Below are 57,671 nucleotides of genomic sequence, written 5' to 3'. Positions count from 1 at the left end.
TTTTGAGTAGGTATTTCATGTAATATAGCTCTTTTTGGGGTTATAAATCGCGTTTTATACGCTGTTCTAATTCTTTTCGAATAGATAGCGATATATCATCAGATGCTTGTTTACAACGGTCAAAGTGCTTTATAAACAGGTTTTTAGCACTCAGAAAATATAGGGCTAATATAACATTAAAAATTTTATCGTTCCTTGTATCAGAGGTATAAATAATTAATCATAAGACTTTATCAAACCATTTGTTTGCAATAAATTTGAGGCTTAGTTAGCAAGTGATTTGGAAAAGAAGAAAAAGAAAAAATCGAGATTCAGCAGAATAGCCCTTCGACTATTGATTGGCTTTATGGTGTTTGTGATTTTACTCTTACTTTTTATAAGAAGTCCGTGGGGTCAGAGCATCATTACAGGGCGAATAGTATCTTATGTGTCTGGCAAGACCAATACACGAGTGGCTGTCGATCGTCTCTATATTACTTTTTCGGGAGAAGTTTCTCTAAAAGGACTTTATCTGGAAGATCGGCAAGGAGATACTCTGTTGTATTCTGAATCACTAAAAGCCAAAGTTCCGATATGGCCTATAGTCAATAGAGGGAATATCGTTATAAGACGCGTTCAGTGGGAAGGACTTAGAGCCAGAGTATCTAGGAAAGACAGTATTCAAGGCTTTAATTTTCAATTTTTCATAGACGCTTTTGCTTCAGAGGATACCACAGCCGTAGAAAACCCGACAGATCCGAGCGAAGAAGATATGGGGATAGTTCTACGCAATTTGAGATTTAGAGATTTCGATTTGTCGTACAAAGACGCTGTCAGCGGAATAGATACTAGACTTGTTCTTGGTGAACTTTATCTGAGGATGAAGAAATCCGATTTGCAGCATATGGATTTTCACATAGCTGATGCAGCCATCCGGAATACCGATGCTCATTACCTACAAACTCTGCCTTTTGCCGATGAACAAGAACTGGAAAATGAAGAGAGTCCCTTGCCTCGCATAGTGATCGACAATTTCGAAATAACCTCACTTCAAGCTCGTTATGAGTCTGTACCCGACAGTATAAAAGCTGCAGCCTCTATTGCAGATTTTCGACTGATACTACCGGAAGCTGATTTGAGAAAAAACAAGATAGATCTCAATGCGGTTGAGCTGTCCGATTCGGAAATACGCTATGAAAGCACTACTGTGACAAATAGTGTACAAGATACTTTAAATCAAGACAATGAGAATGAAGAGCAATTTACTTGGCCAGAGTGGAAGATCGATATAGGTGAGCTAAAGTTGGAAAACAACCGTATTGTTTACGCCGTAGATGGGGCAAAGCCACAACCGGGAGTTTTTAATGCAGATGCGATTAAGCTTGACGGTTTGGACTTGTCGATTGAAGATGTTTACCTCGACGATCAAACAGCCGGACTTAGCATAGGGAAATTCCGCTTTGACGAAGGGTCTGGTATACAGTTGAAGGAGTTGACCACTAAACTTGATATAGATGATAACAATATTGTTTTAAGTGAGTTTCACCTCTTTCTCAATAACAATCGCCTCGATGCTCGTACCGATATATCCTATAGTGATTTCAAATCCCTTTTGAAAGATCCGGAAAAGGCTCTGGTTGATTTTGATGTAATGACATTAGAGCTATCCTCACAGGATATTTTTCGCTTTCAGCCCGAACTGGAGGAAAACCCCTATCTCAAGGCCTTGGCCGAAAAACCGTTGGATGGATCGATAAGGGGAAAGGGAAATATGGCCAAGTTGTCGCTTACCGAAGGCAAGGTGAATTGGGGTAAAGACACCCGTTTTGAAGTAGAGGGAAAGCTGAGCAGGCTAAGCGAACCCGACAGTCTGGGATTCGAACTTGGCAGCATTCGTTTTACCACCGTAAAAAATGACTTAGGGGCTTTTGTGAGTGAAGGAGAAATAGGGATGTCCTTTCCCGACAGTTTAGAACTCGGGGCAACACTCAACGGAAGTATACAAGAGTTTACTACAGCTCTAAAATTGCAATCTACAGAAGGAACTGCCACTTTTGAGGGCGCTTTGTCCCAACTGGGAGAAAAGGCCTTTGAGGGCCATTTAGAGGTGACCGGTTTAGCGTTGGGTAAATTGTTTCAAAATTCCGAATTGGGAGCCTTGACCTTGCAGTTACAATCATCCGGAAAACTCAGGGATATATACGATATGGATGCGAAGCTCGATGTCAATATTGAGCAATTCAGCATGGGAGAGATAGCTGTGCATCAGCTACCGCTTACCGCCGAGATTCTTCGGGGAAAAGGGGAACTACAATCTGCTTACAAAGACAGCATTGTGAATTTTGATATCGGGACTAAGGTAGTTCTCGACTCAATAGCTCCACAGTTTATTGCCGATATCGATCTGAAAGGAGCTGATCTTCAAGGATTGGGACTAATGAGTATGCCTGTAAAAGGAGCGATGAAGGTACATGCAGATTTTAAGGGAAATACAGAGCGTTTCAGATTGAGGTCTGATATTACTGAAGGAATGGCGATCTACGATCAGCGTTCTTACCTTCTTGGTGATCTCTCTGTCAAGGCTTTTGCAGATAAGGATACCACTGCTGTAGTGGTGCGAAACAAAATGCTAGATCTCGACTTACAATCTAATGTAAACCCCGGAAGTTTTACCCAGGCCTTACAATCTCATTTTAGAGAGCTGATTACCGAACAGCCAGATTCACTGACAGGAGTTCGAGATACAATTCCTAAAACAACTGCCCTGCCGGTACCCGCTCATTTGGAACTGAAAGGACGACTGAGCAGCGCTCCGATACTCAGCGATATTTTTTTGCCGGGTTTAAAAAAACTCGACACCGTAAAGATAAGTGCAAATTTTCAAGAGGAAAAACACTATTTGAAGGCCGATATAACCGCTCCACACATCAATTATTCAGGTAGCGAAATAGATAGCCTTTTGCTCAAGTTGAACTCTGAAAACGGCATATTGTCCGGACACTTTGGGTTTAACAAATTGACCACCGGTCCGGTGTCTATTCACCGCACCACCCTCGACGCCGGTGTAAAAAACAATAAGATGCTTCTCGATTTTAATGCGTTTTATAAGGAGAAAGAACTCATGAGTATCCGAACGGGGATTATGAGGAGAGGAGATACAGTATACGCAAGACTCGATCCTGAAGAACTGGTGTTTGCGGGAAAGCGGTGGAGTATTCCGCCTGACAATTATGTTATGATAAACCCTGGACAAGTCAGAGCTCAAAATTTTGTGCTGAAACACAACGATCAGCAATTAGAATTGACGAGTACTAAAGCAGATGAAAAATTTCCGAAAGATCGCGTCGCGTTGAGTTTTGACAATTTCACCTTGTCTTCTCTGGTAACCTATCTAAATCCGGAAGAGCCTCTGGCTAAGGGAATTATGAACGGAAATCTCGTCATGGCCGATCCTTTTGGTACTCCGGGGTTTCTTGCCGGACTCAATATAGACAGTTTGGAAGTGATGGCAGCGCCTTTGGGTCAATTCAAATTACGAGGTATTTCCCCTAGAGGAGAGCGTTACAGGATGAGTCTAACTGTAAAGGGAGAAGATCTCGATCTGGAAATGAAAGGCAATTACACTGCTGATACGGAGGGAGCGGTAAGTATGGAAATGGACTTGAACCAGCTAAAAACAAGTCTAGCTGAAAAATTATCGGGAGGAGAACTCAGCGAATCTACCGGATTTATCTCCGGAAGAGTGGAAGTGGGCGGAACAGTCAATGCTCCACAGTACAAAGGGGATTTTGCCTTTGACGATGTAGGCTTTAGGGTTAAAATGCTCAACGCATTTTTTCGTTTACCCTCCGAAAAGCTTTTGCTGGACAATAAGGGCATCACCTTAGATAATTTTACTGTAAGGGATGAAAACGACAATAGCTTTGTGGTAGATGGAAGCATAATTACTGAAGATTTTGGCAATCCGGAATTCGATCTCACTCTCAAAACTCATAAATTTCAGGTATTGAATTCTGTGCGTGAAGACAATGATCTGTTTTATGGCAAAGCGTTTTTTGATGCTGATGCCCGTATTGCGGGTAATTTGAACATGCCAGATATAAACTTGGAATTGTACATAGACCCGGATACAGATATAACCTATATCCTTCCCGAATCGGAAATGGATGTGGTGGAACGAGAGGGAGTAGTACTCTTTGTAAATCGAGAAGACCCCGACGATATACTCACCAAGACCAAAGAGGAGTCGGTCACCTTGTCGGGTATGAAGCTAAAGGCACGTATACGTTTGGATAAATCGGCTGCTTTTAGAGTACTTATCAACGAAAAGACCAATGACAATCTGTTAGTTTCCGGAGCCTCAGATCTTGTTTTTAATCTTTATCCAAACGGGCAAACCACTTTGTCGGGGAAATTTGTTCTGAGCCAAGGGCATTACGAGATGAACTTATACAGCTTGGTACGTCGGAGGTTTGAATTTAATCCGGGTAGTAGTATTACTTGGGCTGGAGATATAATGGATGCCGATCTAGATCTTAGTGCTATCTATGAGGTAAAGGCTGCCGCCTCACCTCTTATGGCGCTTCAGCAGAGCAGTGATCCTTCTACCAATATGAGGTTTAGACAGCAGCTGCCCTTTATGGTATATCTCAATATTGACGGGGAATTGATGAAGCCTGAACTCAGTTTTAATCTCGATATGCCCGAAGATCAGCAAGGAGCCATTGGAGGTCAGGTATACGGAAGAGTACAACAACTCAATCAACAGGAAGACGAGCTCAACAAACAGGTGTTTTCACTATTGGTGTTCAATCGTTTTTTCCCTGCCAGTGGTAGCGATGGAAGTGGAGGCGGAGCGGCCGCTTTGGCCAGAGACAACCTGAATCAGGCATTGTCCGGTCAGTTGAACGCACTCTCCGATAAACTGATGGGAGAATCGGGGGTAGAACTGGATTTTGGCCTCGACAGTTATACGGATTATCAGGGCAGCAGTCCACAAGAACGCACTCAACTCGATATCACGGCTCGCAAAAAACTATTTGACGACCGGGTTATTATCAGCGTAGGGAGTGAAGTGGATATTCAGGGTAGTAATCAAGGACCCGGACAGGAAAGTCCGCTAATAGGAAATGTCAGTATAGAATACCTACTCACCGAAGATGGCAGGTATCGATTGAAAGGATTTAGGAAGAACGAATACGAAAATGTAATCGACGGGCAGCTCATCATAAACGGAATTGCCCTTATATTTACCAGGGAGTTTAACGAGTACAAGGAGCTGTTTAGAAAAACGCTTCAGGAAAAACTTGCAGAAGAGCAAGAAGCCGCTCGTAAAAAGGAGGACGATAAAAAGAAAGCTGAGAAAAAGAATGAAAAGCAGCATTAAAAAAATACAATCTATACGATGGAGGTATATATGGATTTTGTGTGCCGTATTGCCCATGTCCTGTAGTGTAAACAAATATATCCCTGAAGGAGAAATGCTGTTTACTGGCTCTGATATTGAAGTGAATATGCCAGATAGCTTAAAGAAAAAGACAAGAGATTTTGGCGCACTGCAAACCGAATTAGAAGAGGTGCTTCGTCCTACTCCAAACAGTAAAGTTTTTGGAATGTATTGGGGGCTGAGAGCACATTATAAATCACAGCGAGAAAAACCTGGATTTATAAATAAACTTTTGAATAAAAAAATAGGAGAAGAACCTGTTTACGCCTCTGGTGCTGATTTGTCGAGAACAGAAACCATTTTGCGAAACCGACTGGAAAATCGCGGATTTTTTTACAGTGATATACAGTCGAATATGGTGGAGAATGAAGAAAAAAAACGCGCCAATGCCCATTATGTGGTGAATTTAAAAGAACCCTATACCTTGGGACGCTATATTGTAGATCCGGATTCGGCTTTGGTGATAAAAGAGATTGAAAAAAATATCAGAAAATGGATCATACGTCCGGGAATGCGGTTTGACCTTGATGCGCTGACCGCAGAGAGGGAACGCTTAGACAATGCCGTGAAATCTAAGGGATATTACAATTTTAATTCAGATTTCCTGCTCTTTGAAGCCGATACTAATCAGTATAAAGAAAAGAAGTTCGACCTGTTTTTAAGACTTAAAAAAGATGTGCCTGAAAGAGCAAAGGTGCCCTATCGCATCGAAAGTGTAAACGTGTATCCCAATTACGTTTTGGAGAGCGATACCAACGCTATTGACACGGTAAAAATCAACAATAGGAATTATATACAAAGCGGTACCTTTTTTAAACCTTATCGATTGGATCCGTTTATTCAAATTGCCAAAGGAGAGTATTACAATCCTGATATTTCCCGTAGTACTAGTCGAAGGCTTACTTCTATTGGGACGTATAAATTTGTAGATATACGTTATGAAGAGTTGGATTCGATCGCTACAGACAGCATCCGATACTTGGCGACGAACATATATCTTTCTCCATTAAACAAGAGAGCTATACGAGCAGAGTTGCAAGGGGTGATGAAATCGAATAATTTTATAGGGCCCAATCTTGCTCTTACCCTGAGCAACCGTAATTTTTTCAAGGGAGGCGAAATACTGAGTATTACAGCTAGTGCAGGATATGAATTGCAAGTGGCTAATGGTGATAATACGGGGATGAACAGTTTGCAACTCGGATTAAAGGGGGATCTGATTTTTCCGAGGGTGTTGTCGCCAATACGGATTCGCGAAAATTGGTTCAAGTATGCCATTCCAAAAACCAAAATAAGTATGGGAGTAGATTATTTGAGGAGGAGTGAATTGTACAGTTTGGCGACTATCAGTGCTACCTTTGGATATATTTGGGATTCCAACCGCTATGTCACCCACGAGTTCAATCCAGTATCGCTCAATTATGTCAATCTTTCTGAGACCACTGCCGAATTTGAGCAAATCTTAGACGACAACCCTTTTCTTCGAAATAGTTTTGACCAAAAATTTATTCCTGGGCTTACTTATTCCTTCACCTACAACGGCATGGTCGACCAATACAAAAGACATCAGTTTTTCTTTAATTCTACTGTAGATGTTGCCGGTAATTTGATAGATCTGTTCAGTGAGAGAGACGGGGCAAGACCTCGTTCTTTCCTCGGACTGGAATACTCTCAGTTTGCCAAAGTCGACATGGACATTCGATATCACCTTCGGTTGAGAAGGGATAGAAAATTCGCCGCCCGTCTTTTTGCGGGAATAGGAGTGCCTTATGGAAATTCTGATATTATGCCTTACAGCAAGTTGTACTTTGCTGGAGGTCCGTACAGTGTGAGAGCTTTTCACATCCGTTCGTTAGGACCGGGAACTTTTAAGCCAAAAGATAATTCTGGAACTACTTATTTTGATCAGACCGGAAACCTCAGGTTAGAACTCAATGCCGAGTACCGCTTTCCACTGTTTTCCTATCTTAAAGGAGCAGTATTTGCCGATGCCGGCAATGTGTGGAATACCAATGAAAACGAAGCTCTTCCGGGAGGGAAATTCACCGGAAATTTCCTGAAAGAACTCGGAGTAGGAGCTGGAGTGGGAATGCGAGTTGATGTACAGGGATTTGTAATACGTCTCGATCTCGCCGCCCCCTTGAGAAAGCCTTGGTTGCCCGAAGATGAACGCTGGGATTTTGACTACAAGAATCCCATTCTCAATTTTGCAATTGGATACCCGTTTTAGAGGTGTTTGATGGTGTCCGTTCAGTAGGGTATAAACATAGTTTTACTCTGTCGCTCAGTCCCTTTATCTTCTTGGTTTTTACCCTTTTGGATTCAGAGAGGGATCTCCGGAGGATAAATAAGGTATTGAGCTGTAAATGAGGGCGATATATAAATGCTTAGATATGTAGGTAATAGTTTATTAACTAAAAGGTAATCTTCCTGTTATGGATGGTACATATGCTATTTGTTTCCTTTGTCGAGCTACTATTTCCAACCATAATGAAGCAAGAAAAGGCATTTCGAGATATTTATGATACTCACTGGTATAAATTGTATGTGTACTCTTATAATATACTTAGAGATAAGGCATTGGCGGAAGACATTACACAGGAAGTCTTTGTCGATCTTTGGAACAGATTTGAAGAGGTTGAAATAAAGCATTACAAAGCCTATTTGTTTAAGGCTGTAAAGTTTCAATGTGCAAAAAAACTCAAGGAAAAATCTTTTGATCTCGTTCAAATCGAAAATATCGAATACAGCCTGTCCTCAGCCGATGATAGCAGCGATTTTGTTTCAGAATCTAAAGAAAAGCTCATTGAGAAAATTAATCTCGCCGCTGGTGAAATTCTTCCTGAAAAATGTCTGGAGGTGTACGAATTGCGATATCGCTACAACCTGAGATACAAAGATATAGCTGATAAATTAAATATTTCTGTCAGTACTGTAGACAATCAATTGAATAAAGCATTAAAGCTTTTAAGAGCCTCCAATCTCTTTACCGGAGAGCTTTTGAATATTATTCTACTCTCGTTTTTTTGTTTCCTGCAATAAGCCCAATTTCTTCGCAGGCTGAAAATGTTACGATATTCTTATTCAGATTAACAAACCGTTAACTCGACAAATTGCCGTGGGGGATTTTTTCTTTCTATGTACTTATATAGAGAACAAGCACCATAGCTAATAGAAATGCAGTCTATAAACGACCATAGATTTAGACAACTTTTAGAGAAGTACGAGAAAGGTATAACTACGGACGAAGAAAACCTCCTAGTAGAAAGCTTTTTTGTACAGATGCAAAGTAATGGAATTGAGCCGGAAACTATAAGGAACGATTTAAGGTTGAAGCATAAGATATTCAAATCTGTACGATCTAAAACCAAAAATAAATCTGCATTGAAGTACAGTTTGTGGATGGCAGCTTCCATTATTGCCATTCTTGGACTCTTGTCGATTCGTCATTTTTATTCACCAGAATCGCAATTTAAAACTGTAACAACCCAAGACCGACAGCAAATAATATATTTAAGTGATTCTTCTCGAGTGACCTTGGGCATCAATAGTAAAATTGTATTTCCCGAAAAATTTGAAGATAATCTGCGAGAGATTCAATTAGAGGGACGAGCATTTTTTGAGGTTCAAAAAAATCCCGAAGCGCCTTTTATTGTAAAGACTTCTACACTAAAAACAGAAGTTTTAGGGACGAGTTTTTCGGTGAGTAATGACGCTGGGGGAATTCCGGAAGTCATTGTATTAACAGGTAGAGTTAAAGTTAGCAATTACAGTAAGACAGCGGCAATAGTGTTGCCCAACGAAAGGGTAAGGCTTATAAAAAATCAACTCAATCGAGATGTGGTCAATGCCTGGATGCAGGTATCTTGGAAAGAAGGAGGGGTGTTTTTTGAGGACGCCAGTTTTAGAGAGGTAATCCATACTCTGGAAGAAAAGTACAATTGCCATATCCGTACCGAAGAGATAGACGTTCCTAAACATTTAACACTCAGTGGAGATTTCAGGGGGCAAAGTCTTACAGATGTTCTCGAAAGTATCAAATTCATCTTTCAAATAGATTATAAAGTGGTAGAGTCGAAATCAATCGTAATAAACAAACCAGAGAAAGCCTATGTAGAATAAAACTTCAAAAAATAAACCCCGTCACCGGCGGCCACCGGTTCGGGGTTAAAGCATTAATTAAGGAATAATTAATAAACCTCAAAACTAATGAATTATAAATTAAATAAACTAAAAAAAGAAAGTTGTCTTTTTATTCTCGTTGTATGGTTCGTCAATACCATAAATGCAGCAGGAATTTTTTCACAGAATCTCGATGACAGTTATGTCAGGTTTGCATCAACCTCTGTAAAGGTGCTCGATATTTTTAAAGCTATTGAAGATCAGACTCCATTCAAAGTAGTGTACACCAGTGAGGTAGCTAAAATAGAAGCTCCAGTATCGCTTAAAGAGCATCACCTTTCGGTACAGCGGGTATTCGATATACTTTCCGAACAGGGCAATATAGCTTATTCCTTCAATAATCATTTGATATCTGTACGCTTAAACAAGCAAAAGAAGGCTGTATCCGAGACCAAAGTTTTGCAGCACAATAAGGTTTCCGGTACGGTGACAGACCAAGAGGGGATGCCTTTGCCAGCTGCTACTGTAATGATTAAGGGAACTTCGCAGGGGACTACCACCGATTTTGATGGAAATTATACCCTTGAGGTATCTGAGGGTGATATATTGGTATTTTCATTTATCGGCTTTATCTCTCAGGAGATTGCTGTAGGCAATGAGATGAACATAGATATTTCAATGGTCGAAGATACCACTGCCCTAGAAGAAGTGGTAGTAGTCGGGTACGGATCTATGAAGAAAAAGGATCTGACAGGAGCTGTGAGTACATTGAGCGCTGATAAGCTGGAGAATATAAACGGTACTCAACTGTCTCAAGAATTACAAGGGCGGATTCCGGGAGTAACGGTTACCAGAACTAGCAGCGTACCTGGAGCTTCGGCCGATATTAGGATTAGGGGAATTACTACCATAGGAGACAGTACTCCACTGATTATTGTAGATGGAGTGCCTTATTCAAATATCGACGATGTTCCGGCAAGTGATATAGACCAAGTAACTGTGTTGAAAGATGCTGCTTCAGCTTCTATTTACGGTGCACGAGCTGCTGCAGGAGTTATTTTGATTACTACCAAAGATGCAGAGAGAGGTGTGTCGAGCCTAAAGGCCGGTGTCAATTTCGGATTTGAACATATTCCTGTTTTTCCGAAGAGCGTTAACGCTACCCGCTATTTACAAATGGCTAATGAGGCGATGTGGAATGACGCAGGTAATCCCGAAGGTGCAGAGTATCCTCTGTATTCGGAGGATGATGTAAAGAATTGGGTGGAGTACAATAAGAGCAATCCGAATCAATATCCGGTGACCGACTGGATGGATCTTCTCTTTGATAATATTGCCCCTCGACAACGGCATTTTCTGAATTTCTCTCATGGAGGAGAAGTGGTGAATAGTCGTATTTCTCTAAATTACGAAAACACCGATGCCTTGTATGCCAACAGAAATTACGAGCGAGTAATGGCGAGGGCAAACAACAGCATAAAACTGGGAGAAAAATTGACTGCAAATTTTGATGTTGCTCTCAATCGTTCGGTGAGCAATAAACCGGTAACCAGCCCTATCAATTCTGCTCATAAATACGCACCTATTTATGCCGCTATGTGGTCCGACGGGCGTATAGCTGGAGGTAAAGATGGATCTAACCGCTACGCAGATTTGTTATACGGAGGTTATGACAAAGGTACCAATACCAAAATTAACGGAAGAATCTCCTTGGAATATGAATTGGTAGACGGATTGACATTTACGGGAACAATATCGCCTTTCTATCATATGGCCAAAGGAAAAAACTTCGTGAGAAAACTTCCGTGGTACGATGCTGATGATCCAACAATTATTGGTGGATATATTTCCGGACACGACAAAACGAGCTTGTATGAAAACCGTTCAGATGTTGTAACTGTGACCAAACAGTTTGTAGCAAACTGGGAAAAACGCTTTGGCTCTCACAGTATTAACCTTATGGGAGGCTACGAAGATTTTACTTATAAGCAAGAAGTTTTAGACGCTCAGAGCGAGGACTTCGAATTGTCAAACTTTGATTATCTGGATCTGGGTAATCCCAATCTGATGTTCAACTCGGGTAATGCCGTGGAGTCTGCTTATCGCTCTGTATTTGGCCGTCTGGTTTACGACTACGACAAGAAATACTATTTGCAGGCAAATTTTCGATATGACGGATCTTCAAGGTTTCACCCTGATCATAGATGGGCTTTATTTCCCTCGGTTTCTGTAGGTTGGTCTATTTCAGAAGAAGACTTTATGAAGAATGTAGAGGCCGTTTCTCTGCTAAAACTCAGGGGGTCTTACGGTACCCTTGGTAATGAACGTATAGGTTATTACCCTTATCAGTCTAGTATCGACTTTTTCTCAACCCCTTTCTATCAGGGAGATAATATAGTGGCTAGAACTACCGCAGCACAGGTAGGATATGCCATAGAAGACATTAGTTGGGAGACTACCGAATCGTGGAATATTGGCCTTGATGGGAGTTTTCTCAATAGCCGTTTGAATCTCACCGCAGATTACTATGTGAAAAAGACGCGTGATATGCTTCTGGAATTAGAAATTCCCGACTATTTGGGATACGGAAACCCCTATCAAAATACCGGTATCATGAAAACAAAGGGCTGGGAATTGGCAATGAATTGGAACGATCGTATTGGAGAAGAATTCAAATATTCGGCTTCTTTTAACCTGTCGAACTTTAAATCGACCATGGGCAATTTGGGAGGTACAGTGTTGATGGGCGATCAGATTATTCGTGAAGGCAGTGAATTTCACGAGTGGTACGGCTATATTGCAGATGGTCTCTTCCAAACCCAAGACGAAGTGGATAACAGTGCGGTATTGCATCAGGCGGTTAGGCCGGGAGATGTCCGGTATCGCGATATATCAGGTCCTGATGGGGTACCGGATGGTGTGATTACCCCAGAATACGACAAGGTACTGTTGGGAGGTTCCTTGCCGAGGTTTACCTATGGTGCCAACCTCAATATGGAGTATAAAGGCTTTGACCTTTCTGTGATTGTTCAAGGAGTTGCCAAGCAGACTTCCAGACTTGAACCCGATATGATTCGACCTTTTGAATCGTGGTGGACTGCTCCATCAACCTTGTATGACGGAAATTATTGGAGTGTTTACAATACCCCTGAAGAGAATCTAAATGCTCGTTATCCTAGATTATCTCATCAGAGTGCGGATAACAACAATTATGAAATGTCTGATTATTGGTTGTTCAACGGCGGCTATTTCCGCTTGAAAAACGTCACCGTGGGATATAAACTTCCAAAGTCTCTGTTGGATCGGATAAAGTTGAAAAGTGCACGTATTTATCTGTCGGGAACAGATTTGTTTTCGCTGAGTCATTATCCAAAGGGGTACGATCCCGAAGCCTTGAATGACACTTATATTTCAAGTACATATAGCATCGGTTTAAATGTTGAATTTTAAATAGAGAGTGATGAGTAAAATAAAACTACAATATATCGTATACTTGTTTTTATCGGTGTTCGCGTTTTCTTGTGCTGAGCTCGACTTAGATCCCCTGTCTGAGGGGTCGAATGAAAACTGGTATTCAGACCAGACGGAGATAGAGATGTCTCTAAACGATTTGTACAGAACTTATGTGTGGAATCTGGAAGAAAATTACACTACAGATAGGTGGACGGACGACTGGGCACAACGGCTCGTGGTTTACGAGTACGCTGCAGGAGCGATTACCAGTGAATGGGCTGAAAGTGAAGAGACCTGGGTCAATACCTACAAGGGAATAAGCAGAGCTAATCGGGTAATTGAGAACCTCGACAAAATAGCTGAGACTTTACCTGAGGAAACTCTAGTTCGACTTCGTGCAGAAGCCATGTTTTTTCGCGCAAATTTCTACGGTAGATTGGTGAGCCTATACGGCGATGTTCCCTTTTACAAAGAAACCATAACGATTGAAGAGGCTTTCGCACTCGGGAGACACAATGCTGAGGAGATTTTGACTGAAGTCTATGCCGACTTTGACTATGCGATTGAAAACTTACCGGAAGAGAATGTCTCCAATGGCGTTACCCGTGTAGACAAAGGAGCTGCCCTAGCCATGAAGGCACGGGTTGCCCTGTGGATGTCTGATTGGGAAATTGTAAAAGAAGAAACTCAGGCGCTGATGGAAATGAATAAGTACGAGTTATATCCGGATTACGAAGAGTATTTTAAGTTGAAGAATAGAGTATCGGAAACTATTTTTTCCCTTCCCCGTTCCAAGAACCTCAATATTGTATGGAGCTCTAAGAACTTTATGCCTCGAACTGCAGGGGGAGCCGCAGTTGCTCAGCCATCGTGGGAGTTGTTGAGCATCTATCCCTGTACCGACGGACTGCCAATCGACGAATCATCATTGTTTAATCCTCAGAATCCTTTTGAAAACCGGGATCCCAGACTAAAGGCTACCATAGTGGAGTTTGGTTCTGAATTTCTCGGTTATGTGTACGACCCTGATCCGCGTGCTGAAAAGGTTTTAAACGTAAGTACCGGTCAAATGGTAGAAAATATGGATACCAAAGGCTATACACAACACGCTTCATACAACGGTTTACAGTTGAGAAAATACGCCGATATGAACTGGCTTTCTTATCAAGCCGACAATCCAATAATCGTAATGCGCTATGCGGATGTACTGTTGATGTATGTAGAAGCCAAAATAGAACTAAACGAAATAGATCAGAGCGTTTACGATGCTATCAACGCAGTGAGGGCACGTGCATATAAAGTAGATAAAGCAGATGTTGGTAGCTATCCTGCAATCACGGCAACAGCTAAAGAAGACTTGCTAAAGGAATTGAAAATTGAGAGAAGGATTGAATTCCCTTGGGAACACAGGAGATTTTGGGATCTACATCGCTGGCGTGAATTTGACAAGGCCTTGGCTAGACCGTATTACGGATTGTTGCCGATTACGGAAATGCAGACTAAACTCATTGATACCGATTTGTGGTTCTGGCCGATAACACCGGAGATAGATGCCGACGGATATCCCAATTTAGACGAGTTATACAAGCAGGGCTATATCGCCAAATTGGGTGACCGGGGGTTTGATAAAAAACAATATTTATGGCCTATACCCAATAAGGAAATACTGATCAATACCAATCTGAAACAAAACCCGGGATATTAATCCTAAAAGCGTAAATAACAAAACTTGAAATCGTGAAGAAATACATTATTACAGCTGGTTTTTGTCTTCTGTTGCTACCGTTGCAGTCTTTTGCTCAAGATGTGGCAAAAGGATATGTCTTTGAAGACTTAAACCAAAACGGAATCAGAGATAAAAGGGAAGATGGAGTAGCGGGAGTATCTGTAACAAACGGAGTTCAGGTGGTACAAACCGACCGAAAAGGGAGGTATGAACTTCCGGTGACCAACGATCAGATTATCTCGGTTATAAAGCCGGCAGATTACAGTGTTGGTGCAGGTGAAAATCAACTTCCACAGTTTTTCTATATCCATAAGCCACAAGGGTCTCCAAAGTTGGAATACGAAGGAGTAAAGCCGACGGGAAAACTTCCAAAAGAGGTCAATTTTCCGCTCGTAAAAAGCGAAGCAAAGGATAGTTTTAAAATGATACTTTTTGGTGATCCACAGGCGTATACAGAAGAGGAAATAGGTTATTATAAAGATGCTGTTATAAAGGAACTCCGAGGGGTAGAGGGGTACGAGTTCGGATTGAGTCTCGGGGATCTCGTCGGAAACCGTCCCGACCTGTTTGATCCGTATATCGAAGCGACGAAAGAAATCGGTATACCGTGGTATAATGTTATGGGAAATCACGATATCAACTTCGATGTCCAAGCAGATTCTCTTTCCGACGAATCGTTCGAAGCCCATTTCGGTCCCGCAAATTACGCCTTTAATTATGGAAAAGTACACTTTGTGGTACTGGACGATGTTATTTATCCGGATCCCCGCGATGGTAAAGGTTATTGGGGAGGATTGAACGAACAGCAGCTGACTTTTATAGCAAACGATTTGAAATTTGTACCCAAAGATCAGCTTGTAGTTCTCGCCCTTCATATCCCCATTTCCATAGAGCGCGCTTTTCGCAAAGAAGATCGTGAGCGTTTGTTTGAACTGTTAAAGGATTTTCCCAACACACTTTCAATCTCAGCTCACACACACCAGCAAACTCATTTCTTTATGGGAGCTGATGAGGGGTGGTTGAGAGATAAGCCACATCATCATTTTAACTCCGGAACCACTTCGGGTAACTGGTATAGCGGTAGATTAAACGAAGAAGGTATTCCCGTGTCTATGATGGCCGATGGAACACCTAAGGGTTATTCTTTCATTAGCTTTGATGGTAACCAATACACCATAGATTACAAAGTGGTGGGTAAGTCAGCGGAACATCAGATAAGTATCTATGCGCCAAAGGTCACTGCGTCGAGTTTCCAAGGAACGGTGAGTATCTACGCCAATTTCTATATGGGGAGTGCGAATGACAAGGTGATGATCAGAATGAATGACGGAGCGTGGAAACCGATGAAACGCGTAGAAGAATACGACCCTTCATTTATTGCAGAGCGAGTAGCCTGGGATATGACAGAAGAGCTATGGGCAGGACGGAAACCTGGGAATCCCGGAATCAGTAAGCACCTGTGGAAGTTTAATATAGCAAACAAAAAACTGAAAAAGGGAATATACCGTATCGAGGTAAAAGCCACAGACATGTTTGGAAGAACTTTTATCGAACACAGTTCGTTTAGGGTAGAATAATTCTATGTAAATACAACTTAATAAACAGATGATAAAGAAAGAGAATTACGCTTATATGCTTGTGCTATTTTTTGTAGTGTGTACTCATTTTACCGCAGTTGCACAAGACAAATACCGCAAGCCGGCATTAGAAAATAAAAAATCGTGGTCTATGATTATGATACCCGATATCCAAAACTATGTGAAATGGGGAAGGAATCAGCCTATATTAGATCTGATGATGGCCTGGATTGAAGAAAATATCGATACACTTAACATCCGTATGGTTATTTGTGTGGGCGATTTGGTACAGAACAATGAAAAACTGGCCAATGACTACGACGGTAACCAGTCGACCCAGCGTCAATGGACTGCAGCCTCAGGAGCTTTTGATCGCTTAAACGGAAAGGTGCCGTATATAGCCGCTACCGGAAACCACGACTACAGTATTGATGAAGAGGGGAATAGAAGCTCGCATTACAATACTTTTTTTCCGGCGGATAAAAATTTTCTCAATCAGAAATACCTCGTTCAGAATTCACGGGACGAAGCCGGACAGCAGACTCTTGCAAATTCGGCCTATGAGATCAAAGATTTAAACGGTCGCGACTATTTGTTTTTGACCATAGAATACGCTCCGCGAGATACCGTAGTTGCTTGGGCCAAAAAAATTGCAGATATGGAGCAGTACAAAAACCACCGTATCGTGATGGTAACTCACAGTTATCTGACTCCAAAAGACGAGTTGGGAACAGGTGAAATGAAGTGGTTGTATTGGAAACCGTATCAGGTGGATGGAAAAATTCAGAAATCTAAACTCATAGAGCTTCCCGCTTCTAACAATGGTGCTCAAATATGGGAAAAATTGGTAAAACCTGCCGGGAATATCGAGATGGTATTGAGTGGTCATTACTCTGGAGAAGGTTATAAAAAAGGAGTAAACGACCAAGGAAAAGCTGTACATCAGATTTTGTTTGATGCTCAATCGATGGGCGGAGGTAGCCGCAGTGGTAATGGGGGAGACGGATGGTTGCGAATTCTTGAATTTTTTCCGGATAACCAAACGGTAAAAGTACGTACTTTTTCTCCACTCTTTGGTATTTCACCCACCTCGCAACCTCATGCGTGGAAAAGAGACTCACGCAACGAGTTTACTATTCAATTTGAGTAGTAAAAAGTATTTGCTCTAAGTAAAGATTAAGACCTCATTGGACTCTACAAGAAACCGATGAGGTCTTTGATTTCTATTCTTTTGGTGCGGTTGGTCTCAAAGAATTTTCATTATTTTTGCACATTAAATTCTGTTATGGGAAAATCTGAGCCATACGCATCTTTTAAATACCCCGAGTTTAATCTTTTTCTACTAGCCCGCTTTGCCATTGTATTCGCTTGGTCGATGCAATTCGTCGTTATAGAGTGGGAGGTATACGATATTACCCATTCGCCTATGGCCTTGGGATATATCGGCTTGCTGGAGGTGATTCCGGCAGTGTTGATGGCCCTGTTTGCCGGACACGTAGCCGACAGGAAGGACAACCGGAAGATGTTGATGAGTTGTATTGTTGGCTTTTCGGTGATTAGTATCGGACTGTTTTTGCTTACCTGGCCAAGGATGATTGCCGGATTAGAACAAGACAAAGTACTGCTGGGAATTTATGTATTGATTTTTCTCGGTGGCTTTGTGAGGGCATTTATCGGCCCGACGGTATTTTCGTTGATGGCTTTTATTCTTCCCAGAAAATTATATCCGAACGGCGCTACGTGGAACAGTGCTGCAGGACAGTTTGCCCGTGTGCTCGGTCCCGCATTGGGTGGTTTTACCATAGGGCTTATAGGAGTGCATTGGTCGATGTGTGTCATCTTTGGTTTCTCACTACTCGCGTTGATTGCTCTTACCGGTATATCTCCTAAGCCAATTGCTAATAAGGATTCGGATCAATCTGTATGGAGTAGCCTCAGTGAGGGCCTGCGCTTCGTTTTTCACGAAAAATCGGTGTTAGGAGCTATTACACTGGATATGGTTGCTGTGCTGTTTGGTGGAGCTGTTGCGATTCTGCCTGTATTTGCACAGGATATACTAAAGGTAGGCTCAGAAGGTTTTGGTATTTTGCGAGCCGCACCGGCAGTAGGTACATCTTTGATGATGATAGTGTCGGCACACTTCCCATTGTACAAAAATGCCGGAATGAAACTGTTGTCGGTGGTCTTTGGCTTCGGACTGAGTATTTTGGTATTTGGATTGTCGGGTAATTTTTGGCTGTCGGTGGCTGCGCTGTTTTTCAGTGGCGTTACAGATGGAGTTTCCATGATTATTCGAGATACCATTTTACAGCTGCGTACTCCAGATGCCATGCGCGGAAGGGTAGCGTCGGTCAACGCCATCTTTGTCGGCTCATCGAATGAGTTGGGTGCATTTGAAAGTGGAGTAGCTGCACGTTTGATGGGAACAGTTACTTCCGTTGTCTTCGGCGGAACTATGACGCTACTTACAGTTACCGCTACAGGACTGGCATTGCCGGATTTCAGGAAACTAGATTTGGAAGCAGACCTCAAAAAACAGTCGTCTGACTAAGATCCACTTATACCCAAAAGTAAAGTATGTGTTTACAAAGGGAGAATTGTAATCCTATTCCAAAGAATTATGAGTGGTAATACCTCACTAATAATCACAAGAGCTACCCGCAGAGAAAAAAGTCTGCGTCTAAAAGATGTCAATCCGAAAACGCTATTTGAATTGGATACCGTGTTTGACAAGTAGTGTATAGCTAAATATAAGCAATGATAAATACCATTATTGTCATAAACCTACGGGCTCAAAGTCCGTAGGTTTGACTAATTTTATCAATTGTTTTTATCTTCAATCCATTTTCTGGCATTGACAAAAGCCTCAATCCAAGGGGAGACTTCGTCTTTGCGATCATCGGGATAGTAGGCCCAGTTCCAGGGGAATACAGAGCGCTCAAAGTGCGGCATGGTTACCAGATGTCTTCCGTTGTCGGAAACCATCATGGCCGTACCAAAATCAGATCCATTGGGGTTTGCCGGATAGGCATCATAGGCATATTTACCTACGATATTGTATTTTGACTCTTCATAGGGGAAACTGAATTTACCTTCCCCGTGTGCCGACCAAATTCCGAGTTTACTTCCAGCCAGAGTGCTGAGCATAATCGAATTGTTGGGTTGTATCTCTACAGCAGAGAATGTACATTCAAACTTGTGAGAATCGTTGTGTAGCATCTTCGGTTTTTCCTCGTGATCCGGATTGATGAGACCGAGTTCTACAAACAGCTGGCAACCATTACAAACTCCAAGAGAAAGTGTGTCTTCTCTTTTAAAGAAATTTTCCAGTGCCATTCTGGCTTTTTCGTTGTAGAGGAAGGCTCCGGCCCATCCTTTGGCTGAACCCAAGACATCTGAATTAGAGAATCCGCCAACAGCTCCTATAAACTGTATATCTTCAAGTGTTTCACGTCCCGATATCAAATCGGTCATATGAATGTCTTTGACGTCAAACCCGGCCATATACATAGCATTGGCCATTTCCCTTTCCGAGTTACTTCCCTTTTCGCGCAGTATGGCGGCTTTGGGGCGTTTTCCTTCAAAAACCGGACGTTTTCCACTGAAGCTTTCCGGGAATTGATACTTGATGGGTTGCTTTTTATAATTTTCAAAGCGTTCAGCGGCCTTAACTTCACCGCTCTGCCTTTTGTCGAGTAAATAAGAGGTTTTATACCAGCTGTCTCTGAGTGCACTTATTCCAAAAGAAAAATTATCCTCCCCGTTTTTGAGTTGCAGTCGATCTCCTTCTACAACTTCTCCGATACGCACAAGCTTTACACCTTGCTGTTGGAGCAATTCTTCTACTTCCTCCTCAGCTTGAAAAACAATGCCTGCATTTTCGTTGAACAGGGCTTTTACAGTATCTTTTTCTCCTATTGCTGTCAAATCTATTTGAGCTCCGAGATTGAGATCTGCAAAGCACATTTCGAGTAGGGTAGTGATCAGTCCGCCGCTACCTACATCGTGTCCTGCCTTTATTTTTCCAGCTTTAATCAGTTGTTGTACAGCATTGAAGGTATTTGCAAAATACTCGGCATCCTTGATGGTAGGAGCCTCAGTACCGATGCGGTTACAGATCTGAGCAAAAGAGGATCCTCCCAGTTTGAAGCTATCCTCAGAGAGGTTTATGTAGTATATATTTCCTCCGTTTCTCTGCAATACGGGTTCCACTACTGCAGTGATATCTGTGCAATTTCCTGCGGCAGAGATAATCACTGTTCCGGGAGCGATGACTTCGTCTTCGGGATATTTTTGTTTCATGGAAAGAGAATCCTTTCCGGTAGGAATATTGATTCCGAGGGCTATAGCAAAATCGGAGCAACCTTCTACCGCCTCGTATAGTCGAGCGTCTTCTCCTTCGTTTTTACAAGGCCACATCCAGTTGGCCGAGAGCGAAACACTTTTAAGTCCCTCTTTCATCGGAGCCCATATTATATTGGTCAAGGCTTCGGCTATACTGTTACGACTACCAGCTACGGGATCGATTAAGGCCGAAACAGGGGAGTGCCCTATGGAAGTGGCTACTCCTTCTTTTCCCTGATAGTCGAGGGCCATAACCCCGCAGTTGTTGAGTGGTAATTGCAAGGGACCTGCACATTGCTGTTTGGCCACCCGTCCGCTCACGCAACGGTCTACCTTGTTTGTCAGCCAATCTTTACTAGCTACGGCTTCGAGCTGTAACAGCTGGATCAGGTATTCCTCAATATTCGATTTGTCGTATGTTATCTCTTGGTAATTTGATTTAAGAGTACGGTCGGTCATTACCGTTTTAGGCGAACTTCCAAACATATCTCCAAGCTCGAGATCCATCGGTTTTTGTCCGCTGGAAGCCGCTTCAAAAGTAAAGCGATGATCTCCAGTAACATCGCCCACCTCATACATAGGAGAACGTTCTCTTTCCGCTATTCGCTTCAGGGTTTGTATATCTTTTTCACCGATTACCAATCCCATACGTTCTTGAGACTCATTGCCGATAATCTCTTTGGCAGAAAGAGTAGGGTCTCCTACAGGGAGTTTGTCTAAGTCAATTTTCCCTCCGGTTTCTTCTACCAGCTCTGAAAGGCAGTTCAGGTGACCTCCTGCACCGTGATCGTGTATGGAGACAATGCTGTTGTGATCGCTTTCTACCATTCCTCTCACTGCATTGGCGGCTCTTTTCTGCATTTCGGGATTAGAGCGTTGAATAGCATTGAGTTCTATACCACTGCTAAATGCCCCGGTATCTGCCGATGACACGGCGGCACCTCCCATACCGATACGGTAATTTTCACCTCCGAGAATGACAATCTTATCGCCCTTTTCAGGGGTTTTCTTTTTAGCCTGATCGGCTTTGCCATAACCGATACCTCCTGCGAGCATAATCACTTTGTCGTATCCCAGTTTTCGAGATGCTTCCTCGTGTTCAAAAGTGAACGTAGAACCCGCGATAAGCGGCTGCCCAAATTTATTTCCGAAGTCGGATGCTCCGTTGGAAGCCTTTATCAGTATATCGATAGGAGTCTGGTACAACCATTTGCGCTCTTCCATACCACTTTCCCAAGGTCTATCTTTTTCCAAGCGGGAGTAAGCGGTCATATAGACTGCAGTACCTGCGAGGGGCAACGAGCCTTGTCCGCCTGCAAGACGATCTCTTATTTCTCCTCCCGATCCGGTAGCTGCCCCGTTGAACGGTTCAACAGTAGTGGGGAAGTTATGTGTTTCCGCTTTTAGAGAAATAACGGAATTGAAATCTTTGGTCTGGTAAAAATCGGGTTTATCTGCACTTTTGGGAGCAAACTGTTGTATTCTAGGACCTTTTAAAAAAGCTACGTTGTCTTTGTAGGCAGAAACAATGTCATTCGGATTTTCTTCCGAAGTCTTTTTGATCAGTTTAAAAAGAGATAGGGGTTTTTCCTTTCCGTCTATGACGAAACTGCCGTTGAATATCTTGTGCCGACAGTGCTCAGAGTTTACCTGAGAAAATCCGAATACTTCGGAGTCAGTAAGTTTTCTTCCGATCTTTTCGGATAGACGCTCGAGGTATTCCACCTCTTCAGTACTCAAGGACAATCCTTGTTGTATGTTGTATGTAGCAATATCCTCAATTTCCTGAATCGGTTCAGGTGCTGTATTTACAGTGAAAATATCTTGATGTAAGCTGTCGAATTTCTGCAAAATCATAGGGTCGAAGTCGTTGTCTTCCCTTTCGATTCTGAGAAATTCTTCAATACGCACAATTCCGGAAATTCCCATATTTTGGGTGATTTCCACCGCATTTGTACTCCAAGGAGTAATCATGGCAGCTCGAGGGCCAACAAAAAAGGCGTCGAGAGACGCCGCGTCTAGCCTTGGCGCATCGCCAAACAGCCAAGTCAATTTTGATATATCTTCTCTGCTGAGTTCTTTATCCGTCTGAACCGCAAAAACTTTTTGTTCGGGCTTTCCGAAGAAAAGGATCATATGTCGTTGTATTAGTCCTGTTTTATACTGAATTTAAGCTGCCTCGCTTTAAAACTGCAAAGTTAAGGATTTATTAGATTAAAGCTTGAAATTTTACTTGTAGAATACGAATTCAACGGCTACATTTTTATGTAAACCGTATTTTAAACTTAGTGGAAGTACAGAACAGAAAGTATCAATTAATCCATGCGGACTATCTTTACTCCATAGAGCTGTTCAAACACAGCTTGTACGGCATCGGAATCTCTTTTCCTGACCGTAAGGGTGATGCGACAATCCATTTCCATCTGTTGCGCTGTGATATTGAGGTTTTTTTCTTTGATGATTCGCATCACCTTGTTCATGTCTTTGTAGTCGAAATGGAGCTCAAAGAGCAGGTCGATAGTTCTCTCCTCGATATCTGAAGCCTCCAACGCCAGTTGAGCTGCATTGCGGTAAGCATTTATGAGTCCGCCAACTCCAAGTTTTACCCCTCCGAAATAGCGAACTACTACGATGAGGATATTGGTGACATCAAACGATTGTATTTGCCCGTAAATCGGCATTCCGGCCGAATTGTTCGGTTCGCCGTCGTCATTAGTTCTATAGCTCGGGTTTTCAGTTCCCATTTGCCAGGCATAACACCAGTGCCGAGCCGAATGATGTTTCTTTTTGAGGGTTTCGAGATGATCTCTGACTTCCTCTTCAGTAGTAACGGGAAAGGCATACCCCAAGAACTTGCTGTTCCTGTCTTTAAACAACACCTCGGGAGAAGCGTTGACAATAGTTCTATAGGTGTCTTTTTCTGTCAATTATTGATTTTCGGGTTTTACGCAGATCAGCTTGTCGTCTGCAATGTTATACTCCTCTGTAATACGCCCTTTCCAAGATGGAGAGGGGGTGCCTCCGCCGAGTGTGCTATTTCCTTTAAAAATCCGAGCTTCATCCCATATACCCCTGTCGATAAATGTCTGAAGTGTTTGTCGACCACCTTCCACAATAAGGCTTTGTATGCCGTGATTGTACAATACTTTACAGATTTCTTCGATTAGGTTTTCGCCAAAATCTACCGTCTCAAAAAAGGTGTTTTTTTCCTGTCTTTTTTCCCCTTCGGTAAGCACTATGGTTTTGGTACTATTATCGTACACCCTCGCGTTTTGAGGGATTCGGAGGTTTTTGTCGAGGATTAGTCTTACGGGCGACTTCCCAAACCAGTCTCTGGTACTGAGTGAGGGATTGTCTAGTATTGCCGTTTGCGTCCCTATCAGAATAGCTTGTTCTTCACTGCGCCAGCGGTGAACCAGCTGACGGGAGTAAATATTGCTAATCCACACCGGAGCTTTATGTTCACGCTTTTCAGGACTGATATAGCCATCGGCACTTTCCGCCCATTTGAGAATAATATAGGGGCGATATTTGTCGTGAAAGCAAAAGAATCGTTTGTTGAGTTCTCTGCATTCGTCTTCCAGCACACCTAAAGTCACGTTACAACCGGCTTCCACAAGTTTTTTAACACCCCTTCCTGCAACGTCTGCAAAAGGATCTACGATGCCTATCACCACATTTCTAATCCCCGAATCGATGATCAGATCACTACAAGGTGGAGTCTTTCCGTAATGGCTGCAAGGCTCAAGACTTACGTATATGGTCGCTTTGGATAGTAAAGATTTATCTTTTACCGAATTGATAGCGTGTACTTCAGCATGGGGTTCGCCGGCCTTTCGGTGCCAACCCTCACCGATAATAGTATCGTCGTACACCACCACACTGCCCACCATAGGATTGGGGTAAGTAGTACCCAGTCCGTTTTTGGCCAGTTGTATGCAGCGATTTACGTATTTTTCGTGTATATTCACCTCCTGAAAAATAAAGATCCCAAGCAGGGCATCCTTGTTTGTACTGCAAAAATAAGACAATCCGAGAAACTGGAAGAAGGGTCGGAAGGAAAGAGGAATTTGTCGGAGGAGAGGTTGATTTCAGATCAAGTAATTAAATTTTGATACTCAAAGAGATAAGACATATATTTCAAACAGAACTCAGGGAGGCATATATCCCCGAGGAGATAGATAGTCTGTTTTTTAGGCTTACCGAAGCCTATTACGGTATAAACCGTATCGGACTGGCCCTACAGCCGGAGTTTGTGCTGCGAAAAGAAGAGGACGACAAGATTTTTACTGCCTTACACGAGTTAAAACAGCATCGACCGATACAACAGGTACTCGGTAGCACACTGTTTTATGGACTGGAACTAAAAGTGGACAAACACGTGCTTATACCAAGGCCAGAAACCGAAGAATTGGTGTCGTGGATATGTAGTGATTACGAAGGGAAAAGAGGCTTATCTATACTCGATATAGGTACTGGGAGCGGATGTATAGCCATAGCACTGGCTAAAAATCTACCAGAAGCAAAAGTGACAGCTATAGATGTTTCTGAAAAGGCGCTCGACATAGCTCGAACCAACGCCAGAGCGAACGGAGCAGAAATTAACTTTCTCTGTCAAGACATTCTCAATACGGATAAATTACCTGGAGAAAAAATGGATATAGTAGTGTCCAACCCGCCGTATGTCAGAAATTTGGAAGCTGGCGAGATGAAAGATAATGTATTGAATTACGAACCTCATACAGCACTTTTTGTAGCAGACGACAATCCCCTTATCTTTTATGAAAAAATTGCTCGGATGGCCTTTGAGCAGTTGGAGAAAAACGGGAGTCTGTATTTTGAAATCAATCAATACCTAGGTAAAGAAACAGTTGAACTAATAAGTGATATTGGTTTTAAAAACAGTATTTTAAAAAAAGACATTTCTGGAAACAATAGGATGCTAAAGGCTTTTTATTAAAATTAGTTCTTATTTTTTTCAGGAAATCGTAGCTTTGGATATCACTGATCTCCTAGGCGAGGTGAAGAGCAAAATTGCAGAACGACATTTACACTATATCATGAATCCCATTCAGGAAAAAATACAATCGCTAAGAGAAGAACTCACTAAGCATAATTACAATTATTACGTATTAGACAATCCGACTATATCGGATTACGATTTTGATATGAAGTTGAAGGAGCTTCAGCAATTAGAAGCAGAGCATCCTGAATATCACGACCCCTTTTCGCCTACAGTTAGAGTGGGAGGTATGGTGACGAAGAACTTTGAGACTTTAGTGCACGAATACCGCATGTATTCTCTCGATAATTCCTATTCCCGAGAAGAGCTGGAAGATTGGGAAAAACGAGTACAGCGCATACTGGGAGGAACAGAAGTCGCCTTTGTATGCGAACTGAAATACGACGGGGCATCTATAAGTCTCACCTACGAGAATGGAGAGCTGGCGAGAGCCGTAACCAGAGGCGATGGTTTTCAAGGAGACGATGTGACCAACAATGTGAAAACCATACGCTCGGTTCCTTTAAAGCTCAAAGGGGACTATCCGGATAAATTTCACATCAGAGGAGAGATTATCATTCCACGAGAGGGATTTGCCCAAATGAATCAGGAGCGTATAGAAGCAGGGGAAGATCCTTATATGAATCCGAGAAATACCGCTTCAGGAAGTTTGAAATTGCAGGATAACACTGAGGTAGCCAAAAGACCACTGGATTGTTTGTTGTACAGTATTGTCGGAGAAAAGCTCAATTTCTCTACCCAATTTGAAGGCTTGGAAAAGGCGAGGAAATGGGGCTTTAAGGTCCCTCCGATAACCCGTTTGTGTCACAGTACCCAAGAAGTTATGGATTTTATCGACTACTGGGATACCCATCGCCACGAATTGCCTTATGAAACCGACGGGGTGGTGGTTAAGGTAAACAGTTTGGCACAACAGGACGAACTGGGCTATACCGCCAAGGCGCCGCGTTGGGCATTGGCGTACAAATTTAAGGCAGAACAGGTATCTACCACACTCAACAGTATTTCGTATCAAGTAGGGCGTACCGGAGCCATTACCCCTGTGGCTAATCTGGAACCGGTATTGTTGGCCGGAACTACGGTAAAAAGAGCTTCACTACACAATGCAGACCAGATTGCAAAACTGGATGTAAGGGTAGGAGATACCGTATTTGTAGAAAAAGGAGGGGAAATCATCCCTAAAATCGTAGGCGTAGATCTTTCTCTTCGCCCGTCTGATTCGGAGCCCACAGATTATATCGCTCACTGTCCGGAATGTGGCACCGAACTCATCAGAAAAGAAGGGGAGGCTCAACATTATTGCCCGAATTACTACGCCTGTCCTCCGCAGATTACAGGACGTATACAGCACTATATCTCCAGAAAAGCTATGGATATCGAAGGACTTGGAGGAGAAACCGTAAGCTTGCTGTACAATGAAGGACTGATTAAAAATTATGCTGATTTGTACTTACTTCAGAAAGAGCAGGTAAGTCCACTAGAACGCATGGCCGACAAAAGCGCGGAAAATCTGATAAACGGAATAGCTAAATCAAAAGAAATACCCTATGAAAGAGTGCTTTATGCTTTGGGGATACGTTTTGTAGGAGAAACTGTAGCCAAGAAACTGGCTAAGGCCTATCCTACTGTAGACGCTCTTAGAGCTGCCAGTTTAGAAGAGCTGATAGCCATAGACGAAATAGGTGTAAAGATAGCAGAGAGTGTGGTGGAATTTTTTGCAGACGAAGATAATATACATATAGTGGAGCGCCTCAAACAGTACGGAGTTCAAATGGAAATCGCTCCAGAAAATTTAATAGGCCAAACCGAGTTGCTCAAAGGGAAGACCTTTGTGGTTTCCGGGGTTTTTGAAAGTATTTCCCGCAACGAACTGAAGAAAAAAATAGAAGACAACGGCGGCAAGGTGGCTTCCTCTATTTCTTCTAAAACAACTTATGTAGTTGCCGGTGATAATATGGGCCCTAGCAAACGTGAAAAAGCCGAAAAACTGGAAATACCCATTATATCGGAATACGATTTTATGGAAATGCTAAACAACTAATCTCTCGAAGTTTCCTATTCTTTAACCCTAAAAGCCGTGCCTCGGTGTTTGTTTTTGGCATCTCCTACAATGGAGTATTCAAAGGTGTACGAATCCTTATCGGTAGAGAGAATCCTGACCTGTACGGCTTTTTTCTCCTGCAGTGATTTTGGGTGTAACTTCCTCATTATAAATTCGCAGTCACTAACCCAAGTCACCGATGCGGTATCGATTTCATCTCCTATATAGTCGATATTGATAGAATCGCTTCTCACAAAGGTAGAGTGTACCTCTTTTCCGTTCAAGGTATAGGTAAAATCGAAAGTACCCGTTTTAAAATCCTTGCAGTTGCGCTCAGTTTCGTAACAGGATGTAGTTATAAGAGCTAAAATAAAAAGGCTGAAAATTTTTTGGAGAATACTCACGACAGAAAGCTTTAGTTTTTACTTCTACAAAGATACTGATTAAAATACTGCAGTCAACCCAAAACATCCTTTACAATCACCTTGTATACTCCTTAAAAGTTCCGTCTTTGTAGAAAAAAACAATCCGCTCCAATTCGGGCAACTCTCCGGAAGCGTACAGTCTAGCGGCAGTTTCTTGTGCAGAAGAAGTTTCAGATAGTGGTTGGACAGAAGAAGTTGGGGAAGAAGTATGCTCTGTTTGTTGTTTTTCTTTCTTGGCAGGAAAACTTCCCTTGCCATTCAGTAACCAGTAGAGTTCTACTTCAGGGTAGGTCTGTAGTATGCGAAGTACAAATTCCAGACTCGGTTTGTTTCTTCCGGAAAGAATATGGGAGATAGAAGAGCGCTGTACACCGATACGATCGGCGAAAGCAGATGCACTTAAACCGTAATATTCCAGCACTTGTTGTAGTCTTTTTGTAAAATCTTCTGTGTTTACCATTGTAAACGGTTTTTAAAATGAAATGAGTGTTACAAATGTAAATATATTAAGTCAAAATCACAATTATTAGTGATTAGGAATCATATTTATTCAAAACTTAAACTTTATATGATAATATATAATGTACTGATAAATAATTGATTGAATTATTTAAATTAATTATAGTTAAAAATGTAATCTAAAAACAGTAAACGGAGGTAGAAGAGTAATAAAAACGGTTACTATTGTAAACAATTAAAAATTTCAACTTTGTTTACAAATGTAAAAAAAGTAATGTTTACTTTTGTAACCTCAAAACTTGACCTATGGATTTGACAAGCTGGCACGAGGCTCATCATCTTCCCGAACTGGCGGGGAGGTATATCAATTCTTCAGATATTATTCCTCTTATTCACCACTATAAAAAAGAGGTAGAAATTTCGGTTGTAGGAACTTCGGTTAAAGAGGAGTCGATCTATTTACTAAAAACCGGGAAGGGTGAAAAAAAGGTGTTGATGTGGTCGCAAATGCACGGAAACGAATCGACTACCACCAAGGCTGTAATAGACCTCCTTCAGTTTTTAACTAGTGAAGAGGCCTTGGCTCAACGTATTTTAAAGGAGTGTACCTTGTATATTATCCCTATGCTCAATCCCGACGGGGCAAAGGCTTATACACGTGTAAATGCCAATGAAGTTGACCTCAATAGGGATGCAGTGGATCTCAGCCAGCCAGAAAGCCGAATTCTGAGGAGTGTTTTCGACAGTGTCAAACCCGACTTCTGCTTTAACCTCCACGGTCAGCGAACTTTGTTTAACACGGGGAGTAGCGACAAACCGGCAACACTTTCATTTCTCTCTCCGGCTACAGACGAATCGCGTGCTATAACACGGCCACGTAAAATAGGTATGGAAATCATCTGTGCCGTAAATAAAGTGTTACAGCATTATATTCCGGGACAGGTGGGACGTTATGACGATGGCTTTAATATTAATTGTGTGGGAGATAGTTTTCAAACTTTGGGCACTCCTACTGTATTGTTTGAAGCGGGACACTATCCGAATGACTACGATAGAGATGTTACCAGAAAGTTTGTTTTTACCGCATTGGTCACAGCACTGGGGTATATTTCCGACAAGGAGATAAACGGAGAGGGATACAGCGATTATTTCGATATTCCCGAGAATGGAAAATTGTTTTTCGATATTCTTATCCGCCGTTTTCCTCTTGTTGACACAAAGGGAAATACCGTGTATAAGGATATCGGCATACGTTATAGAGAAGTACTCGACGACAATGAGATAAAGTTTGAACCCTTTATAGCCGAATGTGGTGATTTAAAAGGGTTTTACGGACATAAAACTTTTTGTGCAGACAACGAAAAAATTAATCCTCTTGAAGAAAATAAATTAAAAACAAGCACTTTGCTTAAAATATTTTCTTAAATTAACCATATCTTAACAAAAAAAATGAATTTTCACGTGTATATATTGAATATTTTTTATTTTTTTGCATTCTGATATATCATTAGTAGAGAATTATTCGCTTAAATAATATAAAAATGGCAAAATTTAGATTAGACGAAGTAGATCACCAGATACTGGATATGCTTATAGACAATACACGGACACCTTTTACCGATATTGCAAAAAAGTTGTTGATCTCTGCGGGGACAGTACACGTACGGGTTAAGAAAATGGAGGAAGCAGGTATTATCCAGGGATCTTCACTCACATTGGATTATGTGAAACTCGGTTATTCTTTTATCGCTTACGTAGGTATATTTCTCGAAAAAACGCATCAGACAAAATTTGTTATCGAACGTCTTAATGAGATTCCAAATATTACCGTAGCTCACGTAACTACAGGCAAATTTAATATTTTCTGTAAAGTAAGAGCAAAGGATACAAAACACGCCAAAGATATCATCTTTAGGATAGACGATATAGACGGAGTGGCGAGAACGGAAACTATGATATCTCTTGAAGAGAGTATTAACGACAAAAAACGATTGATGCATTCTATATTTAACGAAATGTAATCTTTTTGTTTTTAAGGGATTAAAGGACCCTCTCTGATGTACGCATTGGAGAGGGTTTTTTGTATCTTCGGGGGAAGTAAAATTAGCCAGTATGTTGAGAAAGCCTAAAATCGAACGTTTTAATGAAAGTGTATTGTCAAAGTATCAAATCTACAACAGTATACTGATGACACTCCCCTTTGATGAAATATCAAATACCGGGGTGTTATTGCCTTTGTTTAGTGAGCTATGTCAAACGGGTTACGACAAGGGCAAAAATCCCACTGAAATCGTAGAGAAGTTTTTTTCTAAGTACTACGACAGTTCGGCTGAAGAAGAGAAGAACGACCTGTTGTTCCGCTTTATTCAGTATATAGAGCGGCAGGTAGTGCTTTTCGACGCCATAGAAGACTCGGCATTCACTGTGGTAAACAACATGGATGGTCGGGGAACACTGCGAAGCGTAAAGGAAGAGGCCGAAGAAAAAAACGAGGTGGCAGATCTTCGCAATTTTTTACAAAAATTCAAGGTCAGACCCGTGCTTACAGCACACCCCACTCAATTTTATCCAGGACCTGTATTGGGAATCATTACAGATTTGTCTCAGGCTATTAAAAATAACGATCTCAACGAGATTAAGACACTGTTGGCACAGCTTGGAAAAACACCTTTTTTTAAGCAGGAAAAACCTACGCCATACGATGAAGCTGTTAGCTTGATATGGTTTCTCGAAAATGTATTTTATCATTCGGTAAGTAAAATATACAACTATATACAGCACAATATTTTTGAGGGTGAAAAGATTGACAATCAAATTATAAACCTGGGTTTTTGGCCTGGAGGAGATAGGGATGGAAATCCTTTTGTCACCAGTGAAATTACGCTTAAAGTAGCAGAAAGACTCCGGCTTACGGTATTGAAAAACTACTACAGGGATATCAGAAAGCTAAAGCGAAGGATTACCTTCAAAGCGGTAGATAAACTCATAGCCGAACTGGAGGAAAACATCTATAAGAGTATTTACGTATCTCCTGAAAAACCTCTTACCACGGCCGAAGAGACCGCGGCAGTATTGCAAAATATCAAGGAAATATTGATTGCTAAACACCAGTCGTTGTTTGTAGATATGGTGGATGATCTCATCAATAAATTGAATATTTTCGGTTTTTATTTTGCCTCTCTCGACATACGTCAGGACTCGAGAATACACCATACTGTAATCTCCAATATCGTTGAGGAGTCGCGAAAACTCGGACTGGATATTTTTCCAGACAACTACGAAAAAATGTCTGAAGAAGAACAGATAGCTGTATTGGGTAAACTCAGTGGAAAACTCGATCCTAAACTCTTTGACAATACAACTACTCGTTCTACACTCCAATCTGTATACGCCATTAAAGAAGTACAGAAGGTTAATGGGGAAGCTGGAGCCAATCGATATATTATCAGCAATAACGGGAGTGTGTTGAATGTGATGGAGGTCTTCGCCTTAGTGCGACTTTGCAATTGGAAAAACCCCACTTTAGACATCGTACCACTTTTTGAGACGGTAGACGATCTCAGTATAGCCGATAAGGTTATGGAACAACTCTATACCGATAAGGTATATGCTGCCCACCTCAGTAAAAGGGGAAACAAACAGATTATCATGCTCGGATTTTCCGACGGGACCAAAGATGGCGGATATCTGATGGCCAATTGGAGTATTTATAAGGCCAAGGAAACCCTAACTGAGGTGTCGAGAAAGTACGGTATAAAAGTAGTCTTTTTTGACGGCCGTGGCGGTCCACCTGCGAGGGGAGGAGGCAAAACGCATCAGTTTTATGCGTCTTTAGGACCTACTATAGAGAATGAGGAGGTACAACTCACGGTACAAGGGCAAACCATAAGCTCAAATTTTGGTACTTTAGATTCCTGTCAGTACAACTTGGAGCAGCTGATAAGCTCTGGAGTAGCCAACGATGTTTTTGACGAAGAAAAGAACAGGCTTCAAGAAACTGATAAAAGTACTATGCAGGAACTGGCTGATATAAGCTATCAGGCCTATGTAGATTTTAAAAACCATCCGAAGTTTTTGTCTTATCTCGAAGAGATGAGTACCCTGAAGTACTATGCAAAAACCAATATAGGAAGCCGTCCTTCCAAACGAGGAAAATCGGATAAGCTCGATTTTTCCGATCTCAGAGCTATTCCTTTTGTTGGAAGTTGGAGCCAGTTGAAGCAGAATGTCCCCGGTTTTTACGGAGTGGGAATCGCTATAGAAACTCTCGACAAAAGAGGAGAATTGGACAGGGTGAAATCGCTCTATGAAAATTCGACTTTTTTCAGAACACTAATTGAAAACAGTATGATGAGTCTCACCAAATCGTTTTTTAAACTCACAGAATATATGAGAAAAGATGAGGAATACGGTGAGTTTTGGACGATTATTTACGACGAATATCAGAGAAGTAAATCTGTGATACTGAAAATCACAGGTGACAAAGATTTAATGCAGAATACCAAATCGGGTAAGGCTTCGATAGAGGTAAGAGAAAAAATTGTACTTCCCTTACTCACCATTCAACAATATGCTTTGCGCAAAATACAGCAGTTGCGCAAGGACCCTAAGGCCGATGAAAGGCAACTCGTGGTATACGAAAAAATGGTTATGCGGTCGATGTTTGGAAATATAAACGCCAGCAGAAACTCTGCCTAAGTCTCAGCGCTACTGTTTGAAAACAGACTTTGTAGAATACAAAAAACTCGGGTCAATAAGTATTTATTTCCCCGAGTTTTTATCATATATAAATGGTTGGTAGTCTCTTTTCAGTCTTTTATATGATGGTAGACTGGCCGAATTCTATGTTTTCCCGATTGATCTGAGTACTGTCGTCGTCGAGAAGGATGTAATTAGCGATAAAATCGCCTACTTCCACTGTTCCGTATTTGCTCTCTTTGTCGAGGTCGGGGGTAACTACACCGCGTTCCAAAGATTTTTCCACTGCGAGTTTTATGGCATCCGCTTCTTCCTGCAAGTTAAAGCCTTCCAGCATCATTGCAGCCGAAAGTATAGAAGCAATCGGATTGGCTATATTTTTTCCTTTGGCTTGAGGGTATGAACCGTGTATAGGCTCGTACATACCTATATCACTTCCCACCGAGGCGGAGGCCAGTAAGCCTATAGAACCTCCAATTACACTACCTTCGTCGGATATTATATCACCAAACATATTTTCGGTGAGAATCACGTCAAATTGTCCGGGGTTGAGAATAATCTGCATGGCTGCATTATCCACAAAGAGAAAATCTAATGTAACATCGGGATAACTCTCTCCTATATTGCTTACAACCCTTCTCCAAAGTCTGGAGGTTTCCAGCACATTAGCCTTGTCGACCAGCGTGAGTTTTTTGCGTCTGCTCCTCGCAGCTTTAAAGGCGAGATGGGCTATGCGCTCTATTTCAGACTCTGAATATTCACAGAGATCTGAAGCTGTACTGCCGTCTTCACTCAAGTTTTTCTCTCCGAAATAAATTCCTCCGGTCAGCTCTCTGTATATGGTAAAATCGGTTCCTGCAATAATTTCCTTTTTTAAAGGAGATTTTTCAATAAGGGTAGGGTAGGCCTTAATCGGACGGATATTGGTAAAGAGCCCGAGTGATTTTCTCAGTTTGAGCAATCCCTGTTCCGGACGCACCTTTGCCTCGGGATTGTTGTCGTACTTCGGGTCGCCAATGGCGCCAAAAAGGACAGCGTCCGATTTTTTGCATACTTCCAGAGTAGCCTCGGGTAATGGATCGCCAGTTTCGTCTATAGCAGCTGCCCCTACCAGAGCTTCTTCAAAGTGAAAACTGTGTCCGAATGCTTCACCTACGGCCTGTAACGATTTTACGGCTTGCTCTACGACATCAGGACCAATGCCATCTCCGGCTAAAAGAGCGATATTCAATTTCATAAATTACGGTTTTATTGCTGTTCAAATGCTTCTATCTTATCTTTTTTGCTGATGAGGAAATCAATATCGTCATATCCGTTGAGCAGGCATAGTTTTTTGTAGGGGTCTATGTCAAAAGAAGCCTTGTTATCTGAACCTTTTACTGCGATATATTGTTCTTCAAGTTCAACGAGTATTTCTGTCTCCGGTTTTTTTTGTACGGTTGCTATGAGCTCTTTCAAATATTCCGGACTTACCTGTATGGGAAGCAATCCGTTGTTTAAGGCATTGCCTTTGAATATATCGGCAAAATAGCTGGATACAATAACTTTTAGTCCGTAGTCAGCCAGCGCCCAAGCGGCGTGTTCGCGACTGGATCCACATCCGAAATTATCGCCTGCAATGAGAATGGTCCCACTGTATTTAGGGTCGTTGAGTACAAAAGAGCTGTTCTCAGAACCATCTTTGTTATAGCGCCAATCGCGAAACAGATTGGCGCCAAATCCAGATTTGTCCGTTGCCTTCAAAAACCTCGCTGGAATAATCTGATCGGTATCTATATTTTCTATTGGTAGTGGTATAGCTCTTGAAGTATGTGTGGTAAATTTTTCCATCTTAATATTGTATTGTTATGCAAAAACAGCTCTTTCTTCTTCATAAGGGGTGGCGATAGCACCCTTTATGGCAGTTGCAGCTGCAATAAGCGGACTGGCCAAAATGGTTCTGGCTCCCTGACCTTGGCGGCCCTCAAAATTTCGGTTAGAAGTCGATACGCAGTATTCTCCTGCCGGAATCTTGTCGTCGTTCATAGCTAGACAAGCTGAACATCCGGGCTGCCGCAAGCTAAATCCGGCTTCTTCAAAAATCTCTCTCAGTCCTTCTTCTTCTATTTGTTTGGCTACTTGCTGAGATCCGGGAACGATAAGAGCATTTACATTGGGAGCTTTTTGTTTTCCACGAATGTATTCGGCTGCCACTCTAAAATCTTCTATTCTGGAATTGGTGCAACTTCCTATAAATACGTAGTTAATCGGTTTTCCCAACAAACTTTCCCCTTTTTCAAATCCCATATATTCCAATGACTTTTCAAAAGAAGCATCATCTGTTTGTGGGATATGTCCATCTACTTTTATTCCCATTCCCGGGTTGGTACCATAAGTAACCATAGGGCCTATATCCTCGGCATCAAAGGAATACTCTTTGTCAAATACCGCTCCATCGTCGGTTTTTAGAGTTTTCCAATAAGCGACTTTTTCTTCAAAAGACTCTCCTTTAGGAGCAAACTCCTTTCCTTTAATATACTCAAAGGTGGTTTCATCAGGAGCGATCATTCCGCCTCGTGCTCCCATTTCTATACTCATATTACATACCGTCATACGCCCTTCCATACTCATATTCTCGAAGACGTCTCCAGCGTATTCCACAAAATATCCCGTACCTGAATTAGTTCCAAGTTTGGCGATGATATAGAGGATAACATCTTTGGGAAGTACGCCTTTTTTGAGCTTTCCATTTACGTTAACCCTCATTTTTTTCGGTTTGCTGAGCAGTACGCACTGACTGGCGAATACCTGAGCTACTTGACTGGTACCTATACCAAAGGCAATAGTTCCAAAGGCACCGTGGGTAGAGGTGTGGCTATCACCGCAAACCATAGTCATTCCGGGTTGAGTGATACCTAACTCAGGAGCTATTACGTGAACGATACCCTGGTATTGATGTCCGAGACCATACAATGTAATTCCGTGTTTTTTACAGTTTGCCGTAAGTTGCTCCACCTGGTTTCTGGAGAGAGCATCTGTAATGGGCAAGTGCTGGTTGAGAGTGGGAACATTGTGATCTGCTGTAGCGACAATTTGATCCGGACGAAAAACGGGAATATTTCGCTGTTCCAATTCGGCAAAGGCTTGCGGACTGGTTACTTCGTGAATAAGGTGTTTGTCTATATATAAAATTTGTGGTCCGTTTTCCACGCTCTCTACCACATGACTATCCCATACCTTGTCGAATAATGTCTTTTTCATTTGTATTTTTTATGTGCCCTTTAACTTATACTGTTCTAATTTCGCTGAGCTTGCAAACTTGCATAATCTCGTGGATATCCTCGTCGAGGATTTCTTTTTTCATGTCGGCAAATTTTAGGAATTCGCCATATACCTCATCGAGTTGAAGCTTGGTGAGTTCGTATCCCACTTTTTTGGCGCGATAGGCAAGGGCTGCCCTTCCGCTTCTTGCAGTAAGCACTATAGCTGATTCGGTAACCCCCACATCTGCAGGGTCTATGATTTCGTAGGTTTCTCTGTTTTTGATCACTCCATCTTGGTGAATTCCGGAACTGTGAGCAAAGGCATTAGCACCTACAATAGCCTTGTTCGGTTGTACTGGCATACCCATACTTTCAGATACCATTCTACTGGTGCTGTACAGCAGTTTTGAATTGATATTGGTATCCAGATTGAGATCGGGATGTTGGCGCAGTATCATGACCACTTCTTCAAGCGAAGTATTTCCGGCGCGTTCGCCTATACCGTTTATAGTACATTCTATCTGTCTGGCTCCGTTGATAACTCCCGCGATAGAGTTGGCCGTAGCCAAGCCCAAATCGTTGTGACAATGACAGGAGAGCGTGGCATTTTCTATGCCTTTTACATGATCTCTGAGGTATTTGATTTTAGCGCCGTATTCTTCGGGTAAGCAATATCCTGTAGTATCTGGTATGTTGAGTACAGTGGCTCCAGCTTCTATTACTGCCTCGCATACTCTTGCCAAAAACTCATTGTCGGTACGTCCGGCATCTTCGGCATAAAATTCAACATCGTCTACAAAAGTTTTGGCATAACTCACAGCGGTTACGGCTCTTTCTATGATTTCTTCCCTCGTCGCTTTAAACTTATGTGTTATATGAGAGTCAGAAGTTCCTATTCCGGTGTGTATACGGGGCTTTTGAGCGTATTTAAGGGCTTCTGCAGCCACTTCTATATCCTTTTTAACAGCCCTGGTGAGTCCGCAAACTGTAGCATTTTTGACTATCTTTGCTATTTCGACAACCGAGGTAAAATCCCCGGGGCTGGAGATAGGAAAACCGGCTTCTATGACATCAACCCCGAGTTCGTCTAAGCGCCTGGCTATAATCAGTTTCTGATCGGTATTCAACTTGCAGCCGGGCACTTGTTCGCCGTCGCGAAGGGTGGTGTCAAAGATTTGTACTTTTTCTTTACTCATGTCAAATTATTAGTCTTAATTTTATTTTTCTATTACGAATTTATATTTTGCAAATTCAGACAAAGGGTTTTGTCTGGAAGGCTTTACAATGCTTAACCAAAAATTATAAAACTTAATTACCTTGTAATCAGGTTTTTAAATCTTATTTTATTACAATGACAAATGCGCAAAAAGATTCGTTGTTTATACTGATTAAATCCCTTTCTAAGTCAGAAAAACGACAATTTAAACTTTATGTCAACCGTCTTGGGGTGAATGCGGATGCCAAGTTTCTCGCACTTTTTAACTTGCTCGACAAAATGAAAGACTACAACGAAAAGGAAATACTGAAGAGTGGAATTGTTAAAAAACAACAGTTGTCCAATCTTAAGGCTCATTTGTACAAACAGGTGCTGGTAAGTTTACGACTCAATCCGGTAAACCAGAATATTCGAATCCAAATCAGAGAACAACTTGATTTTGCCACCATATTGTATCACAAAGGGCTGTACCGCCAAAGTCTCAAGATTCTGGAAAAGGCAAAACTGTTTGCCATAGACAATGAGGAGAAGAATATTGCCTTTGAGATTGTAGAATTCGAAAAAATAATAGAGACCCAGTATATCACGCGTAGTATTAGTGGCCGCGCCGACGAATTATCGATTCAGGCCAAGGAATTGAGTATACAAAACCTGCTTGCTAGCAGACTTTCAAATCTGTCGTTACAACTCTACGGTATACTTTTAAAATCGGGTTATGTAAAAAGTGACGAGGAGCATCGGCGCATCGCTGAATATTTTAATCATCGCTTGCCCAAATACCGCATAGAAGACCTCGGATTTCGTGAAAAATTATGGCTTTATAAGGCGCATTTATGGTACAGTTTTCTCACTCAGGACTTTCTTTCCAGTTTTAAGTATGCCAGTAAACTCATGGATCTGTTTTACGAAAATGAACAGATGATTTATATGAATCCGGTGTACTACCTCAAGAGTAACAACTATTTACTGGAAGCCTTGTTTATGCTTAAATATCGTACTCAATTTAAAGCAGTATTACACAAACTGGACGAGATTATCACTTCTGATGCGTTTCCGAAAAATGAAAATGTAGCATCACTGTCTTTCCTCTATATTTATATCAACAAGCTAAACCTCCACTTTATGGAGGGATCTTTTAAGGAGGGACTGAATTTGGTAGACGATATACTGTTGCAATTGAAATTACACAGAGATACTATAGACGAACACCACGTAATGGTGTTTTACTACAAAATAGCCTGTATGTATTTTGGCGATGGCGACAATCGGACTTGTATAACCTATCTCAAAAAGATTATAGACAATAAAAATCTCACCATGCGCGAAGACCTGATGTGTTTTTCGAGGGTGTTGAGTCTGGTAGCGCATTATGAAGCGGGGATGGATTATCACTTGGATGTACAGTTGAAGAGTACTTATAAATTCTTACTCAAGATGAACGACTTGCACGAGGTGCAAAAAGAGATGATTCGCTTTTTGCGCAACCTCGGCAATATATATCCTCACGAATTAAAAGGAGAGTTTAAAAAGCTTCACGCCAGGTTTGTGGAATTGGATAACGATCCTTACGAGAGAAGGGCATTTTTGTATTTAGATATTATTTCCTGGCTGGAGAGCAAAATAGAAAACAAGAGTGTTGCAGAAATCATACAACAAAAGTCAAAAGCGTTAATACGATAAACGGGGTGAATTATACTACTCAGAAAATATCTATCCGTGGCATTGCCCTAATACGAGATTTAGCAAAACGTACCTGGCCGTCGACTTTTAAGGATATTCTAAGCCCCGGACAAATTGAGTATATGTTGAATATGATGTATTCGGAGGAGGCGCTCAAAAAGCAGATAGAAGTGTTAGGACACCGTTTCTTTATCGCGAAAGAATACGATAAAGTTCTCGGTTTTATTTCCTGTGAAGAGCGATATGAGGGTGATAAGACCAAGATACACAAACTCTATGTGCTGCCAGAAACCCAAGGTAGGGGAGTGGGACGGGTTTTGATAGATTGCGCAAAAGATGTGGCGAGAAAAGCGGGAGATCACATTTTGTCCTTAAATGTAAACAAATACAATCCTGCAATTCGCTTTTATGAAAAGATAGGCTTTACTACGGTGGCTGAAGAGGTAATCGATATAGGAAAAGGATATGTGATGGACGATTTTGTGATGGAGTGCCAGATATAGGGAAATAAAAGATGTTTTTCCGACTTATAACTGAGTGCCCTTTCCTTGAATTTTTAAACAGAGAAAGGGCACTTAGAAAAGATAAAAAAATAGGATTTAGTTTTTTAATTATTCTTCCATGGTGTGATACACGTTTTGCACGTCGTCGTCTTCCTCTATTTTTTCCAGCAATTTTTCTATATCAGCCACCTGTTCCTCGTCGAGTTTTTTGGTCACCTGTGGTATCCTTTCAAAGCCTGATGAGAGAATTTCAATATTATCCCGACTTTCCAGTTCTTTCTGAATAGCTCCAAAACTCTCGAAGGGAGCGTAGATCAAAATGCCATCTTCGTCGGCAAAAACCTCTTCTACACCAAAGTCTATCATTTCGAGTTCCAGTTCCTCTATATCAATACCTTCGGCATTGATTCGGAAGTTACAAGTGTGATCGAACATGAATTCGACAGAGCCACTGGTTCCCAGACTTCCGTTGCATTTGTTGAAATAACTTCTGATGTTGGCCACAGTACGGTTGTTGTTGTCTGTAGCCGCTTCTACCAATATAGCGATGCCGTGAGGTCCGTAGCCTTCAAAGAGTACCTCTTTATAATTTTCGGTATTTTTATCAGAGGCCCGTTTTATGGCTCGTTCCACATTCTCTTTGGGCATATTAGCGGCTTTGGCATTCTGTATCACAGCCCTTAGCCTAGCGTTGGATTCAGGGTTGGGTCCGCCTTCTTTTACTGCAATAACAATGTCTTTTCCTATTCTGGTAAACGTTTTGGCCATAGCCCCCCAGCGTTTGAATTTTCGCGCCTTTCTGAATTCAAATGCTCTTCCCATATAAAACTTACTTTGAGAACTCGTTTAAAACTAAAGGAGTTCGGTTATAAAATCCTTGAAGTGATACAAAAGTAAAAAGTAAACACTTAACGCACAATAAACGGATATAAGTTTCTGTCATACTAACTTGCAAAAAGCACTAAAAATACGTTATTTTAACCTAAATACCGCATTATGAATCTGAGAGACGTCAAAGACAGTGAATATCACAACTATTACCAGAATTATATACTCAGGCTAAAAGACACTTCTATCTTAGATGCTTTGAGAAATACGGAAGATAAATTTGTACGTCAGATTGATGGATTGAGTCAGGAAAAATTGTCTTACCGCTATGCAGAAGGCAAGTGGACGGTAGCCGAGGTGATACAGCACCTGATAGATAGCGAACGTATATTTACTACCAGAGTCCTGCGTATTGCCAGAAACGACAGTACCGAACTTCCCGGTTTTGAACAGGACACTTACGTACCGTTTTCCGGAGCAAACAGTAGAAGTGTAGCTGTGTTGATATCCGATTTTAAAGCAGTTCGTCTCGGCACGATTTCCCTTTTCACTTCCTTTACCGACGAGATGTTAATCCGCCAAGGTTGGGTAGGGGGCAGTTTGATGTCGGTAAGAGCAATCGGCTTTATCGTAGCAGGACATTTGGATCATCATTTGAGTGTTCTTATAGAGAAGTATGGAGTATAGCGGCTGTGGGATACTTAAGCGGACTAAATCCAATGCCTAAAAAAAATAGAAGGGTAGATATAAAGCTCTAGGAAAGAGCAAAAGAAAAAAATTAGGATATTTTATGAATGACAGAAAAGGTAAAATGTTTCATAATCTAAATAACGACTACTCGAATGGAATTGTTGGTTTTATAACATTTAGCTTAATACTATTGGGAGGTTACTTATTGTTTAATTAAAGTCCAATAGATTTTAGACAATTTGAATTACTTGAATACAAGGGGATCCCATACCCATTGGAGGTCAAATGAGATTTCAAGTATTGGATGGATGAAACATTGTGGTTTTTCTTTTACAAGTAATCTACTTTAGATAATTACACTTGGGAAGAGATACAAGATCAAAACGTTTTTGACGCTAGATATAGTTTTACTCTTAGCGAACTTAAGGCAATGAATTGGGAGATAGTGTATAGGGGAGATTAGTATGTTTGAGGTTTTTTAGTTGATTAGTTCTTAGTTGGTAGCTCGTAGTGGTTTTTCGTGATTTTGCTTTTCTGTTTTTTCGCCTTGTACTAACCTTACCTCTGATATTTCCCAAGTCCGAAGCCTTTTCAGAAATAAGCTGTATTCCTACGGAATCGCGTTTGCGATAGCAAAAGGAGCGTGTAGTGGGAATTCAGCTGGTTTCCCGCGATAGCTGGGAAAATTTCCTTAAAGGCTTCTTGACTTTTTGCTTCGTTTTGTGTCAAGACAAAATGAAGGAGGGGGTGTTTGTAGTTAGTTCGTATCAATCACCATTTATATATACCAGACGCCGTAGAGACGCAAAATTTTGCGTCTGCCACCATTGACGAATCTATGTAATGCGATGGGCAAGGTTTTTGAACTTAATTTAATAAATCTATTCAATACAAATATATCTTGCATATATTATTGCTGTGGATAAATCCAGGCATTACCGGGGTTTTGGTGACGAGGGGGAAAGGAGAAAAGGAGATGGGGAGAAGTTTTTACGGGCTGAAAGCCCAGCTCAGTTTATTGATACTAGCCGCTATTTCAGGAAGTAGGGGCTAGAATTAATCAATGGCACCAACACCACCTTACCAGATTTTGTTATCTTAGACCGTGGCTATACCGGTCACGAGCATTTGATAGGAGTTGGTTTAGTACACATGAACGGTCGTTTACACGACCCGATACGACACCGTTTCCTGATGCCTGATAATTTTGTTCAGGATCCGTATAGTACGCAGAACTATAATCAGTATAGGTATGTGCTGAACTTATAAAAATCAAATAAATATAAAAAAGCCCCGATTAAGAGGCCTTTTCACTTACTTAGTCTGTAGAATGGAGTTCTTTTTTAATCGTTGTCCAAATCATCTTCGTCGGGGACATCGACAGAACTTCCGAGATCACCTGAACCAAAATCGTCTTCGTCTTCTTCGTCAAAATTCTCCATAGTATTGGCCAGTCGGGTACTCACCTTTACCAGATAAACCGCTTCATCGGTTCGTACTTCAAGGGCCTCGACGGTTTCATTATTGGCGTTTTTAAACTTGATAATGTCGTCATCGCCGTATCCGTCGGGATACTTTTCCACTAACAGCGTCAGTATTTCGTTGGTAAGTTTCTTGTAATCAACTATAATTCTTTTCATGGAAGGGAGTTGTTAATACGGCCGAAAATAAATTAAAATAAATATTGTACGCAAGTAATTTTTACTGGATTTTACATATCCAATAAATACGCAAAAATTAGGGGTGCTACTATAGTTGCATCCGATTCTATGACAAACTTCGGAGTGTCGAGATCGAGTTTTCCCCAGGTTATTTTTTCGTTGGGTACTGCTCCTGAATACGACCCATAACTAGTGGTAGAGTCGGAGATCTGACAGAAATAACTCCAAAACGGTACATCGTGCATTTCCAGGTCTTGATAGAGCATAGGCACTACACAGATGGGGAAATCGCCTGCAATACCACCACCAATCTGAAAGAAACCAACTCCCGTATCTGAATTTTTGCGGTACCAGTCTGCGAGATAAGCCATGTATTCAATACCTCCTTTTACAGTAGATGCTTTGAGCTCTCCTTTAATGACATAAGAAGTGAAAATATTGCCCATAGTACTGTCTTCCCAACCCGGTACTATTATAGGAAGGTTTTTTTCGGCAGCAGCATACATCCAGGAATCTTTCAGGTCTATTTCGTAGTATTCTTCCAATACTCCGGAGAGCAACAGTTTATACATATATTCATGAGGAAAATAACGTTCTCCTTTATCGTCTGCATCTTTCCATATTTTAAATATATGTTTTTGCAAACGTCGGAAAGCTTCTTCTTCCGGAATACAGGTATCGGTAACGCGGTTGAGCCCTTTTTCTAGGAGTTCCCATTCGTCTTTTGGCGTCAGATCACGGTAGTGGGGTACGCGTTTGTAGTGCGAATGTGCAACGAGATTCATAACGTCTTCTTCGAGGTTGGCTCCGGTAGAAGAGATAATTTGAACCTTGTCTCTGCGAATCATTTCAGCAAAGATTTTACCGAGTTCTGCAGTACTCATGGCACCGGCAAGGGTGACCATCATCTTGGATCCATTTTGTAATTGCTGCTCGTAGGCCTTGGCTGCATCGACCAAGGTGGCTGAGTTAAAATGCAAATAATACTTTTCGATAAATTGAGAAATAGCACCTTTCATTTTATAGTGTTTTAGTTTTTTAGTTCGTTGTTTTTTAGTGTTTGGGGTGGTGGGTTATTGGGTTATTGGGTTATTAGGTTATTAGGTTATTGGGTATTGCCTAAGTAACTTATTAACCAATTAACCATCAATACTCCTCCTCATCATCATCCTTCTTCCCCGAATACTTAAACTTGTAGGCCAGCATTTTGTAATACAGTTTAGCGGCGAGAAAATCTGAGGACTTTTCGCTTTCGTTAGGGCAGAGCTCTACGATATCAAAACCGACTACATTTTTCTTTTTGAAGATCTTTTTCAAAAATTCAAGGGTTTCATACCACAGCAGGCCTCCCGGTTCAGGAGTTCCGGTAGAGGGGAGTACGGAGGGGTCGAAGGCGTCGAGATCGATGGTGATAAAGACGTTTTCGGTCATTTGATGTACAGCATCGGATATCCACTCGTCGTCATGAATTATATCGTGTACAAAATACACCTGATTTTCGTCCATATTCTCCAGTTCAGACACATCCATACTACGAATACCCACTTGAATGAGATTGGTTGTTTTACTGGCCTCGTATACCGCACAGGCGTGATTGCAGGTGGAACCCTCATATTCCGGTCTCAGGTCGGCGTGGGCATCTATTTGAACTACGGTGAGATTTTCAAAACACTCGTTAAACGCTCTGATGGTTCCTATAGAAATAGAGTGTTCTCCTCCGAATACAGTGACAAATTTGTCTTGTTTTATATAGCTTCTCGTGATTTTATGCACGGTATCCACCATTTTTTCAGGAGAGGAGTTTTCCGTAATTGCCGGAGCGAGGTAAACTCCCTTTTTATAAGGTTCTGATCGAGTTTCTATATCGAATAGCTCCATATTCTCCGAAGCGTGTAAAAATGCTTCAGGTCCTTTGTCTGCCCCTTTTTGCCATGTACTGGTACCGTCGTAAGGCACTGGGATTAGCACTACTTGGGCATCGTCGATACGAGTGTATTTATCAGGTATTCCTGCATATGTTTTTTTACTCATCGCGCTTTGTTTTTTACACAGGCCGCTTTTGGCGGGTATAAATATTGATTAAACAGATTAAAAATATATTATAAAACAATGATAGTCAATACTAAAATGTAATCTTCAAAATATTAATTTTCACCGTAGCCCAGTATTCTGAGCATATCTTCTGCTTTTTGTTGTTCTGCAAATACTTCGGTGGTTATATTTCCTTCTTTGTCCTTGTCTATCAAGATGTGTTTTGGCGTGGGGATAAGGCAGTGTTGCAATCCTCCAAATCCTCCTATGGTTTCCTGATAGGCTCCGGTGTTGAAAAACCCGATATAAAGCGGTTTGTTCTTGCTGTACTTGGGCAGATAGATGGCGTTCATATTCTGCTCACTGTTATAGTAATCGTCGCTGTCACAGGTGAGTCCGCCCAACAGTACTCTTTCGTATTCGTCGTTCCATCGGTTGATAGCCAACATGATAAAACGCTTGCTTATGGCCCAGGTGTCGGGTAGGGTAGTGATAAAAGAAGAATTTATCATATTCCATTTCTCGCGGTCGTTCTGCTGTTTCTGGTAGAGTACCTCATAAATGGCTCCACCACTTTCGCCTACCGTAAAACTACCGAATTCTGTAAAGATATTTGGAACAGGTACATCGGCCTCTTCACACGAAATCTTGATCTGATTGATGATTTCATCTATCATATATTCGTAGTCGTAATTGAAGGCCAGCGAATTCTTTGTAGGAAATCCACCGCCTATATTGAGACTGTCTACCGTAGGGCATATCTTTCTCAACTGGGTGTAGACCTTGAGACATTTGAGCAATTCGTTCCAGTAATAGGCCGTGTCTCGTATTCCGGTATTGATAAAGAAGTGCAGCATTTTGAGTCTTACATTTTCATTTCCAGCAATGGCTCGATTGTAGAAGGGTACAATATTCTTGTATCCTATACCCAGTCTGCTGGTGTAAAATTCAAATTTAGGCTCTTCTTCAGAGGCGATGCGAATACCGATATCAAAGCTTCCATCTATAGCTTCGTCGAGCAGGTCGATTTCCTCGTAATTATCTATAATGGGAATACATTTTTTATGTCCACCATTCACCAAGTCGGCTATATTTCGGATGTATTGATCTCTCTTAAACCCATTGCAGAGCACGTATTGATTTGGTGTTAATTTACCTTTTTTGAGCAAATTGTTTACGATATTGATATCAAAAGCCGAAGAGGTTTCTATGTGAATATCGTTTTTGAGCGCCTCGTTTATAACGTGTTCAAAATGAGAACTTTTTGTACAATAACAATAGTGGTATTTACCGGTGTAATTGTGCACATCTATGGCTTTGTCAAACCATCTTTTTGCCTTTTGTATATTATTGCTTATCTGAGGTAGATAATTGAACTTTAACGGTGCCCCATATTTTTTGACAAGAGCCATAAGATCTATACCGTGAAATCGTAGGGTATCGTTGTCGAGGGTAAATTCTTCCTGTGGAAAATAATAAGTCTGATCTATGAGATCTATATATTTGGTTTTCATTGTAAACTGCTTTTTATTTACGGATAAATAGGTAAATACTTAAAAACTAATGTAATATACAAAAAGCAGCAATGTCAAATACGCAGGGCAATAGCATTCGTTGCGGCGATTGCCACAGAACAGGAGTGTAGAGAGGTAATAGTGGAAGTGAGCTTAAAAAACCGGTGATTCTTCTCGAGAACCGTATACCATAAAGACTTCCTGCTCATGGCATACCCGGAATTATAAACGAGTTTCATTTACTGTTTAGCCTAAACGGCTACAAAAGTGTAGAAAAAAAACAAACTGTCAAATAGAGAAGTGTTTTTTTACTTCGATATTTTAATATTTTAAATCCGAGGCTAAAATACAGTATATCTATAAGTTAGACCACTATACCTTAAAGGTAAAGCCGTCAGAAATTTTTTTCTCGTATTTTTCCTTGTCAAATTCGTACAGAAAAGATCCCTTTCGCGACGAGCTCATATCTTTTTCATTCAATTTTACTAGCACGTCGAGTTGTTTTATCTTTTTCTGAAAATTCCTTTTGTCCAATTCTTCATCCAAGATAACTTCATACAGTGTTTGAAGCTGTCTCATGGTAAATTTTTTAGGTAGTAGCTCGAAACCTACGGGGTCGGTAGAGGTACGTCTTCTCAACCTTCGCAAGGCTTTTTCCAACATTTCGCCGTGGTCGAAGATCAACTGAGGAATATCGCTGATAGAAAACCATTGAGCGGAATATTTATCAGACTGTTTTGAGTTGTGTTCATCGATATTGATAAGGGCGTAATAGGCTACGGAAATGGTGCGTTCTACAGGGTCGCGGTCTATTTTGCTGAAACCGTAAAGCTGTTCCATATAAACGTCGTCAAGACCAGTAAGGGTGTACAATACTCGGTTGGCGGCTTCGTCTAAGGTTTCTTCTTTTTTTAAAAAACCTCCCATAAGCGACCATTTGCCCTTTTCGGGTTGTAGCTCTCTCTTGACGAGAAGGAGTTTGAGCTCATCTCCGTCAAATCCAAAAATAATACAGTCGACAGCCACCAGTACTTTGTCTTCCTGATCGTAATTGTAATTCATAATACCAAATTTTACACACTTACTCCTCTATGTAAAATTGTAACAAAAGAAGAGCTCGACTATTGCCTGAATGCGAAACCGTTTTTGAGATAGCGTCTCGAAAAGGCGCGTAAATATACATTTAATTTAAGGAAAATTGAAACCTATATTGCGGTGTAGATACCGACACAATAAGTTTGTAAACCACCGTACAATACCGCTTATTTTCCATTTGTTTTAATCTTTATATCCGGACTGTGATATACCATGGAATTTTCGGGTACCGAAGATGTGAGCCATACGTTACCTCCAATGATACTGTTGGCGCCGATTACCGTTTTGCCTCCGAGTATGGTGGCATTGGCATAAATGGTGACATTGCTCTCTACAGTGGGATGTCTTTTGGTGTTGGAAAGGGATTTTTCAACGTGAAGTGCACCGAGGGTAACACCTTGGTATATCTTGACGTGATCTTTGATTACGGTAGTCTCTCCAATAACTATTCCCGTAGCGTGGTCTATAAAGAAGGATTCCCCAATCTGAGCTCCCGGGTTGATATCCACTCCAGTGAGCCGGTGGGCATATTCTGCCATTAAACGCGGAACTATAGGAAGTCCGTACAAATACAAAGGTCTGCTTAAGCGATAAACCGCAATGGCAAGAAAGCCGGGATAAGCTAGGCACACCTCTTCTACAGTATTGGATGCCGGGTCGTTTTCTACGATGGCCAGAGCGTCGAGATTGAGTTTTCTGAGAATCTCCGGTAGTTCATCCAAGTAGTTCTCCCAGATTTTGCTACAGGGTTTTCCTGGAGCCCAACAGGCCAGATCTACAATTTCCTGAAACTCCTCTTCTAGAGTATCAATGTTTTCAGCTACAGAGGTGTCACTGTCAAACAGGGTGTAGAAAAGACGAGAAGTAAAGGCTTCGGTCTTCTCCTTGAGCTGAAAGCGAAGGTTGGGGTTTTGCTTGTGTTTTACAATGCCTTCTATGATGGTTTGTTTTTTCATCAGCTTTATAAATTTGTCATTCTCGGCTTTCAATTAGCTGTCTGTACATTACAACTACCACTCCGTCATTTAATGATAGGGGAGTATCAACCGACAAGAGCACAAAGTTATAAAAGGAAAAATAAGCTGCTCCTTATTTCTTTCCCGAAATTACAAATTCAACAAAGAGGTTTAATTTTTTACAATTTATTCACGTATTTCCGACTGAAATCCGGAAGTTATACGCGATAATCCTATCTCAGCACTTTTAATAGCACAATAAAAATATAATCAAAATACTCGTTTTTAAGTTTTATTTTCCTACATTTATAAAAGAGTTGATGTTTTATTAACTCAATAGCTGTGTCGTTAAAGTTTAAAACTGCAAACAATAGACGATTATGTTAGTAAAAATTTATGGAAGTGCTGTTTTTGGTGTAGAAGCAACAACCATTACTGTAGAAGTCAATGTCTCTCTCGGCGTCGGTTACTATTTGGTAGGGCTTCCAGACAATGCTATTAAAGAGAGTAATTACAGAATAGCGTCGGCACTAGAGGCTAATGGCTATAAAATTCCGGGAAAGAGAATAACTATAAATTTAGCTCCCGCCGATATGAGAAAGGAAGGTGCCGCCTACGATCTGCCCATCGCTGTAGGCATACTGGCAGCTTCCGGACAGATTAAGAGCGATGACATCACCGAATACCTCATCATGGGCGAACTGTCTCTCGACGGTGGATTACAGCCTATTAGAGGAGCTTTACCCATTGCGGTTCAAGCTGCTAAAGAAGGTTTTAAAAAGTTTATACTACCCATACAGAATGCAGAGGAAGCTGCGGTGGTAGAGGGACTAGAGGTTTACGGTGTGAGTAATATAAGTGAAGTTATCGATCACTTCGACGGCAAGCTAACTCTCAAAGCCCTGAAAGTAGATCTAAAAGAAGTTTTCTATAGGAACACAGATCGCTTTGAACACGATTTTGCCGAAGTCAAAGGACAGGAGAGCATTAAGCGCTGTATGGAGATTGCAGCCTCTGGAGGACATAATATTATATTGATCGGTCCGCCCGGTTCCGGAAAGACGATGTTGGCCAAACGCCTTCCGGGGATTTTACCACCTATGACTCTCGAAGAAGCCCTCGAGACTACCAAGATACACAGTGTGGCAGGACGTATTGAAAAAAGCGGACTGATGGGGCAGCGCCCGTTTAGGTCGCCGCATCACACTATTTCGGATGTAGCCTTGGTTGGAGGGGGAACCTATCCTCAACCGGGAGAGATTTCTCTTTCTCACAATGGGGTATTGTTTCTCGACGAGCTTCCGGAATTTAAACGCAGTGTGTTGGAAGTGATGCGACAACCCCTGGAAGATAGGGAAGTAACCATTTCTAGGGCAAAGTTTAGCGTTACTTATCCTTCTTCTTTTATGTTGGTAGCCAGTATGAATCCTAGTCCGAGTGGCTATTTTAACGATCCCGACGCCCCTGTGGTATCATCACCTACAGAAATGCAGCGCTACCTCGGGAAGATATCCGGACCCTTACTCGACAGAATAGATATTCATATAGAAGTAAACCCAGTACCTTTTGAAAAGCTGTCAGACAACAGTCGGGGCGAATGCAGCGCAGACATACGAAAAAGGGTAGTGGCAGCCCGCGAGATACAACGAAGCCGTTTTGAAGAAATACCCGGACTACACTACAACGCTCAGATGAATACCCGGCAGATAAGGCATTTTTGTGCTTTAGATGATGAGAGCAAACAATTACTCAAAAAAGCCATGCAGCGATTAAATCTCTCCGCACGTGCTTACGATCGTATTCTAAAAGTAGCCCGAACTATAGCCGACCTCGACAACCACAAAGAGATCACAGCGCTTCATATAGGTGAAGCCATTCAGTACAGAAGCTTAGATCGGGATGGATGGTTGGGGTAGGGATTGAGGATAAAAGTGAAAAAGAATCTTATATTTGTTGGCAACTGAATGTTAATCAACAAACTTTATATGTATCGAAAACTGTGTTATATCTTGGTGATATCGCTGCTTACAACCGTATGGGTGTCTTGTGAACAGCGAGCTGAAAAAAAGGAAGAGTCCGTTGCAAAAACTAGTGAAACTACTTTTCACCACCTTACGCTCGAAGAGGCCAACAGGCTGGTAGAGCTTCCGCTACACTGTATGCAAACCGAATATCCCAACAGATTGGGGCAAACCCTGATCGATTCGACTAGCTTACGTAGTCCGAAGGTACTGCACCCGGCGTTTTACGGTTGTTTTGATTGGCACTCTTCGGTACACGGACACTGGATGTTGGTGAGTTTGCTGGAACAATTTCCCGATTTGGAAAAAGCGGATTTGGTAAGGCAGAAATTAAGAGAGAATATATCGGCAGAAAACATACTGCAAGAGGTGGCTTATTTTGAAGACGAACCTTCTTATGAGCGCACTTATGGATGGGCGTGGTTGCTCAAACTAGCCCAGGAGCTACGCGAATGGAACGATCCGCTGGCTCGCGAGTTAGAGCAAAACCTCCAGCCCCTTACCGACTTGGTGGTAAGGAGCTATATCGACTTTCTACCTAAATTGAATTATCCCATTAGGGTAGGAGAGCATTCGAATACGGCATTCGGACTCACTTTTGCCTACGACTATGCCAAAGCGACACAGCAGCAGGAGTTGCTATCCCTGATCGAAAAAAGGGCGAAGGATTTTTATCTCGAAGACAGTGACTGCCCCATAAGCTGGGAACCTAGCGGGTACGACTTTCTCTCCCCTTGTCTCGAAGAGGCGGATATTATGAGAAGGGTACTGCCTGCAGAAGAATTTAAGGGCTGGCTCGAAAAATTTCTACCACAGTTAAAAGATCCCGATTTCAATTGGGAACAGGGAAAAGTATCGGAAAGATCAGATGGCAAATTGGTGCATCTCGACGGGGTGAATTTTAGTCGAGCCTGGTGTCTTTACGCCATTGCTCGCGATGTTCCGGAATACCGTCATCTCAAGGAAATAGCCAATGCACATATAGCCCACTCGCTACCTCATATAGTTGACGATAATTATATGGGTACTCACTGGTTGGGATCTTTCGCGGTATACGCCTTGCAAAATGCGCATTAGATGTTTGGCTTTCTAAAAAAAGCTGGTCCAGGAACTATAGTGGCCGCTGCATTTATTGGACCCGGAACGGTTACTGTGTGTACACTGGCAGGTGTCGATTTCGGCTATGCGCTGCTATGGGCTATAGTATTGTCGATAGTAGCTACAGTAATATTACAAGAAATGGCCGCACGTGTTGGAGTCATAACGGGAATGGGGCTCGCCGAAGTTATCAAGACACAGCTGAGGCATCGCCTTTTAAAAATACCACTTATTATACTTGTTTTTTCTGCTGTAGTAATCGGCAATGCGGCTTATGAAGCGGGAAATTTAAGTGGGGCTTCTCTCGGGATGACAGGAATTTTTCCGGAGGAATACGCTCGCTTTTATCCTCTAGTTGTGGGTGTTGTGGCATTTGCCTTACTCTACGCTGGTAGCTATAAAACACTGGAGCGCTGTATGACGGCTATGGTGCTGGTGATGAGTATGTCGTTTATACTGGCTGCTGTAATCATCAAGCCTGATATGGTAGCTATCGTAAAAGGGCTTTTTATTCCTGAAATTTCGGAGGAAAACACACTTACAGTTATAGGACTGATCGGAACTACTGTTGTTCCCTACAACCTTTTTTTACACGCTTCTCTTGTCAGCGAACGATGGAGTGGGGAAGCTGACTTGAAAACTGTACGAAAAGATACATGGCTATTTGTAACTCTTGGAGGTCTGGTATCTGCAGCCATTATGATTACAGCTGCAGGGAGTGGATTAAATGGAATTCGGAATGTGATGGATATAGCAATCGGATTGGAACCTCTATACGGAAGGTTTGCAATTTACTTTATAGGTATAGGGCTCTTTGCTGCAGGAATTACTTCTGCAATAACCGCTCCATTGGCGGCTGCATATGTGGCTAACGGTTGTTTTGGTTGGAATGCCTCGCTAAAAGATCACAGATTTCGCCTAGTGTGGATGATTGTTATTGGGATAGGTATTCTCTTTGCTTCTGTGGGTTTTAATCCCATAGAACTCATACTGTTTGCTCAAGTAGCCAACGGCATACTGCTCCCCGTAGTCGCTTTATTTCTGTGGTGGGTTGTGAATAAGACTGAGGTATTAGGTAAGTATAGAAACGGCTTGTTACTGAACCTGATTTCAGGAGGTATTATTTTTATTACTGTGGTTCTCGGTATACGAAGTATCCTCAAGGTGTTGGGATGGGAGGTGTAAAAAAATCTACTGTTTTATCAGAGGGACAAAAAACACTGTTATGTCGGATATAAAAATCAATTGCGATTTGGGAGAAGGGCTGGACAACGAAGCCTTGCTAATGCCGTATATTTCTTCCTGTAGCATTGCCTGTGGCGGGCATGCAGGGAGCATAGATATTATGGAGAAAGTAATTGTACTCGCTCAAAGGCATCAGGTGCTTATCGGCGCTCACCCCTCGTATCCCGACCGTGAAAATTTTGGCAGGCGCTCACTGCAAATAGAGGAGGAGGTGCTTGTGACAAGTATAAGACAACAACTATCATCTCTGTCTGATATACTCATAGAAAAAGGAGCCTCACTACATCATATCAAGGCTCATGGCGCTTTGTATAACGATATGGCAAAGGATGCTGAAATAGCTGCTGTTTTTCTCAAAGCCATATCCCCGTTTACAGAGAGTGTCGCACTTTATGCTCCTTTTGGTTCTGAAGTTGCAAAAATGGCAGGGAACTCAGGAATTCAGGTGGTTTATGAGGCTTTTGCCGATCGCAGCTATACCGATGCTTTATCGCTCTTACCCCGGAACGCTGAAAATGCGGTGTTAACCGATAAGATTCAAATAAGGAATCGCGTATTGGACATTTGCCGAGAGGGGGTTGTGCTCACCGTAGCTGGACATTATGTCCCGATAAAAGCAGATACTTTTTGTTTGCATGGAGACAATCCTAATGTGATTGAAATACTGCAATACCTCGCAGAGACTACCTGAGGACTGAAGTCTTTTTGTGATGATTTAACTTTGTTATCCGAAAGATTTTTTGCTACTTAGTGCTATGAGTAAGGCAGCAGAAAAATACCCGATTTCAATAAGTCCAGTCGGACTTCAATCTTTGTTGATAAACTGGCCGAAACGCATAGATGAAGATATACTGAAGGATATAATTTGCTTCGGAGAGACCATTTCCAAAAAGCTAGCAATAGCGTGTGAACAACTTCCTGCCTATCACTCTTTATTACTGATTTTTGATGAGAATATCGATACGGTAAAGATATCGGACCGGCTTTTAAAACTATATGAAAGTATGGAACCATGTGCTATGAAGCGCAGGTTATGGCACATACCCGTGTGTTATCATCCCGATTTTGCACCGGATATGCAGTTATTGTCATCACAAAAAGGCATGTCACCTCAAAAAATCGCAGAATTACATAGTTCTCCCGTTTACACGGTATACGGCATAGGATTTTTACCCGGTTTTATGTATTTGGGAGGATTGGACAAAAAGCTCTATACCCCTAGACGAAAAGAACCTAGACAAAGTGTAGTCAAAGGAGCTGTGGGTATTGGTGGCAAACAAACAGGTGTATACCCTCAGGAGAGTCCGGGTGGGTGGAATATCATCGGGAACACTCCGGTAAAGATATTCGATCTGTCTCGTAAAAAGCCTTGCCCGGTGCGTATAGGAGACAAATTGCGTTTTTTCGAAATAAGTCAGGAAGAACACAAGCTCCTAGAAATTGAAGTGTCGGCAGGGGTGTACAAACTCAAAAGTGAAAAATACCATGATTAAAGTACAGAAGCCTGGGTTGTTTACCACTGTCCAAGATATGGGAAGATTTGGTTACAGGAATATAGGGGTTCCGGTTAGCGGTGTTATGGATGTTTGTTCGGCCACCTTGGGCAATCGGTTGTTGAACAACGACAGTCGGGCCGCACTTCTCGAAATCACTATGGCGGGGCCTCAACTACAATTTACAGCTGCTACTCACATAGTTATTACCGGTGCTTTGATGCAAGCGGCGATAAATGGTGTTTCTATTCCAAACAACAGAGTGATTAGAGTACAGCAGGGAGATGTGCTTTCTTTTGGTCGTCCGGAGCGAGGAATAAGAGCCTATATGGCGGTAAAAGGTGGGATTAAGAGTGCACTTATTATGAACAGTCAATCGTACTATTTTCCCCTTACCAATTTTGCTCATTTGCAAAAGGGACAGGAGTTAGACTGTGAAGTATTTGACGGAAATATAAACGATCTCATTGAGATCAAGCCAAACAACGATTTTCTGTTTTCTTCTGCTATAACTGTATATGCCGGACCGGAATACGAAATGTTGAACCGAGAGGAAAAGGAACTTTTGAAACAGACTTTCTCTGTTTCCACACTTAACAATCGCATGGCGTATCAGTTAGAAGAACAACTGCCTCCTAACAATTACAGTATCATTACTTCTGGGACATTACCAGGTACTGTACAGCTCACTCCCTCTGGGAGATTGATAGTGCTAATGAAAGATTGTCAAACTACGGGAGGATATCCGAGGGTGCTACAACTTTCAGTATCCGGTATATGTACTCTCGCTCAGAAAAAATATGGAGACCGCATTGTTTTTAAGATGGAGTAATTCGCGTTTGAACTCGACAGCAAAAACGATGGTTTTAGCGATAACTCTTTTTGATGCGGTCCAGATTGCGTTTGTTATCGCGGTCTTTGATGGTTTCTCGTTTGTCGTGTAATTTCTTTCCCTTGGCCAGTGAAATCTCAATCTTGGCAAGTCCGCGATCGTTGATAAAAAGTCGTAGAGGAACTATGGTGAGACCGACATTTTTGACTTCTTTTCGAAGTTTTCTAAGTTCTTTTTTGTTGAGCAACAGCTTTCTCTCACTTCTCGGTTTGTGGTTGTAATAGGTTCCGTGAGCGTATTCTTCAACATACATATTGACGACAAAGAGTTCACCTCGATCGTTAAATTCGCAGAAACTTTCGGCAATAGAAGCCTTGCTGAGGCGTATCGATTTAATCTCCGTACCCGTCAGTACAATTCCCGCTACGTATTTATCCAACAGCTCGTATTCGAAACGGGCACGCTTATTCTGTATGTTTATCTTTTTTTGCATAGGGACAGCAAAAGTAATAACTATTGTTGAATTTGGGTCATATATCTACCGTCTTATTCTGATACCAATACAGTTGGGCACAACTTATGCCAGCTGCAACGCGAGTTTTACCATATCGGTGAGCGAAGTCTCTCGTGTTGCAGCATCCATACTCTCACCGGTGATGACGTGGTCTGTAACGGTGAGTACAGATAGTGCTTTAGCCCCAAAACGAGCTGCGATGGTGTAGAGTGCTGCGGTTTCCATTTCTACACAGAGCACTCCGTGTTCCATCCATTTTTTGTAATCTTCTTGACGGTAATCGTAAAATGTATCACTAGTAAGTATATTGCCCGACCACACTTTTATGCGGTCCTTTTGAGCGATGTTTAATGCTTTTACCAAGAGTTCTGCATTTGCAGTAGGGGCATAGGTGTCTTGCCCAAAGACAGTGCGATTTATACTGCTGTTTGTAGAAGTTGACATTGCCAGTACGATATCTCTAACTTTTACAAAGGGCTGATAGCTGCCTGCGCTTCCTATGCGTATCAGTTGCTTTGCACCGTAATCCTTTATCAGTTCGTGTATGTAAATACTCGCCGAAGGAATTCCCATACCCGTGCTTTGTACCGATATTTTTTTTCCTTCAAAATATCCGGTATAGCCGTATATTCCTCGTATACTGCTGTATTGCACAGCGTTTTGGAGAAATTGTTCTGCTATCCACTTTGCTCTTAAGGGGTCGCCAGGGAGTAATACTGTTTCTGCTATTTCTCCTTTTTTTGCGTCGATATGTATGCTCATGCCAATCTGTTTGCCCGAAAACGGTATGTGAAAACAAAGTTATGTTTTTTTATATATTGTTTTTCCAACTGTTGTAAATCACTGTATTTGCAACGACATGCATACACCTTTTTTACTTATTTTTGTGTACGGAACTCTTTCCGATATTCAAATTTTAAACTCCGAATTATGGCCGAGCTTATCAGAATTTATGAAGAAAACCCCAATCCTCGAGAAATACAGCGGGTAGTGGAGGTGTTGAAAAAGGGCGGATTAGTGATCTATCCGACAGATACAGTATACGGTTTGGGATGTGATATTACCAATTCCAAGGCCTTGGAGCGCATTGCCAGAATTAAGGGAATAAAACTCGAGAAGGCAAATTTTTCGTTTATCTGTGCCGATTTGAGCAATCTTTCAGACTATGTAAAACAGCTGGAAAACTCAACTTTTAAACTTTTAAAAAGAGCACTTCCCGGTCCCTTCACTTTTATTTTACAAGGGAATAACAATCTTCCTAAAGACTTTAAGAAAAAGAAGACTGTAGGGATAAGGGTGCCGGACAACAGTATTGCACAAGCCTTGGTCAGCGGACTGGGAAATCCTATAGTTTCGACTTCCATTTACGATGAGGACGAATTGTTGGAATACACCACAGATCCAGAGCTTATTTATGAGAAATGGGAAAATCTTGTCGATGTGGTTGTCGATGGCGGCTATGGAGATAATACCGCTTCTACTGTAGTAGATCTCACCGATGGAGACCCCCGTCTTATACGACAAGGCAAAGGAAACCTAGAAGAGATTCTCTAATAGAGCCCCATATTAACCTAAATTATAGTTGATTAGTTCGTAGTTGACAGTTGGTAGTGTGTTTTTTGACCTTGCCTGAATAAGCTTGCCTTTTTTCAGGTTAATAATTAATGATTACTGTTGGTCTTTCTTTTGGGGCGCGCCCCAAAAGAAAAGTTTCAAATTCTTCTGGTTTCATATTTTTTAGTGAACCATGTGGTCGTTG

The 57,671-nt window shown here is 41.7% G+C and carries 45 protein-coding genes (1 of these 45 running past the window's edge); 25 read left to right on the top strand and 20 right to left on the bottom strand.

The genetic code is table 11. The annotated features are described in order from the left end of the window. Positions 1–19 carry the 5' end (the start) of a TonB-dependent receptor gene (locus ACYZZR_RS08365; protein ID WP_461533550.1) on the bottom strand. 2,366 nt of this gene lie to the left of the window's left edge, so only the first 19 of its 2,385 coding nucleotides appear in the window; it begins with the start codon at positions 17–19; the stop codon falls past the left edge of the window. Between the two features lie 261 nt (positions 20–280). On the opposite strand from ACYZZR_RS08365, the gene ACYZZR_RS08360 reads away from it, so the two are divergent. From ACYZZR_RS08360 to ACYZZR_RS08320, 9 genes are all read left to right on the top strand, one after another. After that, a complete protein-coding gene (locus ACYZZR_RS08360; RefSeq protein WP_461533549.1) occupies positions 281–5,365 on the top strand; it encodes a translocation/assembly module TamB domain-containing protein in 5,085 nt (1,694 codons plus the stop codon). Then, positions 5,349–7,655, top strand: coding sequence for a translocation and assembly module lipoprotein TamL (tamL, locus tag ACYZZR_RS08355; RefSeq protein WP_461533548.1), 2,307 nt, complete (start codon positions 5,349–5,351; stop codon positions 7,653–7,655). Before ACYZZR_RS08360 ends, tamL begins: the two co-directional genes overlap by 17 nt. A gap of 260 nt (positions 7,656–7,915) precedes the next feature. Further along, complete coding sequence (locus ACYZZR_RS08350) at positions 7,916–8,467, top strand: sigma-70 family RNA polymerase sigma factor (protein ID WP_461533547.1); 552 nt, start codon at positions 7,916–7,918, stop codon at positions 8,465–8,467. Between the two features lie 135 nt (positions 8,468–8,602). Then, a complete protein-coding gene (locus ACYZZR_RS08345) occupies positions 8,603–9,547 on the top strand; it encodes a FecR family protein (protein ID WP_461533546.1) in 945 nt (314 codons plus the stop codon). Positions 9,548–9,634: 87 nt separating this feature from the next. Then, positions 9,635–12,997, top strand: coding sequence for a SusC/RagA family TonB-linked outer membrane protein (locus ACYZZR_RS08340; protein ID WP_461533545.1), 3,363 nt, complete (start codon positions 9,635–9,637; stop codon positions 12,995–12,997). Between the two features lie 10 nt (positions 12,998–13,007). Next, positions 13,008–14,705, top strand: coding sequence for a RagB/SusD family nutrient uptake outer membrane protein (locus tag ACYZZR_RS08335; protein WP_461533544.1), 1,698 nt, complete (start codon positions 13,008–13,010; stop codon positions 14,703–14,705). Positions 14,706–14,737: 32 nt separating this feature from the next. After that, positions 14,738–16,303 carry a calcineurin-like phosphoesterase C-terminal domain-containing protein gene (locus ACYZZR_RS08330; RefSeq protein ID WP_461533543.1) on the top strand — a complete coding sequence of 522 codons (1,566 nt, stop codon included), beginning with the start codon at positions 14,738–14,740 and terminating at the stop codon, positions 16,301–16,303. 28 nt (positions 16,304–16,331) lie between these two features. After that, positions 16,332–17,453, top strand: coding sequence for a metallophosphoesterase (locus ACYZZR_RS08325; protein ID WP_461533542.1), 1,122 nt, complete (start codon positions 16,332–16,334; stop codon positions 17,451–17,453). 135 nt (positions 17,454–17,588) lie between these two features. Next, complete coding sequence (locus ACYZZR_RS08320; protein WP_461533541.1) at positions 17,589–18,854, top strand: MFS transporter; 1,266 nt, start codon at positions 17,589–17,591, stop codon at positions 18,852–18,854. 269 nt (positions 18,855–19,123) lie between these two features. On the opposite strand, the gene purL is transcribed toward ACYZZR_RS08320, so the two are convergent. The 3 genes from purL to ribD form a co-directional block, all read right to left on the bottom strand. After that, the gene (gene purL, locus ACYZZR_RS08315) at positions 19,124–22,783 is read right to left on the bottom strand and encodes a phosphoribosylformylglycinamidine synthase (protein WP_461533540.1); all 3,660 of its coding nucleotides are present in this window, start codon (positions 22,781–22,783) and stop codon (positions 19,124–19,126) included. A 179-nt stretch (positions 22,784–22,962) separates the two neighbouring features. Next, the gene (locus tag ACYZZR_RS08310) at positions 22,963–23,574 is read right to left on the bottom strand and encodes an IMPACT family protein (protein ID WP_461533539.1); all 612 of its coding nucleotides are present in this window, start codon (positions 23,572–23,574) and stop codon (positions 22,963–22,965) included. Next, positions 23,575–24,618, bottom strand: a complete 1,044-nt coding sequence (ribD, locus tag ACYZZR_RS08305; protein ID WP_461533538.1) for a bifunctional diaminohydroxyphosphoribosylaminopyrimidine deaminase/5-amino-6-(5-phosphoribosylamino)uracil reductase RibD — start codon at positions 24,616–24,618, stop codon at positions 23,575–23,577. It lies immediately after the preceding gene. 140 nt (positions 24,619–24,758) lie between these two features. On the opposite strand from ribD, the gene prmC reads away from it, so the two are divergent. Together prmC and ligA are read left to right on the top strand one after the other, a co-directional pair. Beyond that, positions 24,759–25,607: a peptide chain release factor N(5)-glutamine methyltransferase gene (gene prmC, locus ACYZZR_RS08300; RefSeq protein WP_461533537.1), complete on the top strand. Its 849-nt coding sequence runs from the start codon at positions 24,759–24,761 to the stop codon at positions 25,605–25,607. A 100-nt stretch (positions 25,608–25,707) separates the two neighbouring features. Continuing rightward, the gene (gene ligA / locus ACYZZR_RS08295; RefSeq protein ID WP_461533559.1) at positions 25,708–27,711 is read left to right on the top strand and encodes an NAD-dependent DNA ligase LigA; all 2,004 of its coding nucleotides are present in this window, start codon (positions 25,708–25,710) and stop codon (positions 27,709–27,711) included. Positions 27,712–27,725: 14 nt separating this feature from the next. Here ligA and ACYZZR_RS08290 read toward each other — a convergent pair whose 3' ends face one another. Together ACYZZR_RS08290 and ACYZZR_RS08285 are read right to left on the bottom strand one after the other, a co-directional pair. After that, positions 27,726–28,115 (bottom strand): hypothetical protein, encoded by a 390-nt coding sequence (locus tag ACYZZR_RS08290; protein WP_461533536.1) that lies wholly within the window; start codon positions 28,113–28,115, stop codon positions 27,726–27,728. Between the two features lie 76 nt (positions 28,116–28,191). Further along, positions 28,192–28,596, bottom strand: a complete 405-nt coding sequence (locus tag ACYZZR_RS08285) for a helix-turn-helix transcriptional regulator (protein WP_461533535.1) — start codon at positions 28,594–28,596, stop codon at positions 28,192–28,194. 305 nt (positions 28,597–28,901) lie between these two features. Between ACYZZR_RS08285 and ACYZZR_RS08280 the strand changes: the two genes are divergently transcribed. The 3 genes from ACYZZR_RS08280 to ACYZZR_RS08270 all read left to right on the top strand — a co-directional run bounded on the left by ACYZZR_RS08280 (position 28,902) and on the right by ACYZZR_RS08270 (position 33,293). After that, positions 28,902–30,020: a M14 family metallopeptidase gene (locus tag ACYZZR_RS08280; RefSeq protein WP_461533534.1), complete on the top strand. Its 1,119-nt coding sequence runs from the start codon at positions 28,902–28,904 to the stop codon at positions 30,018–30,020. 116 nt (positions 30,021–30,136) lie between these two features. Further along, complete coding sequence (locus ACYZZR_RS08275) at positions 30,137–30,616, top strand: Lrp/AsnC family transcriptional regulator (protein ID WP_461533533.1); 480 nt, start codon at positions 30,137–30,139, stop codon at positions 30,614–30,616. A 91-nt stretch (positions 30,617–30,707) separates the two neighbouring features. Beyond that, complete coding sequence (locus ACYZZR_RS08270) at positions 30,708–33,293, top strand: phosphoenolpyruvate carboxylase (RefSeq protein WP_461533532.1); 2,586 nt, start codon at positions 30,708–30,710, stop codon at positions 33,291–33,293. Positions 33,294–33,411: 118 nt separating this feature from the next. Here the strand turns inward: ACYZZR_RS08270 and leuB are convergent, their stop codons facing one another. The 4 genes from leuB to ACYZZR_RS08250 are packed head-to-tail and all read right to left on the bottom strand — an operon-like array spanning position 33,412 to position 37,731. Continuing rightward, on the bottom strand, positions 33,412–34,530 hold the full coding sequence (leuB, locus tag ACYZZR_RS08265; RefSeq protein ID WP_461533531.1) for a 3-isopropylmalate dehydrogenase: 1,119 nt from the start codon (positions 34,528–34,530) through the stop codon (positions 33,412–33,414). 11 nt (positions 34,531–34,541) lie between these two features. Next, positions 34,542–35,123: a 3-isopropylmalate dehydratase small subunit gene (gene leuD / locus ACYZZR_RS08260; RefSeq protein ID WP_461533530.1), complete on the bottom strand. Its 582-nt coding sequence runs from the start codon at positions 35,121–35,123 to the stop codon at positions 34,542–34,544. Between the two features lie 15 nt (positions 35,124–35,138). Beyond that, a complete protein-coding gene (gene leuC / locus ACYZZR_RS08255; protein WP_461533529.1) occupies positions 35,139–36,533 on the bottom strand; it encodes a 3-isopropylmalate dehydratase large subunit in 1,395 nt (464 codons plus the stop codon). A gap of 25 nt (positions 36,534–36,558) precedes the next feature. Next, positions 36,559–37,731 (bottom strand): 2-isopropylmalate synthase, encoded by a 1,173-nt coding sequence (locus ACYZZR_RS08250; protein ID WP_461533528.1) that lies wholly within the window; start codon positions 37,729–37,731, stop codon positions 36,559–36,561. 155 nt (positions 37,732–37,886) lie between these two features. Between ACYZZR_RS08250 and ACYZZR_RS08245 the strand changes: the two genes are divergently transcribed. Then, positions 37,887–39,431: a hypothetical protein gene (locus ACYZZR_RS08245; RefSeq protein WP_461533527.1), complete on the top strand. Its 1,545-nt coding sequence runs from the start codon at positions 37,887–37,889 to the stop codon at positions 39,429–39,431. A gap of 5 nt (positions 39,432–39,436) precedes the next feature. After that, positions 39,437–39,934, top strand: a complete 498-nt coding sequence (locus tag ACYZZR_RS08240; RefSeq protein ID WP_461533526.1) for a GNAT family N-acetyltransferase — start codon at positions 39,437–39,439, stop codon at positions 39,932–39,934. Between the two features lie 108 nt (positions 39,935–40,042). On the opposite strand, the gene ACYZZR_RS08235 is transcribed toward ACYZZR_RS08240, so the two are convergent. Next, positions 40,043–40,756, bottom strand: coding sequence for a YebC/PmpR family DNA-binding transcriptional regulator (locus tag ACYZZR_RS08235; RefSeq protein WP_461533525.1), 714 nt, complete (start codon positions 40,754–40,756; stop codon positions 40,043–40,045). Positions 40,757–40,930: 174 nt separating this feature from the next. Between ACYZZR_RS08235 and ACYZZR_RS08230 the strand changes: the two genes are divergently transcribed. Both ACYZZR_RS08230 and ACYZZR_RS08225 read left to right on the top strand, forming a co-directional pair. Next, positions 40,931–41,449, top strand: coding sequence for a DinB family protein (locus ACYZZR_RS08230; protein WP_461533524.1), 519 nt, complete (start codon positions 40,931–40,933; stop codon positions 41,447–41,449). 904 nt (positions 41,450–42,353) lie between these two features. Continuing rightward, positions 42,354–42,506, top strand: coding sequence for a hypothetical protein (locus tag ACYZZR_RS08225; protein ID WP_461533523.1), 153 nt, complete (start codon positions 42,354–42,356; stop codon positions 42,504–42,506). Positions 42,507–42,795: 289 nt separating this feature from the next. Here ACYZZR_RS08225 and ACYZZR_RS08220 read toward each other — a convergent pair whose 3' ends face one another. From ACYZZR_RS08220 to ACYZZR_RS08190, 7 genes are all read right to left on the bottom strand, one after another. Continuing rightward, on the bottom strand, positions 42,796–43,092 hold the full coding sequence (locus ACYZZR_RS08220) for a hypothetical protein (protein WP_461533522.1): 297 nt from the start codon (positions 43,090–43,092) through the stop codon (positions 42,796–42,798). Between the two features lie 71 nt (positions 43,093–43,163). Next, positions 43,164–44,132 carry a deoxyhypusine synthase family protein gene (locus ACYZZR_RS08215; protein ID WP_461533521.1) on the bottom strand — a complete coding sequence of 323 codons (969 nt, stop codon included), beginning with the start codon at positions 44,130–44,132 and terminating at the stop codon, positions 43,164–43,166. Between the two features lie 127 nt (positions 44,133–44,259). After that, complete coding sequence (speB, locus tag ACYZZR_RS08210; protein ID WP_461533520.1) at positions 44,260–45,144, bottom strand: agmatinase; 885 nt, start codon at positions 45,142–45,144, stop codon at positions 44,260–44,262. Between the two features lie 113 nt (positions 45,145–45,257). Beyond that, on the bottom strand, positions 45,258–46,658 hold the full coding sequence (locus ACYZZR_RS08205; RefSeq protein WP_461533519.1) for an arginine decarboxylase: 1,401 nt from the start codon (positions 46,656–46,658) through the stop codon (positions 45,258–45,260). A gap of 74 nt (positions 46,659–46,732) precedes the next feature. Continuing rightward, positions 46,733–46,897 carry a hypothetical protein gene (locus ACYZZR_RS08200; protein WP_461533518.1) on the bottom strand — a complete coding sequence of 55 codons (165 nt, stop codon included), beginning with the start codon at positions 46,895–46,897 and terminating at the stop codon, positions 46,733–46,735. A gap of 133 nt (positions 46,898–47,030) precedes the next feature. Beyond that, entirely contained in the window at positions 47,031–47,720 is a 690-nt protein-coding gene (locus ACYZZR_RS08195; RefSeq protein WP_461533517.1) for an NUDIX hydrolase, read from the bottom strand. Positions 47,721–47,920: 200 nt separating this feature from the next. Next, complete coding sequence (locus ACYZZR_RS08190) at positions 47,921–48,709, bottom strand: serine O-acetyltransferase (RefSeq protein WP_461533516.1); 789 nt, start codon at positions 48,707–48,709, stop codon at positions 47,921–47,923. Positions 48,710–49,089: 380 nt separating this feature from the next. On the opposite strand from ACYZZR_RS08190, the gene ACYZZR_RS08185 reads away from it, so the two are divergent. From ACYZZR_RS08185 to ACYZZR_RS08160, 6 genes are all read left to right on the top strand, one after another. Further along, positions 49,090–50,625 carry a YifB family Mg chelatase-like AAA ATPase gene (locus ACYZZR_RS08185; protein WP_461533515.1) on the top strand — a complete coding sequence of 512 codons (1,536 nt, stop codon included), beginning with the start codon at positions 49,090–49,092 and terminating at the stop codon, positions 50,623–50,625. Between the two features lie 69 nt (positions 50,626–50,694). Beyond that, complete coding sequence (locus ACYZZR_RS08180) at positions 50,695–51,807, top strand: DUF2891 domain-containing protein (protein WP_461533514.1); 1,113 nt, start codon at positions 50,695–50,697, stop codon at positions 51,805–51,807. Beyond that, positions 51,808–53,013, top strand: coding sequence for an Nramp family divalent metal transporter (locus ACYZZR_RS08175; RefSeq protein ID WP_461533513.1), 1,206 nt, complete (start codon positions 51,808–51,810; stop codon positions 53,011–53,013). Between the two features lie 40 nt (positions 53,014–53,053). Next, positions 53,054–53,764, top strand: coding sequence for a 5-oxoprolinase subunit PxpA (gene pxpA / locus ACYZZR_RS08170; RefSeq protein ID WP_461533512.1), 711 nt, complete (start codon positions 53,054–53,056; stop codon positions 53,762–53,764). A gap of 64 nt (positions 53,765–53,828) precedes the next feature. Continuing rightward, positions 53,829–54,566: a 5-oxoprolinase subunit PxpB gene (pxpB, locus tag ACYZZR_RS08165; RefSeq protein ID WP_461533511.1), complete on the top strand. Its 738-nt coding sequence runs from the start codon at positions 53,829–53,831 to the stop codon at positions 54,564–54,566. After that, positions 54,559–55,398 carry a 5-oxoprolinase subunit C family protein gene (locus ACYZZR_RS08160; protein ID WP_461533510.1) on the top strand — a complete coding sequence of 280 codons (840 nt, stop codon included), beginning with the start codon at positions 54,559–54,561 and terminating at the stop codon, positions 55,396–55,398. Before pxpB ends, ACYZZR_RS08160 begins: the two co-directional genes overlap by 8 nt. 34 nt (positions 55,399–55,432) lie before the next feature. On the opposite strand, the gene smpB is transcribed toward ACYZZR_RS08160, so the two are convergent. Continuing rightward, positions 55,433–55,891, bottom strand: coding sequence for an SsrA-binding protein SmpB (gene smpB, locus ACYZZR_RS08155; RefSeq protein WP_461533509.1), 459 nt, complete (start codon positions 55,889–55,891; stop codon positions 55,433–55,435). Positions 55,892–55,975: 84 nt separating this feature from the next. Further along, entirely contained in the window at positions 55,976–56,674 is a 699-nt protein-coding gene (deoD, locus tag ACYZZR_RS08150; protein WP_461533508.1) for a purine-nucleoside phosphorylase, read from the bottom strand. Positions 56,675–56,842: 168 nt separating this feature from the next. Between deoD and ACYZZR_RS08145 the strand changes: the two genes are divergently transcribed. Further along, positions 56,843–57,466 (top strand): L-threonylcarbamoyladenylate synthase, encoded by a 624-nt coding sequence (locus tag ACYZZR_RS08145; RefSeq protein ID WP_461533507.1) that lies wholly within the window; start codon positions 56,843–56,845, stop codon positions 57,464–57,466. Positions 57,467–57,671: the final 205 nt, after the last annotated feature.

Source organism: Sinomicrobium sp. (assembly GCA_029266035.1).
Classification (GTDB): domain Bacteria; phylum Bacteroidota; class Bacteroidia; order Flavobacteriales; family Flavobacteriaceae; genus Sinomicrobium.
This window is presented reverse-complemented; position numbering and strand designations above follow the sequence as displayed.

Coding starts and splice junctions, on each gene's coding strand:
- tamL (WP_461533548.1), top strand. CDS start 5,349: ATGAAAAGCAGCATTAAAAAAATACAATCTATACGATGGAGGTATATA.
- ACYZZR_RS08350 (WP_461533547.1), top strand. CDS start 7,916: ATGAAGCAAGAAAAGGCATTTCGAGATATTTATGATACTCACTGGTAT.
- ACYZZR_RS08345 (WP_461533546.1), top strand. CDS start 8,603: ATGCAGTCTATAAACGACCATAGATTTAGACAACTTTTAGAGAAGTAC.
- ACYZZR_RS08340 (WP_461533545.1), top strand. CDS start 9,635: ATGAATTATAAATTAAATAAACTAAAAAAAGAAAGTTGTCTTTTTATT.
- ACYZZR_RS08335 (WP_461533544.1), top strand. CDS start 13,008: ATGAGTAAAATAAAACTACAATATATCGTATACTTGTTTTTATCGGTG.
- ACYZZR_RS08325 (WP_461533542.1), top strand. CDS start 16,332: ATGATAAAGAAAGAGAATTACGCTTATATGCTTGTGCTATTTTTTGTA.
- ACYZZR_RS08320 (WP_461533541.1), top strand. CDS start 17,589: ATGGGAAAATCTGAGCCATACGCATCTTTTAAATACCCCGAGTTTAAT.
- purL (WP_461533540.1), bottom strand. CDS start 22,783: ATGATCCTTTTCTTCGGAAAGCCCGAACAAAAAGTTTTTGCGGTTCAG.
- ligA (WP_461533559.1), top strand. CDS start 25,708: ATGAATCCCATTCAGGAAAAAATACAATCGCTAAGAGAAGAACTCACT.
- ACYZZR_RS08285 (WP_461533535.1), bottom strand. CDS start 28,596: ATGGTAAACACAGAAGATTTTACAAAAAGACTACAACAAGTGCTGGAA.
- ACYZZR_RS08280 (WP_461533534.1), top strand. CDS start 28,902: ATGGATTTGACAAGCTGGCACGAGGCTCATCATCTTCCCGAACTGGCG.
- ACYZZR_RS08275 (WP_461533533.1), top strand. CDS start 30,137: ATGGCAAAATTTAGATTAGACGAAGTAGATCACCAGATACTGGATATG.
- ACYZZR_RS08270 (WP_461533532.1), top strand. CDS start 30,708: ATGTTGAGAAAGCCTAAAATCGAACGTTTTAATGAAAGTGTATTGTCA.
- leuB (WP_461533531.1), bottom strand. CDS start 34,530: ATGAAATTGAATATCGCTCTTTTAGCCGGAGATGGCATTGGTCCTGAT.
- leuD (WP_461533530.1), bottom strand. CDS start 35,123: ATGGAAAAATTTACCACACATACTTCAAGAGCTATACCACTACCAATA.
- leuC (WP_461533529.1), bottom strand. CDS start 36,533: ATGAAAAAGACATTATTCGACAAGGTATGGGATAGTCATGTGGTAGAG.
- ACYZZR_RS08250 (WP_461533528.1), bottom strand. CDS start 37,731: ATGAGTAAAGAAAAAGTACAAATCTTTGACACCACCCTTCGCGACGGC.
- ACYZZR_RS08245 (WP_461533527.1), top strand. CDS start 37,887: ATGACAAATGCGCAAAAAGATTCGTTGTTTATACTGATTAAATCCCTT.
- ACYZZR_RS08235 (WP_461533525.1), bottom strand. CDS start 40,756: ATGGGAAGAGCATTTGAATTCAGAAAGGCGCGAAAATTCAAACGCTGG.
- ACYZZR_RS08230 (WP_461533524.1), top strand. CDS start 40,931: ATGAATCTGAGAGACGTCAAAGACAGTGAATATCACAACTATTACCAG.
- ACYZZR_RS08220 (WP_461533522.1), bottom strand. CDS start 43,092: ATGAAAAGAATTATAGTTGATTACAAGAAACTTACCAACGAAATACTG.
- ACYZZR_RS08215 (WP_461533521.1), bottom strand. CDS start 44,132: ATGAAAGGTGCTATTTCTCAATTTATCGAAAAGTATTATTTGCATTTT.
- speB (WP_461533520.1), bottom strand. CDS start 45,144: ATGAGTAAAAAAACATATGCAGGAATACCTGATAAATACACTCGTATC.
- ACYZZR_RS08205 (WP_461533519.1), bottom strand. CDS start 46,658: ATGAAAACCAAATATATAGATCTCATAGATCAGACTTATTATTTTCCA.
- ACYZZR_RS08200 (WP_461533518.1), bottom strand. CDS start 46,897: ATGAAACTCGTTTATAATTCCGGGTATGCCATGAGCAGGAAGTCTTTA.
- ACYZZR_RS08195 (WP_461533517.1), bottom strand. CDS start 47,720: ATGAATTACAATTACGATCAGGAAGACAAAGTACTGGTGGCTGTCGAC.
- ACYZZR_RS08190 (WP_461533516.1), bottom strand. CDS start 48,709: ATGAAAAAACAAACCATCATAGAAGGCATTGTAAAACACAAGCAAAAC.
- ACYZZR_RS08185 (WP_461533515.1), top strand. CDS start 49,090: ATGTTAGTAAAAATTTATGGAAGTGCTGTTTTTGGTGTAGAAGCAACA.
- ACYZZR_RS08180 (WP_461533514.1), top strand. CDS start 50,695: ATGTATCGAAAACTGTGTTATATCTTGGTGATATCGCTGCTTACAACC.
- ACYZZR_RS08175 (WP_461533513.1), top strand. CDS start 51,808: ATGTTTGGCTTTCTAAAAAAAGCTGGTCCAGGAACTATAGTGGCCGCT.
- pxpA (WP_461533512.1), top strand. CDS start 53,054: ATGTCGGATATAAAAATCAATTGCGATTTGGGAGAAGGGCTGGACAAC.
- pxpB (WP_461533511.1), top strand. CDS start 53,829: ATGAGTAAGGCAGCAGAAAAATACCCGATTTCAATAAGTCCAGTCGGA.
- ACYZZR_RS08160 (WP_461533510.1), top strand. CDS start 54,559: ATGATTAAAGTACAGAAGCCTGGGTTGTTTACCACTGTCCAAGATATG.
- smpB (WP_461533509.1), bottom strand. CDS start 55,891: ATGCAAAAAAAGATAAACATACAGAATAAGCGTGCCCGTTTCGAATAC.
- deoD (WP_461533508.1), bottom strand. CDS start 56,674: ATGAGCATACATATCGACGCAAAAAAAGGAGAAATAGCAGAAACAGTA.
- ACYZZR_RS08145 (WP_461533507.1), top strand. CDS start 56,843: ATGGCCGAGCTTATCAGAATTTATGAAGAAAACCCCAATCCTCGAGAA.